This is a genomic window from Ningiella algicola, assembly GCF_028401415.2.
GTDB lineage: Bacteria > Pseudomonadota > Gammaproteobacteria > Enterobacterales > Alteromonadaceae > Glaciecola.
Genome location: NZ_CP171821.2, coordinates 1,556,848 through 1,614,518 on the forward strand (window position 1 = coordinate 1,556,848; position 57,671 = coordinate 1,614,518).

General features: G+C 44.6%; 46 protein-coding genes (2 of these 46 only partly in view). 14 read left to right on the forward strand and 32 right to left on the reverse strand.

Going from position 1 to position 57,671, the window contains the following annotated elements; genetic code table 11:
* Nucleotides 1-192, reverse strand: the 5' end (the start) of a protein-coding gene (locus tag PN836_RS06845; protein ID WP_395344502.1) for a phytanoyl-CoA dioxygenase family protein. Its footprint begins 639 nt before the window's first position; 192 of the gene's 831 nt are visible here — the first part of the coding sequence; the start codon lies at nt 190-192; the stop codon falls past the left edge of the window.
* Nucleotides 193-397: 205 nt separating this feature from the next.
* Between PN836_RS06845 and PN836_RS06850 the strand changes: the two genes are divergently transcribed.
* Nucleotides 398-880: a hypothetical protein gene (locus PN836_RS06850; protein ID WP_395344503.1), complete on the forward strand. Its 483-nt coding sequence runs from the start codon at nt 398-400 to the stop codon at nt 878-880.
* 39 nt (nt 881-919) lie between these two features.
* Here the strand turns inward: PN836_RS06850 and PN836_RS06855 are convergent, their stop codons facing one another.
* Nucleotides 920-2,059 carry an alanine racemase gene (locus PN836_RS06855; RefSeq protein WP_395344504.1) on the reverse strand — a complete coding sequence of 380 codons (1,140 nt, stop codon included), beginning with the start codon at nt 2,057-2,059 and terminating at the stop codon, nt 920-922.
* A gap of 141 nt (nt 2,060-2,200) precedes the next feature.
* On the opposite strand from PN836_RS06855, the gene PN836_RS06860 reads away from it, so the two are divergent.
* Nucleotides 2,201-2,290 carry a hypothetical protein gene (locus tag PN836_RS06860; protein ID WP_395344505.1) on the forward strand — a complete coding sequence of 30 codons (90 nt, stop codon included), beginning with the start codon at nt 2,201-2,203 and terminating at the stop codon, nt 2,288-2,290.
* 139 nt (nt 2,291-2,429) lie between these two features.
* Here the strand turns inward: PN836_RS06860 and PN836_RS06865 are convergent, their stop codons facing one another.
* The 4 genes from PN836_RS06865 to PN836_RS06880 all read right to left on the reverse strand — a co-directional run bounded on the left by PN836_RS06865 (nt 2,430) and on the right by PN836_RS06880 (nt 6,065).
* A complete protein-coding gene (locus PN836_RS06865; protein WP_395344506.1) occupies nt 2,430-3,161 on the reverse strand; it encodes a HugZ family protein in 732 nt (243 codons plus the stop codon).
* Between the two features lie 24 nt (nt 3,162-3,185).
* The gene (locus PN836_RS06870) at nt 3,186-3,989 is read right to left on the reverse strand and encodes an ATP-binding cassette domain-containing protein (protein WP_395344507.1); all 804 of its coding nucleotides are present in this window, start codon (nt 3,987-3,989) and stop codon (nt 3,186-3,188) included.
* Nucleotides 3,982-5,034 (reverse strand): FecCD family ABC transporter permease, encoded by a 1,053-nt coding sequence (locus tag PN836_RS06875; RefSeq protein ID WP_395344508.1) that lies wholly within the window; start codon nt 5,032-5,034, stop codon nt 3,982-3,984. The genes PN836_RS06870 and PN836_RS06875 overlap by 8 nt, the downstream gene beginning before the upstream one ends.
* Nucleotides 5,035-5,120: 86 nt before the next feature.
* Nucleotides 5,121-6,065 carry a heme/hemin ABC transporter substrate-binding protein gene (locus tag PN836_RS06880; RefSeq protein ID WP_395344509.1) on the reverse strand — a complete coding sequence of 315 codons (945 nt, stop codon included), beginning with the start codon at nt 6,063-6,065 and terminating at the stop codon, nt 5,121-5,123.
* A gap of 167 nt (nt 6,066-6,232) precedes the next feature.
* Here PN836_RS06880 and PN836_RS06885 point away from each other — a divergent pair, with 167 nt between their 5' ends.
* Nucleotides 6,233-8,575, forward strand: coding sequence for a TonB-dependent hemoglobin/transferrin/lactoferrin family receptor (locus PN836_RS06885; RefSeq protein WP_395344510.1), 2,343 nt, complete (start codon nt 6,233-6,235; stop codon nt 8,573-8,575).
* 86 nt (nt 8,576-8,661) lie between these two features.
* Here the strand turns inward: PN836_RS06885 and PN836_RS06890 are convergent, their stop codons facing one another.
* On the reverse strand, nt 8,662-9,021 hold the full coding sequence (locus PN836_RS06890) for a hypothetical protein (protein ID WP_395344511.1): 360 nt from the start codon (nt 9,019-9,021) through the stop codon (nt 8,662-8,664).
* A 146-nt stretch (nt 9,022-9,167) separates the two neighbouring features.
* Between PN836_RS06890 and PN836_RS06895 the strand changes: the two genes are divergently transcribed.
* Together PN836_RS06895 and PN836_RS06900 are read left to right on the forward strand one after the other, a co-directional pair.
* Entirely contained in the window at nt 9,168-9,545 is a 378-nt protein-coding gene (locus tag PN836_RS06895; protein WP_395344512.1) for a YkgJ family cysteine cluster protein, read from the forward strand.
* 134 nt (nt 9,546-9,679) lie between these two features.
* Nucleotides 9,680-13,027 (forward strand): amidohydrolase family protein, encoded by a 3,348-nt coding sequence (locus PN836_RS06900; protein WP_395344513.1) that lies wholly within the window; start codon nt 9,680-9,682, stop codon nt 13,025-13,027.
* A gap of 57 nt (nt 13,028-13,084) precedes the next feature.
* Here the strand turns inward: PN836_RS06900 and PN836_RS06905 are convergent, their stop codons facing one another.
* Nucleotides 13,085-13,651, reverse strand: coding sequence for an RNA polymerase sigma factor (locus tag PN836_RS06905; protein ID WP_395344514.1), 567 nt, complete (start codon nt 13,649-13,651; stop codon nt 13,085-13,087).
* 186 nt (nt 13,652-13,837) lie between these two features.
* Here PN836_RS06905 and PN836_RS06910 point away from each other — a divergent pair, with 186 nt between their 5' ends.
* On the forward strand, nt 13,838-15,250 hold the full coding sequence (locus PN836_RS06910; RefSeq protein WP_395344515.1) for an alpha/beta fold hydrolase: 1,413 nt from the start codon (nt 13,838-13,840) through the stop codon (nt 15,248-15,250).
* 12 nt (nt 15,251-15,262) lie between these two features.
* Here the strand turns inward: PN836_RS06910 and PN836_RS06915 are convergent, their stop codons facing one another.
* Nucleotides 15,263-16,351 (reverse strand): hypothetical protein, encoded by a 1,089-nt coding sequence (locus PN836_RS06915; protein ID WP_395344516.1) that lies wholly within the window; start codon nt 16,349-16,351, stop codon nt 15,263-15,265.
* Complete coding sequence (locus tag PN836_RS06920; RefSeq protein WP_395344517.1) at nt 16,335-17,195, reverse strand: hypothetical protein; 861 nt, start codon at nt 17,193-17,195, stop codon at nt 16,335-16,337. The genes PN836_RS06915 and PN836_RS06920 overlap by 17 nt, the downstream gene beginning before the upstream one ends.
* A 264-nt stretch (nt 17,196-17,459) precedes the next feature.
* On the opposite strand from PN836_RS06920, the gene smrA reads away from it, so the two are divergent.
* Complete coding sequence (gene smrA, locus PN836_RS06925; protein ID WP_395344518.1) at nt 17,460-18,041, forward strand: DNA endonuclease SmrA; 582 nt, start codon at nt 17,460-17,462, stop codon at nt 18,039-18,041.
* A gap of 208 nt (nt 18,042-18,249) precedes the next feature.
* Nucleotides 18,250-18,891, forward strand: coding sequence for a hypothetical protein (locus PN836_RS06930; RefSeq protein ID WP_395344519.1), 642 nt, complete (start codon nt 18,250-18,252; stop codon nt 18,889-18,891).
* 150 nt (nt 18,892-19,041) lie between these two features.
* On the opposite strand, the gene PN836_RS06935 is transcribed toward PN836_RS06930, so the two are convergent.
* The gene (locus PN836_RS06935) at nt 19,042-19,947 is read right to left on the reverse strand and encodes a hypothetical protein (protein WP_415926392.1); all 906 of its coding nucleotides are present in this window, start codon (nt 19,945-19,947) and stop codon (nt 19,042-19,044) included.
* Between the two features lie 587 nt (nt 19,948-20,534).
* On the opposite strand from PN836_RS06935, the gene PN836_RS06940 reads away from it, so the two are divergent.
* Nucleotides 20,535-22,046 carry a sulfatase gene (locus PN836_RS06940; protein WP_395344521.1) on the forward strand — a complete coding sequence of 504 codons (1,512 nt, stop codon included), beginning with the start codon at nt 20,535-20,537 and terminating at the stop codon, nt 22,044-22,046.
* Nucleotides 22,047-22,068: 22 nt separating this feature from the next.
* Here the strand turns inward: PN836_RS06940 and ylqF are convergent, their stop codons facing one another.
* The gene (gene ylqF, locus PN836_RS06945; RefSeq protein ID WP_395344522.1) at nt 22,069-23,067 is read right to left on the reverse strand and encodes a ribosome biogenesis GTPase YlqF; all 999 of its coding nucleotides are present in this window, start codon (nt 23,065-23,067) and stop codon (nt 22,069-22,071) included.
* Nucleotides 23,068-23,272: 205 nt separating this feature from the next.
* Nucleotides 23,273-27,214: a phosphoribosylformylglycinamidine synthase gene (purL, locus tag PN836_RS06950; protein WP_395344523.1), complete on the reverse strand. Its 3,942-nt coding sequence runs from the start codon at nt 27,212-27,214 to the stop codon at nt 23,273-23,275.
* 201 nt (nt 27,215-27,415) lie between these two features.
* Between purL and mltF the strand changes: the two genes are divergently transcribed.
* A complete protein-coding gene (gene mltF / locus PN836_RS06955; protein WP_395344524.1) occupies nt 27,416-28,897 on the forward strand; it encodes a membrane-bound lytic murein transglycosylase MltF in 1,482 nt (493 codons plus the stop codon).
* Between the two features lie 550 nt (nt 28,898-29,447).
* On the opposite strand, the gene tadA is transcribed toward mltF, so the two are convergent.
* The gene (tadA, locus tag PN836_RS06960; RefSeq protein ID WP_395344525.1) at nt 29,448-29,948 is read right to left on the reverse strand and encodes a tRNA adenosine(34) deaminase TadA; all 501 of its coding nucleotides are present in this window, start codon (nt 29,946-29,948) and stop codon (nt 29,448-29,450) included.
* Nucleotides 29,949-30,276: 328 nt separating this feature from the next.
* Here tadA and PN836_RS06965 point away from each other — a divergent pair, with 328 nt between their 5' ends.
* Nucleotides 30,277-30,510, forward strand: a complete 234-nt coding sequence (locus PN836_RS06965) for a hypothetical protein (protein WP_395344526.1) — start codon at nt 30,277-30,279, stop codon at nt 30,508-30,510.
* A 41-nt stretch (nt 30,511-30,551) separates the two neighbouring features.
* Here PN836_RS06965 and PN836_RS06970 read toward each other — a convergent pair whose 3' ends face one another.
* Entirely contained in the window at nt 30,552-32,534 is a 1,983-nt protein-coding gene (locus tag PN836_RS06970) for a cation:proton antiporter (protein WP_395344527.1), read from the reverse strand.
* A 247-nt stretch (nt 32,535-32,781) separates the two neighbouring features.
* Here PN836_RS06970 and PN836_RS06975 point away from each other — a divergent pair, with 247 nt between their 5' ends.
* Entirely contained in the window at nt 32,782-33,684 is a 903-nt protein-coding gene (locus PN836_RS06975) for a GGDEF domain-containing protein (RefSeq protein ID WP_395344528.1), read from the forward strand.
* 10 nt (nt 33,685-33,694) lie between these two features.
* Here the strand turns inward: PN836_RS06975 and tilS are convergent, their stop codons facing one another.
* The 17 genes from tilS to rpsB all read right to left on the reverse strand — a co-directional run bounded on the left by tilS (nt 33,695) and on the right by rpsB (nt 53,762).
* Nucleotides 33,695-35,239 carry a tRNA lysidine(34) synthetase TilS gene (tilS, locus tag PN836_RS06980; RefSeq protein WP_395344529.1) on the reverse strand — a complete coding sequence of 515 codons (1,545 nt, stop codon included), beginning with the start codon at nt 35,237-35,239 and terminating at the stop codon, nt 33,695-33,697.
* 224 nt (nt 35,240-35,463) lie between these two features.
* Nucleotides 35,464-36,420: an acetyl-CoA carboxylase carboxyl transferase subunit alpha gene (gene accA, locus PN836_RS06985; protein WP_395344530.1), complete on the reverse strand. Its 957-nt coding sequence runs from the start codon at nt 36,418-36,420 to the stop codon at nt 35,464-35,466.
* Nucleotides 36,421-36,499: 79 nt separating this feature from the next.
* Entirely contained in the window at nt 36,500-39,916 is a 3,417-nt protein-coding gene (gene dnaE, locus PN836_RS06990) for a DNA polymerase III subunit alpha (RefSeq protein WP_395345513.1), read from the reverse strand.
* Nucleotides 39,917-39,960: 44 nt separating this feature from the next.
* Nucleotides 39,961-40,596: a ribonuclease HII gene (gene rnhB, locus PN836_RS06995; protein ID WP_395344531.1), complete on the reverse strand. Its 636-nt coding sequence runs from the start codon at nt 40,594-40,596 to the stop codon at nt 39,961-39,963.
* Nucleotides 40,593-41,753: a lipid-A-disaccharide synthase gene (gene lpxB, locus PN836_RS07000; RefSeq protein WP_395344532.1), complete on the reverse strand. Its 1,161-nt coding sequence runs from the start codon at nt 41,751-41,753 to the stop codon at nt 40,593-40,595. Before lpxB ends, rnhB begins: the two co-directional genes overlap by 4 nt.
* A 21-nt stretch (nt 41,754-41,774) precedes the next feature.
* Nucleotides 41,775-42,545, reverse strand: coding sequence for an acyl-ACP--UDP-N-acetylglucosamine O-acyltransferase (gene lpxA, locus PN836_RS07005; protein WP_395344533.1), 771 nt, complete (start codon nt 42,543-42,545; stop codon nt 41,775-41,777).
* Nucleotides 42,546-42,564: 19 nt separating this feature from the next.
* The gene (fabZ, locus tag PN836_RS07010) at nt 42,565-43,011 is read right to left on the reverse strand and encodes a 3-hydroxyacyl-ACP dehydratase FabZ (RefSeq protein WP_395344534.1); all 447 of its coding nucleotides are present in this window, start codon (nt 43,009-43,011) and stop codon (nt 42,565-42,567) included.
* 117 nt (nt 43,012-43,128) lie between these two features.
* A complete protein-coding gene (locus tag PN836_RS07015) occupies nt 43,129-43,644 on the reverse strand; it encodes an OmpH family outer membrane protein (RefSeq protein WP_395344535.1) in 516 nt (171 codons plus the stop codon).
* A 131-nt stretch (nt 43,645-43,775) separates the two neighbouring features.
* A complete protein-coding gene (bamA, locus tag PN836_RS07020) occupies nt 43,776-46,262 on the reverse strand; it encodes an outer membrane protein assembly factor BamA (protein WP_395344536.1) in 2,487 nt (828 codons plus the stop codon).
* Nucleotides 46,263-46,305: 43 nt separating this feature from the next.
* A complete protein-coding gene (gene rseP / locus PN836_RS07025) occupies nt 46,306-47,652 on the reverse strand; it encodes an RIP metalloprotease RseP (RefSeq protein ID WP_395344537.1) in 1,347 nt (448 codons plus the stop codon).
* Nucleotides 47,652-48,833 carry a 1-deoxy-D-xylulose-5-phosphate reductoisomerase gene (ispC, locus tag PN836_RS07030; protein ID WP_395344538.1) on the reverse strand — a complete coding sequence of 394 codons (1,182 nt, stop codon included), beginning with the start codon at nt 48,831-48,833 and terminating at the stop codon, nt 47,652-47,654. Before ispC ends, rseP begins: the two co-directional genes overlap by 1 nt.
* A gap of 1 nt (nt 48,834) precedes the next feature.
* On the reverse strand, nt 48,835-49,698 hold the full coding sequence (locus PN836_RS07035; protein WP_395344539.1) for a phosphatidate cytidylyltransferase: 864 nt from the start codon (nt 49,696-49,698) through the stop codon (nt 48,835-48,837).
* Nucleotides 49,692-50,402, reverse strand: a complete 711-nt coding sequence (gene uppS / locus PN836_RS07040; RefSeq protein ID WP_395345516.1) for a polyprenyl diphosphate synthase — start codon at nt 50,400-50,402, stop codon at nt 49,692-49,694. The genes PN836_RS07035 and uppS overlap by 7 nt, the downstream gene beginning before the upstream one ends.
* A gap of 85 nt (nt 50,403-50,487) precedes the next feature.
* On the reverse strand, nt 50,488-51,045 hold the full coding sequence (gene frr / locus PN836_RS07045; RefSeq protein WP_395344540.1) for a ribosome recycling factor: 558 nt from the start codon (nt 51,043-51,045) through the stop codon (nt 50,488-50,490).
* A gap of 9 nt (nt 51,046-51,054) precedes the next feature.
* Nucleotides 51,055-51,798, reverse strand: coding sequence for a UMP kinase (gene pyrH / locus PN836_RS07050; RefSeq protein WP_395344541.1), 744 nt, complete (start codon nt 51,796-51,798; stop codon nt 51,055-51,057).
* Nucleotides 51,799-52,067: 269 nt separating this feature from the next.
* Nucleotides 52,068-52,940 (reverse strand): translation elongation factor Ts, encoded by an 873-nt coding sequence (tsf, locus tag PN836_RS07055; protein ID WP_395344542.1) that lies wholly within the window; start codon nt 52,938-52,940, stop codon nt 52,068-52,070.
* A 93-nt stretch (nt 52,941-53,033) separates the two neighbouring features.
* Complete coding sequence (gene rpsB / locus PN836_RS07060) at nt 53,034-53,762, reverse strand: 30S ribosomal protein S2 (RefSeq protein WP_395344543.1); 729 nt, start codon at nt 53,760-53,762, stop codon at nt 53,034-53,036.
* 492 nt (nt 53,763-54,254) lie between these two features.
* Here rpsB and map point away from each other — a divergent pair, with 492 nt between their 5' ends.
* On the forward strand, nt 54,255-55,043 hold the full coding sequence (gene map, locus PN836_RS07065) for a type I methionyl aminopeptidase (RefSeq protein WP_395344544.1): 789 nt from the start codon (nt 54,255-54,257) through the stop codon (nt 55,041-55,043).
* A 107-nt stretch (nt 55,044-55,150) separates the two neighbouring features.
* Nucleotides 55,151-57,671, forward strand: partial view of a [protein-PII] uridylyltransferase gene (gene glnD, locus PN836_RS07070; protein ID WP_395344545.1) — the 5' portion only. It continues 113 nt past the right edge of the window; 2,521 of the gene's 2,634 nt are visible here — the first part of the coding sequence; it begins with the start codon at nt 55,151-55,153; its stop codon lies off the right edge, out of view.

Here is a 57,671-nt window from a genome sequence, read left to right on the forward strand (position 1 = left end):
GAGAAAGTAATCATCACGATTGGTATCTGCATTTTTGGTAGAAAATATCGACTGGCTGGACGCAGGGTCAAAATTATCGACAATGCGATTGGCCGCTTGTTTTAACAGATCCATTTGCTTAAGACTGAATAACTCCTCAAAGCACACATAACCGTGTGATTGAAACTGCGCCACCTGATCACTTGTCAACATACATGCTTAAGCTTAGAAACCCAGCCAAAAGAATAAGTGTTGTCATCATATTGTTCAAGCATGCCATCACGATTGATCGCTCGTTTCTTGAAAGTGTGAAATGGGTTCTCTCAAAAATATGATTGACCTGAGTCGATAATGCATCTAATGTCAATGATAATCATTCGCATTACAGATTAAATATAACTGCCTTTTTGGAGTATTCATGAAAATCTATTCATATCTTTCAAGCTGCCATGCCCACTGGGTGTCTCGCAATCCCTTACTTGCATTTAAGCAATTGCAAAAGATGATTGACCTTGGACAAAACTTAATGAAAGAAGGTGATTATCAAGACGCAAAAGATTATGTTGGCTCGGCTTTTGAAAGTGCGGAAATTCTGTTTGACCAAGAACAATCCTCTCCGCAGTTGGTAAGTAAACTCACGTCGTTGACCATCATGCTGTCTGCTATTTACCAAGGCATAGGGCGGCCAATCAAGGCCTGCTCTGTGCTCAATCGGATTCGATGGAAGCTAGATGAGGAAGAAGCGCGGTCCCGCACTCATGCTAACAAAGCGGCTTTTATTCGGCATTGCTCGAATGCCTTACTTGAGGCAAGAAAAGATATGTTGGGCGCATCGCTTCTTGCACATGGCATCTCTAACGGCAATAAAAGTGCCGCAATGATGGGCATGACTGTTCACTAATTTCAGCTTGACAGCGAATGATAGGGACGCATGCCACTATCACTGCCAGCCGTTTGTTCTTTGCCAGGTCTTATCGTTCGTTATTCCTTGCTGATTTAGCAAGTGATATTCGTCGTAGTGAGACACCGTCATACAGACATGATTGGGTAATACTCGCACTTTGCTTCCCACCGCTAGTATATCGGGCGGCATGGGTGAGCCATCTATACGCATCACTAATCCGTGCTCTTGACTGACCGATTGCACAATCACCGTGGCGTCTAGTAAGGGCTCGCCTTTTTCGTTACAAACTAAGCCATATCCATAATCTTTTTCTTGCTCAGCGGTACTGCGATCCTGGGAGAGCGCTAATCCACCGGCATCAATATATATGCGTCCATTGTCTTGTTTATGTTGAACGACGCTTGCTAAAACGCTGACAGAAATATCATCAACATCGGCTGCATTTACACCCACCTGTGCCAGATCTTGAAACATGTTTACGCCGCAGCATATCTCGGTTAGTCCCGCTAAACTTGCAGCGTCATGGAGCGCGGGCGATGAACCCATGCCGACATTAAAGCGATAGACTCCTTTTGACTCAATGGCGTTTTTTGTTTTAAGTAACACCAAGCGATGATGTTCAATTAAGGCCATTCGTGCATTTTTATCGGCTAACGAATAAGTCTTACCTGCATAGCTGTAAATACCGTCAAACTCCAAATAATCAGATTGTTGAATATCGTCAAAAATCGCCCAAAATTCCTCACTTAAAGGTATGACGCCGCCTCGATTTTGGTCACAGTCTATTTCAATACATACCTTCACCGGGACTTGCAAGCTTTCGCTTTGCTCTGATAGGAGCTTCAAGGATTTGATGTGATCAAGCAAAACCCCAAAATGCAAACCGTTGCGTATTAACGGCGCGACCAGACCCAATTTATCCGCCGCAAAAGGCGGCGTATATCGAATGTTCTTGATACCGGCTTCGAAGAAGAGCTTTGCTTCATTAATTGTTGATACCGCAACGCCGTCCCAGTTCGCACCAAGTGCCAGTCTTGCCACTGGCACAGACTTGCACGTTTTTAAATGGGGGCGAAGTTGCACTCCAAGCGCTTTTGCACGAGAACTTGCGGTTTGGATGTTTTTTGCTGTTTTTGCAACATCCAAGATAAGTGCGGGAGTGTGCGGTAATTGCATAATGCGACCTTTCATCTAAGTTAGCTGAGTTTTAGCCAAACATTTGTAATTATCAAAACGGTTCACGAGCCTAAATAGATTCGCTTTTTGATGCGCACTATTTAACCTGCTCACCACATACTCGCTCTGCATTCAGGCGAAATGACAAAGTGGTTTGATACTAATTGTCACTATATCAAACCTGAATTTAGCATCCATACTTACTTTTCCCTGAGCCTTAGCGAACTGTGAAATGCGTCATAGACGCCTTCATGCTCTGGGCAAGTGTGTGATTAGTAGCTGAACGCTACTGCTAGCAGGCCTGCAACGATAGTGCAACTGGATTGATTGATGCAGCGCAGGTTACCGCGCTGCAGATTATTAGCCTTGTTCAAGTCATCGCGAGCGAGATTCTGGCAGTTTTAGTCAAATCCACCATGGCTTTGCGCACATCGTATTGCGCATTTACCGCCTGTTTATAGCTTATGTAAAGCACTTGCCCTTTGTACCTGACATGAAACCCCTCTGCAAAGCAACTTAGCATTTCTACCTCATTTTCTTGAGCTCGATGCTGCGTAAACGCAGTGACAATTTCAGCTAGTGCATCACCATGGTCCTCATGCATATGCGAAATAACCCCTTCACTCTGCTCGCTTAATTTAGCGAGCCTAGCAGTCCAGTCGTTACGACTAAACCAGTATATCTCGCCAAAGCCGCCAATGTATCTTACTCGCTCGGTTTTAAGTAAATAAAACCTAAAATCATGCGCTTTTACATAGCTTTTTGCCTGCTCGAATAAGCTAAAATAGAGTTTCTTAAGAGATTCACTGACAACATCTGCCTGCGCGTGCGCAAGAACCGTTACGCGCGCACTGGCCTGGCTGTCGTCCTTAGCGTGATCATAAACGCAAAGGCTGACTTTTGCGTCGGCCTTCATGTTGCGAGAGTGCTGCGCAATGTCTGACGCGTAAAGCACCAAGTCACCGTCTTCGGTCATTAAAAAAGGGACAACGGAACCAAATGGAAAGCCTTTTACCGATAGGCTGTTTGTTGCAAGCACGCCGCTGTGCTCTTGGCGAAGCAAAAGTCTGGCATCAAGAATATGTTGTTGTTTATTGCTCATATGCGTTCCTGTTTATGGATGTAATTAGTTGGAAATAGGGACATGATAAATAGACTGACTGAGGGATTGACGCGCTGTATGCAAATCGGCGAAGCTGCCATTTACATCAAAGCAGGTGTTCAAATTTGCTTGAGTAAATACCGTATCTTTGGCCCCAAAAGCGACGATATAGCCTTGCTTGATGAGTAAAATATCGTGTGCAATTTCGGCCATTGCGTTAATGTCGTGGTCCACGAGAATAACCGTTGCTCCTTGCTGACAAATTTGCAGCAAATATCGATACAGATGACTGGTTTGTTTAACGTCTAAAGCGCTGGCTGGCTCATCTAGCAATAAGCATTTTCCTTGCAGGCTTTGGGAGCGGTGTCCATCGTAAAGCTGTAAATAAGCCCGCGTAAACTCTACCAACTGCGCCTCGCCACCGGAAAGGGCCATGATGTCTTGGCTTAACAGACCTTTAATGCCAAACAGTTCTGCAGCCATCTGCACAATAGCTTGAGAGTCTTGAGCTGACTCTTCATAGAGTTCTCGGGGTAGCAGCAAGTATTCAAACACCGCTAAGCTAAACGACGGTTGATTGTGCTGAGAGACGTAGGCACGCGTTTTTGCTAAGCTTTTAAGAGAAAAACTCGCAAGCGGATTATCGGAAAATTTAACTTCACCTGAAAGCTCGGCATATTCACCCAACAAGGCCTTTAATAGGGTAGATTTACCTGCTCCGTTTGCGCCAATAATCGCCGTAATTTTCTTGCTAGCAAAGCTGACGCAGATGTCATTTAGCAGACGCTTGTGACGAATAGCTAAGCGAAGGTGGCGGCACTCAAACAAAAGAGAGTCTCCTTTTTTCACGGACAATGAGATACAAGAAAAACGGCACACCAATGAGCGAGGTGAGCAACCCGATGGGTAATTCGGCTGGGGCAAGCACTGTGCGGGCAAAGGTATCTGCCAGAGTAACCAGCATTGCCCCAACAAGTGCACTGCTGGGAAGCAGTATCCTTAAGTGTGAGCTAATAGCCATACGACATAAATGCGGCACCACCAAACCCACGAACCCGACGATACCTGTAAAACAAACAGACACCGCAACCACCAAGGCGACCACCAAAAGCAAATGCCGTTTTGTTTTGTGGACGTTTATACCTTGATAACGCGCTTGTTTTTCGCTAGCGCTTATAAGCATCATTGCGTGGCTTTTTCGATAAAAAAGCGTATATGCAGCGCTAATCACCACCAATGCGAATACGGCTTTTTGAAGATTAATGCCCGCATAACTTCCCAGCGTCCAAAAGGTAATTTGGCGCAAGGTTTCATCGTCTGCAAGGTAATTGACAAAGCCTAACAAGGTAACCGCACCTGCGTTTATGGCGACGCCTGCTAGTATCAGCATTAAGGTATTAATACCTGCATGAGATGAAGCTATTTTTAGGAGCAGGATTAAAGCAAGTGAGGCCCCTACAGCGGCCATCATTGAAATAAACCCTTGCAACATAAAGTCGGGTAACCATGCCGGTAAAGCGGCAACACTGGCCATGTAAAAACCCATGGCAGCAAAGAGCGCAGCGCCGGACGACACGCCGATTAACCCCGGATCTGCAAGCGGATTTCGGCATAAAGCTTGTAGCACCACACCACATAAAGCCAAGCCCGCCCCAGTCACCAGTGTCATGACAATTCGCGGCAGGCGTATCTCCCACAGGATCGCCTGATTAAAACTTGTGTGATCTGCGCCGTCACTCGTAAAGTTTGGTATTAAGTAGTCTGCTAAATTGATATCGAGCACACCGCTATTTAGCGACCAAATAATGACAATAGGCAGCGCAACCACAAGCGCTGCCATGTATCGCAAATGCTGCGCTCGCTTTAATTTCACAAGCTCAGCTATATTTTCTCTGTTTTTGGCGTTTAATGAGGCCTGAAGCATAATTTGAAGTCAGTTTTGTAAGTTTAATAAGTGGATTAAGGTTGGGCAGTTGTGGCAACTGACAATGAACTGCTAGCATTGTGAGTCCTGCTTAATGGCAATTGCGCCTTGGTTGCCATGTCGCTCGCTGCATCTGCTAGCCGCGGCGTCAAACCTAAGTAAAGTAGCGAATCGACAATGTGGACATTACACCCTTGTAACTGAGCCCAGTTAGCTAAAGCGGGAAGCTCGCACAGCTCTTGTGGACTCAGGCCTCGAGTTTGGTGGGCAGGCATAAATACTTGTTGTGTGGCGCTTGCAATCAACGCTTCGCTTGACACAGGTTTAAAACCGTCAAGACTAATAAAAGGGTTTTCAAGTCCAAGCAGCTCTAGCAAGAGATTAGGGACGGTATTGCTCCCTGCTGCAGTAATGCCTCGTTCGTTCACCGACATCAAAAATGCCAGTCGTATGTTTGCTTCGAGTTGCGGTAAAGCGGCAATATCTCGTGCTAATTTGTTAACCAGCGCTTCTGCTTCTTTAGTTTTGTTGAGGTAGTGACCCAGCTCGCTAATCAAATGAGTAAGACCTTCTACACTTCGATTCTGCTCAAAAATAGCCACCTCTACGCCCATCGCTCTTAGTTGATCAACGACCGCTCGCGGGCCTACCCCTTTCGCTGCAAATAGATGTGTTGGTTTAAGACTTAACAATCCCTCGGTGCCAAGTTGGCGGTAATAACCTACTTTAGGTAAATCTTGCACTTCTTTTGGAAAGCTACTGCTTGTATCTACGGCCACAATAGAATTTTGCATTCCCATTGCAAATAAAAGCTCTGTCATACTGCCACCGGCGCTAATAATTCTTACATTGTCATTTGAGTTAAAAGCATTTACCAATATTGGAGTGTCGTTAGCGAAAGCACTATTAGCCATTGTAGTGATGCACTGCAGTGCAAAAGCCACAGAAAAAGTAATGAAATTCATCAGTCTTGAATACATATCGTTATGCCTTGTTATGAATTGGTAGTTCACGCAAGCGTTGCTTCTTACTAGCGGTTTCAGCTCACTTGAATGTGGACTGATTGCGTATCATGCGACTTAAACATAAACTTGTTGCAAATACGAATCGATCTCATTAGCATTACCCTCATTCTAATGGACATACGATGAATAAATCAAGCATGAAGAAAAAGTTTATGTATTCTCACATCAATTCTGTATCGCCTTATCTCAAAAAATATTGCACAAAACGGTTGCGGGGGGTCAGCCAGCTTTGGGTTTATTCTGCCCTAGCCTTATTTTCTAATGGCGCGCATACGGCAGAGGCCATAAGCCCTATCAGCACCCCTGTGCCAAGCACCATAGAGACGATCACCGTAAGCGGCACCAAAACCTCGCGACAAATAAACGAGATAGCATCTAGTGTCACCCGCATTCAAGCGGAGCAAATAGATGCGATAGCCGCCAACGATATTCGGGATTTACTGCGCTACGAACCGGGTATTGCTGTTGAAGGCAACGGTCGTTTTGGTCTGGCGGGATTTAATATAAGAGGTGTAAACGGCGACAGAGTGCTTATTTTGTTAGACAGGGTGCCCATTGCCGATGAGTTTTCTTTTGGTCCTGCGCTATCTTCCCGTCGTGATTTTGTTGACATTGATTTGATTGCCTCAGTGGACATTGTGAGAGGACCTGCCTCAACCTTGTATGGCAGCGATGCGATTGGAGGAGTGGTTGCATTTACCAGCAAAGACCCTATCGACCTTTTAGAAGATGGCGATCGCTTTGCTTCAAGAGTGAAGGCGGGCTTTGCTAGTCAAGCCAATGATTACTTAGGCAATGTAATGCTTGCAGGCGTGCTGGACGAAGACGAAAAATGGCAATGGCTATTTAATACAAGCATACGACGAAGCGACGAAGTCGAGTCATTTTTTTCTGATGAGCTAACCGGCTCTGACCGCAAATCGACCGACCCACAGAGTATTGACGGCCAAACGCTTTTAACAAAACTCATCTATCAACCCAATTTACATCATCGTTTAGAACTGACTCTCGACGCGCTTGAACAAGACGCAGACACGTCCATACTCTCAGAGGTCGGCAATGTAGTCAGAGGCACTGCTATATTAGAAAGTGTGGGTATGGACCAGCAGAAGCGTCAGCGTTTGTCAGCAGAGTACACCTTTACGAATGATGCCGACAGCCACTTTAAACGCCTGTCATTACTCGCCTTTTATCAACAAAGTGAGACAGATCAAATTTCGCTGACACAAAGGCAAAATCTTGCAAGTGAGCCTAATACCGGCTTGGTCAATCGTTCGAGGGACAGTCACTTTGAACAACAAATAGCAGGCTTACAACTGCAGATGGATCACCAATTTTCCACAGCATTGCTCGAACATTATCTTATTTACGGTTTAAGCCTAGAGCAAACCGACTCTGAAGCATTGCGAGAAGGGCAAAGTATTGACGCTTTGAGCAATCAAAACATTCCAGAATTTACTATATTCCCTGCCAGAGACTTCCCCCCTTCACAACTAAACGAGTATTCATTGTTTATTCAAGACGAAATAACGCTTTTCAATGGAGCGCTAACGCTCAGTCCAGGGATTCGTTACGACAAATTTGAACTCACACCAGAACAAGATGCATTGTTCGAAACTTCTAATCCGGGCGTTGAAATTGCGCCGTTTGACGACAGTGAGTTTTCTGTAAAACTGGGGGCAATCTATCGCTTTAACGAGGACTTATCTCTTTGGTATCAATTTGCTGAAGGCTTCAGGATACCGCCTATGGATGACGTGAACGTGGGGTTTACGAATTTTGCAGGTGGGTATACATCGCTTGCAAACCCCGACCTTTTGCCTGAAATCGTTGTGAGTAATGAACTCGGGTTGAGAGTATCAACCGATGCTTTTGATTTTTCTATCAGCGCGTACATCAATGACTATGATAACTTCATTGAATCTTTGGCTTTGAACGGCTTTAATCCAGCCACGGGTTTGCTGGAGTTTCAAGCTCGCAATATTGATGAGGTGGAAATTAGGGGTGTTGACGCCAGCGCAACTTGGTTTGTTGGTGAGAGTTTTGAGTCGATGGCAAACTGGATGTTTCGCGTAAGCTATTCCAAGCAAAAAAGTGAAGATAAGGCGACCGGTGCTGAACTTGACTCTATCCTGCCTGCACAAAGTGTACTGGGCATTAGCTACGGTGCACTTGATGCGCCATGGCGTATCGAGTTAGCTGCGACGCACAGTGAAGAGGCGAATATTGTCGAAAATACGGCTGACGCACCCGCTTTTTTCGTTGCACCAAGCTACACATTATTTGACTTGTTAGGGCACTATGAGCTTTCCCCAAATATCCGAATAAACGGCGGCATATTTAACCTGTTTGATAAAGAGTATTATCTCGCCTCAGAAGTGCGGGGGCGAACGGAAAGCGAGAACCTGGGTCGGTTCTCGTCACCGGGCAGGAATGCATCGGTCAATATTGTCGTGAATTTTTAACGCTTACTTTATGTAAGGCTTATTTTTCGTGACGATGATGCTCGTGCTCACTATCATGGCCGTCATCACCATGATGGTGTTCATGCTCATTGGCGTGGTGCAGAGGCCTTAGCTCTATAAGCCAGAGAGCGCGTATTGAGTGCATGTATATCTGCCTTACCTTCAATAATTTCTTTACATATTCGTACTGCTGCCTCAGCTTGTTCAGTGCTTAAATGCAGATAAGCTGGGGCTTTGATATGCGCATACCATAGGTCTTGGCAAACATTATCCAACACAATGCGCGCAAAGCAGTGGTTATGTTTCACCGGCCAGTTGTTCTCTTGTCTTTTGGCCAGGCGCGGCATAACAACATTCGTCAGCTCAAGATACTGGTGAACTAGCTGCGCATGATTATCCTGCTCCGTACTGGATAAGTCCTCGAAAAAGTTTAACTGTTTATTCATCTAAAATGCTTTTTAAAACGCTTGCGTAATTTAGTTGATCTTATCTTTATCTGATAGCATATGCCCTCAAGCGATTATAAGGTCATTATTATTATTCATCATCTTGCGTTTAAAAAACTCTCAAGACAAACAGTGCAGTCAACTACGTGAAAGATTGTAATCAATGCGGCAAGTGCTGCATCAAATACGGCGATGGCGGTATATCAGTCACCCAAGATGAAATTAACCTTTGGGAATTATTTAATCCTGATATCTTCGAATACGTGAGAGGCGATGAAATTTGGTTTGACCCCCATAGCAAAAAGCGTCTCAGGTTATGTCCGTTTTTGCGATGCGAGTCCACTACCTCCAGCTCTGCCCCAAAATACAGCTGCAGCATCTATGAACACCGCCCCGATGATTGCCGCCAGTATCCAAGCCTGATTTCAGAAATGATCCGTGACGAGTGTGAAATGATTGAAATTAGCGATATAACTGAAGCTGCAAAAGCACAACACAAGCTGAACAAACTGATGCAGCGCTAGCTGCATCATAATACGCCTGACAATAGGTAAACTTGCGAAAGATATCAAGAGTGCTTTTTTCTCTGCGCTACGTATACTAGTTTGTGAATAGCTAAAGCCAATCGGCTCTACCAATAATAACGACAGGTATTTGAATGAATAAATTAGCTTGGTTTACCTCGCTCGTGGCGCTCATTGCGCTGCTGAGTATCAGTGCAAGCGTGAGTGCAGATGATCACGAAAGCAAGGAAGAAAAAACAGAAGAATGGGACGTTCTTGCACCACCCTACCCGACTAAATCAGTCAGTATTTCCACCGATGAAACCACATGGTCGAGCTTAGATGTTTCGCCAGACGGAAGCTATATGGTGTTTGATATGCTCGGCGATATCTACAAGGTAGACATTGAAGGCGGCGAAGCCACCCCCTTAACGCAAGATATTGCATGGAATTTACATCCGACTATTTCGCCTGACGGAAAACACATTGCCTTTATATCAGATAGAGGTGGTTTGTCGAATATTTGGACCATGGACATTAACGGCGAAAACCTAACTCAAGTTAGCACCGAGAAAGCCAACCTTATTCACTCGCCCAAATGGAGTCCAGATGGTGAATACATTGTCGCCATGAAAGGCATTATGTCGCGCAGAAGTATCCCGGCAGGTGAAATCTGGCTGTACCATAAAAGTGGTGGCAGCGGTATGGCAATCAAAGAGCGCGTGGGTGGAAAAGCGGAACAAAACAATATCGCAGACCCTGCCTTTTCCCATGACGGTCGCTATATTTACTTCACTCAAAACACCGTTCCGGGAACGGGTTTCCTTTACAATCGCGATGCGCTAGAAGGTATTTTTGCTGTCACGCGATATGATAGAAGCACTGGAGATGAAATTCGTTTTATCAGCGGTACTGGCGGTTCGGTTGTACCTACACCGTCTCCAGATGGCAAATATGTTGCCTTTATTCGTCGAGTCAAAAATGACACTGCACTATTTATCAAAGACTTAAACTCAGGCAAAGAAACTATGCTCACTCGAGAACTTGAGCGCGATATGCAGGAAGGTTTCGGAAGTGAGGGTTATTATTCTTATTATGACTGGACACCCGATAGTGAGTCGATTGTGTATTGGGCGAGCGGAAAAATTCATAAACTCAATATTGAAAGCACCGACAGCGAAATTATCCCCATTACCGTCAATGCAACACTAAACATTGCTGATGTGGTGCGTTTTAATGTGGACGTGTCGCCAGATGAATTTGATGTGAAAATGATTCGCTGGTCACAAGCATCTCCCGATGGTAAGTCGATATTGTTCCAAGCCTTAGGCAAATTGTACTTACATGACATAAAAAGCGGTGATGTTAAACGACTCACTCGACAAAACGATCACGACGAATACTATCCGCGTTATTCACATGATGGTAAAAGCATTGTATACACCACATGGAGCGACACAGAACTTGGTGCAGTGCGCGTTATGTCAGCACGCGGAGGCAGAAGCAAAGTCATTAGCCAAGAACCAGGGCACTACATAGAGCCTAGCTTTTCCACGGACGATGAATGGGTGACGTATCGGAAATTTACCGGCGGATTTTTACTCGACCCGTCATACTCGCTCAATCCGGGCATTTATGTTACCCACATTGATGACGAAATTACCCGCAAAATCAGTGACTCTGGTGTCCGCCCGCATTTCGCAGAAAGTCATTTAAGCGATGGGTCTTACGCTAGCAAACGGGTGTTCTATACTGAACCGGTCTCTGGTAAACCCTACCCAGAAACGCAATTGGTTAGTGTGAACTTGCAGGGCAATGATAAACGCACGCACCTATATGGCGCTGATAAAGTCAGTGAGTATCGCATTTCGCCCGACGGCAAGTATGTTGCCTTTGTGCATCAATTTGATACCTATCTTGCACCATTTGCAGACAATGGTAAAAAGCGCACTTTGGGTCCTAAAATGACATCTTTACCCGTAACCAAGCTTAGTGCACGCGCCGGTGAGTATCTCACTTGGAGTGGAGATAGCACACAAGTAGGCTGGTTCCACGGATCGCGTTTTTATTCACGCGATATAAATCAAGCTTTAGCTTATCTAGCAGATTCACCAGACGAGCTACCAGAACCTGAGCAAGAGGGGATTGATTTAAGCTTTGCGCATCCGAGCGATTCTCCTGATGGCATTAAAGCCCTAGTTGGCGGCAAAGTAGTCACTATGCGAGATGCCGACAATCAGCAAGAAGTGATTGAAGATGGTGTTGTAGTTTTTGAGGGCAAGCGCATCACCGCAGTAGGCACAAGGGATGAAGTGACGATTCCAGAGGATGCGCAGGTAATTGACGTTAGCGGACATACTGTATTACCTGGCTTAATTGACGGTCATGCTCACGGTTCTCACGGTCGAAATGAGATTATACCGCAGCAAAACTGGCATCAGTTCTCGAATGTAGCGTTTGGGGTTACCACGATTCATGACCCGTCAAACGACACCACTGAAGTTTTCGCAGCCGCTGACATGCAGCGCGCAGGTAAACTGATATCGCCGCGCATTTATTCTACCGGCACTATTTTGTACGGCGCTGAAGCACTTGGCTTTAAAGCTATTGTAAATAATCGCGATGACGCTTTGTTTCACGTCAAACGCATGAAAGACGCCGGTGCGATTTCTGTTAAAAGCTATAATCAGCCAAGACGGGACCAACGACAGCAGGTCTTATCTGCGGCGCGTGAACTTGAAATGATGGTGATGCCTGAGGGCGGCGGTAAATATCAACAAAACGTCACTATGCTGGTAGATGGCCACACCACGCTTGAACATGCCCTACCCATCGCCCGCGGTTACGACGATTTAACGCAACTTTGGAGTGCATCAGATATGGCCTACAACCCAACCATGACCGTTGCCTACGGCGGTATGATGGGTGAAGAATACTTTTATGATCGTGACGAAGTATGGAAAAACCCGCGCCTTCTTCGCTACACGCCATCAACCCTGCTTGATCGCAGAGCCATAAGACGCCCCAAAGCGCCGGACGGTTATTATAATCATATCGAGGTGGCTGAATATGCGAAACACCTGCGTGACAATGGCGTGCGCGTATTGCTTGGACCACATGGTCAACGTGAGGGACTCTCTATTCATTGGGAAATGCGTATGCTGCATCAAGGGGGTTTCACACCTTGGGAAGTATTCAGAGCAGGTACCTATGATGGTGCTAAAGGCCTAGGCATGTTTAATGACTTAGGCACGTTGGAGCCAGGAAAACTAGCCGATATTGTGGTAATTGAGGGAGATGCACTTGCCGATATGTCACGCAGTGAATACGTGACCTATACTGTGCTTAACGGTCGCGTCTATGAAGCTGCCACCATGAATGAAGTAGGCTCGGACGATACCCGTAAACCGTTTTTCTTTGAGGATGACAATAAACTGTTTATGCCTCATGCAACGGAAATGGAAATACATGTAAAGGCACACATGTACCATTGGAGCCATTAAAAACAAAATGAAATAGGGCGATTGATCGCCCTATTCGTTTTATTGCGTCGAAAATGGTTACGCTGCCATCTCGTCAAATTCTCGCAAGTGCTTAATACCGCGAGAGATCCAAGATTTAACTGTGTTGATATTGCTGCCAGTTGCCTTGGCTAGGTCTTTTCTAGAGTAATCGTAAAAGTAAGTCAGGTTTATTGCCGTTTTTTCTTTTTCAGATAAGCATTCAAGCTGACGTTTGATATCGCGCGTTGAACGAGTTTGTTCGTCTTTTTGAGCGGGTAGCGCTAGCTTGCTCGAGCACTCTTGTTCACTCAATCGTTTATCTGCATTGTTAAACCAGAGGTGCTTTTTCTCCATTCTAATTTTATCGATGGCCTTGTTGCGCACGATGGTGCACATCCATGTAAGCGGCTTCCCTTTTTTCGCGCAGTATTGGTCGGCACTTTTCCAAATTTGGATAAAGCTGTCTTGCAATACTTCTTCAGTTAGCGCCTCACATCGAAGGATATTAAGCGCGTAATGTTTTAAAAAAGGAGATGATTTTTGATATAAGCGTTCGAAGGTTTTTCCACTTGAAGTACCGCAGGCTTTTAGTAGGTCTTTGAGCTCGCCATCATGATTGTCCATTTCTCGATGCACCATAGTTTGAAGTTAGTTTAAAAAAATGCGGTTTTTTAAATGCTGGATAAAAAAGCACGCGTTTGCGTGTATAAAAGATATCTGTGCTTCGTTGTAGAAAACGTTTGAGCAATCGTGGTAATTTGTCGCTAAATCGTGGAAAATACATACATTGTCGTACTGTTGACTCTTTAAATGCTCGAAATAAACACGCTGGGAACCTTAAGCGTCACGCGCGACGGACGTGAAGTACCACTACCACAATCAAAAAAAACACGGGCTTTGCTCGTTTATTTATTGCTAACGGCACGCCCACACCGTCGCGACCGTTTGTGCGAAATGTTTTGGGATATACCCGATGATCCAAGAGGGGCGCTTAGATGGTCCCTTAGTAAATTGCGCAACATCGTCAACGACAATGAGCAAACCCGCGTACTGGCCGATCGTGAACGCATAGAGTTAGCCACCAGCGATATCCAAATCGATATACGAAGTATCGAAGCGCTATGTCAAAATGACCTGTCAAGGCAGCAGCTCACCGATATCCTGCAAGCCTTAAATGACCCTTTGCTGGAGGGGCTAGATTTACCCAACCATGAGACTTATCAAAACTGGCTAACATCAGAGCGAATCAGTGTCGAAAAGCTTCATACTGAAGTCATCCAAAGGCTCGAAGGGAAAAACAAAGCTGCTCGTGAAGAAGCGCTACGACAACAAAGCGGTAAAGACAAGGAAGCTCATGAAAAACATGCTGCTAACCAACTATTAAAGCGTCAAAAAATACAATTCTGCGAAACCAGCGATAAGGTAAGAATTGCGTACGCGACCGTTGGCGAAGGCGCGCCCCTTGTAAAAGCGGCGAATTGGTTGAGTCATCTTGAATTAGACTGGGATGCACCCATCTGGAGCCCCCTTTTTAAGCAACTTGCACAAGACCATTTGTTTATTCGCTATGATGAACGCGGTAATGGATTATCAGATTGGGAAGTGAAAGATATTTCGTTTGAGGCCTTCGTTAAAGACTTAGAAACGCTTGTAGATGCACTTGAATTAGATACATTTCCACTCCTTGGTATTTCGCAAGGCGCGGCTGTATCCATTGAGTATGCTGTGCGTCACCCCCAACGTGTATCGCATCTGATTTTGTTTGGAGGCTATGCAGCAGGATGGCGAATTAATTCCACGGCTGAGCAAATTAAGGAGCGCGAAGCGGTAATGACCCTGACAAAAAGCGGATGGGGACAAGACAATCCTGCCTATCGTCAAATTTTCTCATCGACATTTATGCCAAGCGGAAGCATTGATGAATTAAACTGGTTTAATGAATTTCAGCGCCAAACTACCTCACCCGAAAACGCTGCGCGTTTTCAATCTGCTTTTGGTGATATTGACGTAAGGCATCGTCTCGCTCATGTCAACGTGCCCACGCTGGTCATTCACTCCAATGGAGACACTCGAATTCCGATTAAATCAGGTCGTGACATCGCCGCCTCTATTCCAAACGCTGAGTTTGTAAGCGTAGAAAGTGATAACCACCTTCTTATTGGCAATGAACCCGCGTCTACCGAATTTGTAGAGGCAGTACGCGAGTTCATAGACCGCACTTAGCTATACAGCGTTTTAAAAATATACGTGGGTCTGCAAAAACACAAAGTCATTCGTGCGACTGGGCTGTTGGGGAATACCTTCCGACGTTCTGATTCCGCCTCGCAACTGCAGGTTTGAAATGGGCGCATACTCCACTACGACTGAATATCGCGTTTCTTGATTGCTTGATATGTCACGATCAGGGTCATAGTATTCCCCGGTCAGTTTGAGATTAAGCCCTTTTATTACCTCATAATTTGCTTCGATGAGACTCACAAACTCTTCTACATCTGGCCCTTCATCCTGAGAGGTTTGAATCACGTTCGCTTCGGCAAGAAAGGCAAACTTCTTCCATGCCCAACCGCCATAGACATTGAAATAACGTTGCTCATTCCTATCCGCACTGTTTAGCACCACGGTGGAACCTACCCTGAAGCCATCAAAGAGCTGCTCTATCTTGGCGCCGTACAAAAAGTTGTCATCATTATTGGCCACCGAACTGGTACCGTTTGTTACGAAAAAGTTGACGATGGTTTTATCATATTCCAAACCTAACTCAACGCCATTATCGCTGCTGTCGAAGTTAAAACCCGTCACCTGACGTACAAAGGATGTATCATCTTCAAGTCGCCATCCGTACGGAACATACATTTTCCCAGCCTTGACGTAATGATTACCCGAGAACTTATACATAACAAAGGCTTCACGATTAACCGCGGCACCAGGGGCAATCTGTTGATCAATGTAAAAAGAAAACTTTGAGTCTTTCGGCTGAATCGCTACATAAACCTGAGCCGAATCAACCCTAAAGGTAGACGAAGTGGCGTCAGCATCATCACGGGAAGCCTGTGCGTTATAACGGAAATTTCCGCCCACGCTTAAGTAATCAGTCAGCTTTCCAATATCGGCATTGGTCATATTCGACATACTGGCAGGCAGTTGAACATGTCCGTACATATTGCCAAATTTTGTTCGTTGCCCACCGCCAAGTGGATTGATGTGACAAGCACTGCATTTTGCACCGGTTTTTACGGCTAGATAGGGTTCAGCCTTTGCACTTGTAGCACAGAGCAATAGTAGAGTGCTTGTAAGAGTGATGAGTAAACTATAGAGATATTTCATGGACCAGCGCCCCTCCTTGGTAACCATCCATGTCACCGTCTAGTACATAACCGCTTTCGCTAGTAATAGAAGACAGGGAAGGTTGATTGAGTATTAGATTAAGTGCAGAGGGCATATTTTCGAGTCCGCTAAATTGCACATTGAGTGTTTTCTCATCCAGCCATGAGAATGTGGTGTTTGACACCACGGTTGCCCCATTAAGAGGGTTTACTAACAGCGCGCTAGCAACATCAAAAGACGATTTCTGTATCGCTTGGCTAAATGAAATGCGCGCCGTTATTTGCTTGGCAACCGTTCTATCAATCTTCACTGCTGCCGTGACCTGCGTTGCATCAATCGGCGCACCGTCGTTGATCCACTGTTTTATCGTGTCTTGAGTTTCCTGATCTAAAGGAGCAAGCCCCAAAGGCATCTGATTCCCTGCAATCGGCGCTCCCGATATCTTCAAGTACAAAAAGCTATTGTCTGCATCCCCAGGCAACACCCGCTTAAATGTAGGATTAGTCGCGGAGTCAATATCAATGAGATTGCTTTGCGAAGTTTCAAGGTCATCCAAACCTAGGCCTAGCGGCGCGTTACCGCCTGCATGGCACTGAACGCATATTGGCGTAAATACCTTTTCTTGAATCGAAGCCAATGTAGGTCTAATGCTGCCATCATCTGGTGGGGTAGGTTGACCAGGTTGTTCTGGGGGTGGTTCGACTGGCGGATCAACTGGTGTTTCTGGCTGGTTGGGGTCAATGGGCTGGCCATTATTATCGAGCCCTTCACCATCGCCAGCGTTGCAGCCTGCCAAAATAAGTGCTGCAAAGAGTGCGATCAGCAAACGCTTGTGAGTTTTCATGTGTATTCCCTTGGTGTAAGTGACAAGGCTTAAAGTGATGGATAGCATCGTCAACACCCAAGCTTACGCCGACGCCTTTGCGAAAGTTGCAGCTTGCTAAGCGAAGATACATCTAGAACCGATCTGTTTTAAATGAGGTACAAAGGATGAGCAGTTGTTTTTATTGGCCTTAACAAACTGGTCTGAGCTGAAACTATGAGCGTTTTAAAAGGCTTAAAATCGATTAGGATTTACATTTAGTCAGTATGAAAACGAGGGCGAGTAATGAATGACCAGAACGATTTATCATTCTTTGAAGAAATGCAGGATGTGAAGCCCCTAAATCAACAAAATCGTGCAAATTTAAAAACGCCTGCGGGTGAAACACTCGCGCAAAAACTCAAACGAGAAGCACTGGAAAAACAGGTCGCGCTGGACGATAACGGCCTAAGCGTTGAGTACGTTAAACCTGTCGACCCTCACGATTTCATCTCGCATAAACAGGACGGCATTCAGGAAGGAGTATACAAAAACCTGCGCCTTGGAAAGTATGACATTGATTCTCGTTTAGTATTGAAGCATTTGAGTTTTGACGATGCTCGCTTAAGCATTTATACGACGCTATCTGAGTGCCATGAGCGCGGTATACGCTGCATTTTAATTGACCATGGCATTGGCATTAACAGCAAGCCCTTTCCAGCTTTCATGAAAAGTTACGTTAACCAATGGCTGCGTGAGATGAACATGGTGATTGCCTTTCATACTGCATTGAAACAGCACGGCGGATTAGGCGCGACCTACGTACTGTTGAAAAAGCATCCAAACCAAAAGCTCATAAATCGTGAGCAACATCAAAAGCGATATTGAAGTCATTCAAAACCCAACCGACAGAAGCAACAATATTCTTTGTACCTGATTTACTTGTTATCGATGTTAATTAACCCGAACTCTGGATAATTAGATGAACAACATTTAATGTTTATTTTTTAAACTATTTTCGTTCACGTTTCGTTCGGAATTAGGCAGTCATCAGGCAATTGATTATTGAATAACAAGAGAATAAGGATATATAACCATGAAAAGACTAATTATCGGTGCAGTAGCAAGCTTCGCTTGTTTAATTCATGCGCCCGCATCTGCAGCGCTTCTCGTTGGCGGACAAACCAATGTTGAGGTAACCGCGCCTCTTTCTGCGCTTGGTATAACACCTGGCCTGTTAGGTGGTGAGTTAGTATCTACAGACCCCTTAACCCTTGGATTTGGTGTTACAGGCGGTGAGCTTGATTTCACTACCTTGGGAGGAACCATAGAACACGTTGGGGCAAGTATTAGCCTAACAGGAGACTTGGGCACCGCTGATGAAAGTGATGATGTAACGGTAATATTGAGCGATTTCTTAATTGACACAAACAACGCTATTTTATCTGGCGATGTAAACGGCGGTGGAATGGTGGATTTGTTTAGCCTCAACTTTGCGGGCCTAGATGCTGCAGCGATTACCGATCTTAACAACCCTCAAATCGCGCTTACGTTTTTAGACGGTGCTAGCGGATTGCTCGAGACCGTGTTTCAGCTAGATAGTGGTATATTATCGGGTGCACAATTTGGACTGGCGGCAACCTCGCCAATACCCGCTGAAGTATCTGCGCCAGCGTCGATTGGCCTGCTTGGGGCTTCTTTGCTTGGCTTTGGCATGTATAGACGCCTAAAAAAATAGAAAGGTCGCAATTAATAAACCGAAGAATCAGTAACGCTTCTCTGTTTAAGCGTTACTGATTAATTGCAAAGAGTTAGTCTTAGTAAATGTAAATGCATAAATTTATTCGTCTGTCCATTACCATAATATCTACTTGTAATTGATCAGTCTTTAATCATCAGCAGCTTGCACTGAGTTTCTAATCAATTCCTTATCCGCCTCTTCTAAGTTGATGAAGTATGCATTGCCCCCTATTCCTTTAAACTCTTCATCCGTAAAAACAACGGTGTTCTGGTCGTAAAACGTCACCGCTTCTTTCTGCGTAACAATTCCCAACTGAATTCGATAAACACTACCCGAAAAAAAGTTATCACCTTTAAAATCTTCAAACAGCCAAAGGCTGGTCGAATCTAGCAGGACGAGTTTTTTGTGATCAGGACTTAATGCCGCTGACGTTATCCAGCACAAGGTTTTAATGGTGGTGCACGTTTTAAATGAGCCAATAAGCTCTGCATCAAAATTTGCGGCGTGATCGCCCACTTTGTATAAGTTAGTAACGCCGTCAAAAGGCTCAGTTCGGTTCTTAGTGAACAAATACAAATGACGACCATGGGCTATAAAGGCTTCTAGATCGTAGTTTCGTTCATTGGCTTTGACAGGCGCATCACCGAGCTCAGGATAAGTAAACTTTATAATCTCAGCTTCCGTGGTGTCAGTCTTTATGTCGATTGGATTTTCGATTTTGTAAATAGTAAGCCACTTGCGATTATTGTCATTATTGCCAAAATCGCCTAAGAAAAAGTGACCAAATTTGTTTTGTGTCATATCCTCCCAGTCTATGTTTTTAGCGTTACTCACAAGAATTTCTTTTTCGATTTCACCATCAGAATTGATTCTATAGAGTTTGGGCTTATCACCACCATCGTTGATTGCCCACAGACGATTGTATTTATCAAATTCAATGCCCGATATCTCTCGCAATTTAGGATCTACCGAAATTTCTTTTTTGCTGTATAAAACATAAATTGAATGCGCCAATGAAGTCGTGACAAACACAAGCAGGATGGACAGTGGCACTAGAAGAGTTCTTTTTCGCATGGAGTGTCTTGAGAGGAATGAGCCTTTTTAAAAAACGATTATTAACTTGGAACGAGATGCTATTTTACCTCAAACTCCCCTACAACATGTACACAAATTTGAATAAACCGGCTTTTCGCTAGTAAAGCCTTATGTCAGTATTTTCTTCAAGTATAGAGTAGCGTCCAGTGCGTGTCAGTCCTGTAACTAATGCTCCGTTTGACCGTTGGTCGCTATTTATTACTCAAACCGCAATAACCGCATTCCCGACATTACATATTGGCGGAGAAAAATGCTCTTGCATACATAAAATACTAATATGCACTAAGCGCCGTAATGTTCTTCACATTCGCGCCAATTGACACTATTGTCAGAAACACATTCGTTATTTAATTCATGAAGCATCGTAGGTGTAACGGAGCCTCTTTAAAAGACGATTATTGCCACTGAATATAAGCGCATCCAAATGCTTCACATAAAAGCATTGAGTATTCATCCACTCCACTGACTTATTAGTTTTTACTTTTGAACAAATATGGTCAATTATGAACACTGCCGCTAGAAAGAGATTTACGTGAGGACTGAAATTGAACAGCTTGTTACTATCATGGACATTGTTTCGCGGAACGGCAATCTACGCAGTAGTATGTCTGTTTGCGCTTTGCTTAAGCCTTCAGACAAATGCAGTAGCGAATGATAGCGATAACAAGACCAATGTTCTATTCATCGCAATTGATGATATGCGCCCGAGTACTGGCAGTTATGGCGATAAGCTTGCTGTTACACCCAATTTAGATGAGATTGCTAGTAAATCAGTACAATTTAATCGAGCATATGTGCAAATGGCGACTTGCTCTCCATCACGTGCAAGCTTAATGAGTAGTCAACGCCCTGATACTCTTCAAATTTATTACAGTAATCCAAAAACCAGACGAGTTGAAGATTCAATCCCAAGCAAGCTTACGCTAAATGGTTATTTTAAACATGAAGGCTATGAAACTGTGGGAATTGGTAAAATATATCATGCTCCTGATGACTCATCCCAGGGTTGGTCCACTCAGTGGGACAACAAAGGCAATGAGTTAACTCGGGGGTTGCTATCGGCAAATGCTTATTTAGATATGCTGGCGTGGGATGAAACACATCCGAATACAAAACGTGCCGTTGCATACGAGGCAGCTGATGTAGGCGATGATGCCTACCCAGATGGACAAAACACGCGATTTGCAATGCTAGAACTCAACCGTTTGGCAAAAGAAAAGACGCCCTTTCTAATGATGATGGGCTATAAAAAACCTCATTTACCATTTGCCTGCCCCAAGGCACACTGGGATAAATATGATAGTGACCGTATTGCACTACCAGTGGTTTCTACACCACCAAAAAACTCGCCGCCCTACGCCCTAAACAACTCTGGCGAACTGCGAGTTTATCCATACATGCCTAAAGGTAAGAAGGCCTTTAGCGAACAAGATACTCTTAACTTAAAGCACGGCTACTATGCCTGCATTTCCTATATCGACACATTAATTGGCAATTTATTGCAAGAGCTCGAAGAAACAGGGCTTTCAGACAATACGATGGTCGTAATATGGGGAGATCATGGATTTAAAGTGGGCGAATACGGTCGCTTTAACAAACATACAAACTACGAAATTGACACACGCGTACCGCTTTGGATAAAAATGCCTGGGCAAACTGTTGGGCAAACCAATGAAGCTATTGTTGAAACCATAGATATATTTCCAACTATTCTCGATGTACTTGGTATGGAAGTGCCAGACAGTTTCGCCGGTAAAAGCTTTAAGTCCGTGGTTATTGGAGAACGTTCCAATTTCAAGAATGCCGCTTTTCAGCAGTTTCATCGGACTTATAAAAAACAGCCTGTAATGGGCTATAGCATCCGCACAGCCAACTATCGTTATGTGGCTTGGCTACACAGAATAACAGGGGAGTTGCTTGCACAAGAGCTTTACGATCATACTAAAGACCCTCTCGAAACAATAAATGTCGTAGGCGACATTGAATACAAAACAGTTGTGGCCAAGCATAAATCATTGCTAATTGAAGGTTATCCTCCAACACTCGGCGTAAAATAAGCTTGATATCCGGTGTCTAAAGTCAACGTTTTTTCATACGGCGGCTTTGAGCAGCGCGCTTATCTTCGCGCTTTTCTTTACGGTCTTTCTTATCGGGAGTAAGCGACCCATCTTTGAACTTCTGTTTACGCATGGCCTTTTTAAGCACTTTTTCAGCTTCAACTTTTGCCATTTCTTGCTTTTCTTTTTCAAGCATATTGGGCGTTTCAAGCGTTATTCTGCCCAGTTTACCTAAGCGTAATTCATTGATAAGCACTTCACATATCTTGTGCAAATTGACACGTCCACCAGCCATCACAGCGCCTCGTTTGACTGCTGCAAGTTCCAAAAACTCAAGCTCGGTATCTGGGATTGTGTCGAGTTTAAAGCGAGTCCTGAGTAGCTCAGGGTAGGCTTTTATCAAATAGTCCGCAGTGAAAAAACCGACGTCATCATATTCCATTGCCGTATCTTTAACTGCTCCTGAAGCCGCAAGACGATAGCCCGTGTTTGGATTTTCAAGTTTAGGCCAAAGTACGCCAGGCGTGTCGTATAGGACTATTCCGCTGCCTAAATTGATGCGCTGTTGAGCTTTAGTAACGGCAGGTTCGTTGCCTGTTTTAGCGATGACGCGGTCAGCCAAGATATTGATGAGTGTGGACTTTCCAACATTTGGAATGCCCATAATCATGGCATTAATCGTTTTAATCGACGCTTCCTTTTGTGGGCAGCTTTTGCGAATAAGCTCAATGAGCTGTTTGCTTTTTGGGATCTTATCCGTTGACGTTGTGATGGTCTTAACACCAGCGTCTGTCTCTAAATGTGTCTGCCACCAAGCGGTTATTTCAGGATCAGCTAAATCAGATTTGTTAAGGATTTTAATACAAGGTATATCGCCTCGCATCTTGGCAATTTCTGGGTTCTCACTCGAATATGGGATGCGTGCATCAAGTACTTCAATAAGCACATCCACCTGATTCAGCGCTTGTTTTATCTCTTTAAGCGCTTTGTGCATGTGTCCAGGGAACCAGTGAACTGCCATGTTGATTTACCTTTTGTTAAAATCAGCCGGGGTACAAGGACTCGTCACTGCGTAGAATACAGTAGGGGCTTCCCTCAAAAAAGTGTCCAAAGCCAAGGATGGCTTTGGTCAAGCGCCCATGGATGGCGAAGAGCGACTTTTTTTGAGGGAAGCCCCTACTGTATTCTGCGCAGTGACGAGTCCGATGCTATATTCTGGCGACGGATCAAGCTATGTACTTTCTCGCATTTCTAAACATACGCATCCATGGACTGTCTTCCTGCCACTCTTTAGGTCTCCATGAATTACTGACTGCTCTAAATACGCGTTCTGGGTGAGGCATCATAATTGTAGCTCTGCCATCTAAAGATGTTAAACCGGTTATACCCGCTGGTGAGCCGTTAGGGTTTGCAGGATACTTCTCTGTGACTTCGCCGTAATTATCAACATAGCGAAGGGAAACTTGTGCTTTTTGTTGCAAGCTCTCTAATTGCTCGCTCTGCATAAACTCGGCTCGTCCTTCCCCGTGCGATACCGCAATTGGCATTCTTGAACCTTGCATACCTGCGAGCATGACTGACGGTGATTCAAGCACTTCTACCATTGCCACTCTCGCCTCGAATCGCTCTGAACGATTATTGACGAAATGGGGCCAATGCTCTGCACCGGGGATCAGGGTTTTCAAGTTTGACAGCATTTGGCAGCCATTGCAGACGCCAAGTGAGAAGGTAGACTTGCGCGCAAAAAAGTTTACAAACTGCTCTCTCAAGCTATCGCGATAAAGCACAGACTTTGCCCATCCTTCCCCGGCACCGAGGACGTCACCATAACTAAATCCACCACATACCGCCAAACCATTGACTTCGCTCAACACTTTGCGACCTTCAATCAAATCGCTCATATGCACATCAATGGCATCGAAGCCTGCACGATGAAACGCCGCAGCCATCTCTACATGCGAATTAACACCCTGCTCTCGTAAAATAGCCACTTTGGGTCGCGCGCCGCTGGCGATATTTTTGGCAATGTATGGGGCAGCGATATCATCGTTGAGATCAAATGACAAGTGGCTATGCAAGCCAGGATCTGAAGCATCTTGCTTCGATTCATGCTCCTGTTTCGCGCATTCAGGATTGTCTCTCAAACTTTGCATAGCCAAGGTGGTACTCGCCCATGTCGCGCGCAATTGCGTGCGGCTCTTCTGAAGTATGATGTGGTCACTGTCTCTGACAAGGACTTGATCGCTACTGTTGATGGTTGCTACACAGAAAAACGCATCCTGTAGGCCATATTTATGCAAGGTGGTTTTGACCGACTCGAGGTTTTCGTCACTTACTTGAATTACCGCGCCTATTTCTTCGTTAAATAAGCAGGGATTCACGCCGCCTTTGAGTTCGCATAAATCAACATCTAATCCAGCTTTTGAAGCAAAAGCCATTTCCAAAAGTGTCACAAGCAAGCCACCATCGCTACGGTCGTGATACGCGTCGATAAGTCCCTGTTGATTCAAAGACTGAATCGCGTTGAACAGGCCAAGTAAATCTTTCGCGCTGTCCACATCTGGCGCTTCGTTGCCCAGCGCATTGTATACTTGCGCTAAACACGATCCGCCTAAACGCTGCTTTCCTCGCGCCAAATCAATCAAATAAAGCTTTGATGGAGACTCTGAGTTCATATTCAGTTCAGGGGTGAGCGTTTTACGCACGTCTTTTACGGCAGCAAAGCCAGTAATTACCAGTGATAATGGTGCAGTGACTGATTTGTTGACAGGCTCAGAAGAGGAGCTGCTCTCTTGCCAGGCCGTCTTCATAGACATTGAATCTTTACCGACTGGAATTGCAAGACCTAGTGCCGGACAAAGCTCTTCCCCTACCGCTTTTACCGCTTCATACAAACCTGCATCCTCTCCCGGATGCCCAGCTGCAGCCATCCAGTTTGCAGATAGCTTTATGCGTTTTATATCACCGATATTAGACGACGCAATGTTAGTAAGCGTTTCAGCAACCGCTAAGCGAGCAGACGCCGCATGGTTGATTAGCGCGACAGGCGTTCGTTCGCCCATTGCAATCGCTTCTCCTTGATAGGAATCGAAAGCGCTAGTTGTCACAGCAACATCTGCAACAGGCACCTGCCAAGGACCCACCATTTGATCCCGCGCGACCATGCCCGTGACGCTTCTGTCGCCTATTGTGATAAGAAAGGTTTTTTCCGCAATGGTAGGTAACTGCAATAAACGGTCTAGCGCTTCAGCAGTATCCAGCTCATTCGCTCGTTGTGTATCAAAATTATCGCCTGAAGCGCTTGCTGAACTGACATCTCTGTGCATTTTAGGCGCTTTACCTAAGAGCACATCAAGGGGCATATCAATGGGTTTGTTTCCAAACAAACGATCGCTTAAGGTCAAGTGCAAGGATTCTGTTGCCTCACCGACAACTGAAAATGGCGCACGCTCTCGCTGACAAATTTGGCGAAATAAATCCATGTTGTCAGGGGCAACTGAAAGTACATAGCGCTCTTGAGATTCGTTACACCATATTTCTAAGGGGGTCATTCCCGGCTCATCGCAATTAATGTCACGTATTTCAAATATTCCGCCGCGCCCACCGTCGTTTACAAGCTCAGGAAAAGCATTAGATAAACCACCCGCTCCCACGTCATGAATAAATTGGATGGGGTTGTTTTCACCGAGCTGCCAACAGCGGTCAATCACTTCTTGGCAACGCCTTTCCATTTCAGGATTTTCTCGCTGTACTGAGGCAAAATCCAAATCTGCGTTACTTTGGCCAGATGTCACTGATGATGCAGCGCCACCGCCCAAGCCGATGTTCATCGCAGGCCCGCCCAAAGCAATTAATTGGGCACCAACGGTGATTTCACCCTTTTCAATATGCTCCCGTTTAATATTTCCTAATCCACCGGCAAGCATGATAGGTTTATGATAACCGCGTACTTCCTCGCCGTTGAAGCTGTTTACCTTTTGCTCATAGCTACGAAAGTAACCCAATATATTCGGCCGACCAAACTCGTTATTAAACGCCGCACCGCCTAATGGCCCTTGCGTCATAATCTCCAAAGCATCGACTATGCGCTCTGGTTTGCCATAGGGCTGTTCCCACGCCTGAGGCAAGTCTGGGAGGTTTAAATTAGAAACACTAAAGCCCACTAAGCCTGCTTTAGGTTTTGAGCCACGCCCTGTTGCGCCTTCATCCCGTATCTCACCGCCAGACCCTGTGGCTGCCCCAGGAAAGGGAGAAATCGCTGTAGGGTGATTGTGGGTTTCCACCTTCATCAATATATCGATAGGCTGATGGTGATAGTCGTAGCGATGAGAATCAAAATCACTATAAAACCGGCCAGCTTCCCATCCTTGCATGACCGCCGCGTTATCCTTGTATGCTGAATACACATAATCAGGTGTTTCTTCAAAGGTGTTTTTGATCATTTTGAATAATGATTTCGGCTGCACTTCACCATCTATCGTCCAATCGGCATTAAATATTTTATGCCGACAGTGCTCTGAATTTGCCTGAGCAAACATATATAACTCAATGTCGTTAGGGTTACGGCCTAAGCGTTCAAAGCTCTCAAGCAAGTAATCAATCTCATCGCTTGCCAACGCAAGACCCAAAGCAGAGTCAGCCGCTTCAAGCGCTACTCGACCCTTCCCTAGCACGTCCACCTGTTGAAAGGAGCTTGGTTTATGGGCTACAAATAAATCTTTGCCAAGTTCAATATGAGCAATCACTGTCTCGGTCATTCGGTCGTGAACCAAAGCACTTAGTAAAGCGAGTTCATCTTGCTTATTGGCGGGTGTTCCGCTTGTCTTGATTGCCTGAAAAGCGATGCCACGCTCGATGCGAATAACTTTATCTAAATTACAATTGTGGACAATATCACTGGCTTTGCTTGACCACGGTGAAATAGTGCCAGGTCTGGGTACAACCACAAAATCGTATTGCATCTCATCTACCGACACGTCTTTGGGTCCGTAGGTCAATAGCTTTTTTAGGGTTTCCAGTTCTGGCGGCGTAAGCTCGGACTGTGTGTCAACAAAATGCACATACCGAGCTTCAATGCCGTTAAGCTGGAGGCCTTGGGATTTGCATTGAGCAAGCAATTTTTCCTGCTTAAATGAAGATAAAGCATGAGAACCGAACAAAGTGAGCATATTTGAATCCAAATAGTGAAGGCGGGCATTTTCAATTGCGCTTTTATATGCGCGTTTTTTTATAGGTAAAGTATAGTGGAATCAAGCCCTTTTGATAAGCCATTAACGCGGCAAAAAGGCAATTTATTCGGCGTTTTGTTGGATATAACTTGCAAAAACTTTTGCTGGCTAAAGCTTTTGCAATTGTTCACAATGAGAGACATGAAATCTATTAACGTAAGCGATTGCCGCAAGTTCTCTTTTAGGTGGAAGTACCTTAGCTGGGTGCTACTTGCTAGCCTGCTAAGCAGCTGTACCCCCTATGTGCAAGAGAGTATGCTCGGCCGCATTTTGGATGAGGGTGTATTAAAGGTCGGTTCAATCTATGGCCGCACGACCTACTACTATGGTGCGACTGCAACAGAGGGCTTTGAATATGAGCTGGCGAGTGGTTTTGCAGACTATTTAGGCGTGAAGCTAGAAGTCTACCCATATTACGATTTCAGTGAGGTGCTTGCGCAACTTGACAATCAGCGCATCGACTTGGTGGCCGCAAATATCGCAATGACGCAGCCACGCAAAGAGAAGTATAAGTTTGGGCCTGCATATCAAAGTTTAAATTTTGAACTGGTCTACAAGAAAGGAGAAAATAGACCTCGCAACATTGAGCAGTTAGAAGGAGATTTAACCATTATCGCGAACGATTTGTATCGTGAACCGTTAGAAGACGCTATTGCCGATCAAAATAATATTCAGTGGAATGAAACACAAGAAAAAGACATAGAAGAATTACTTGAGATGGTCTCCAACGATGAGCTGGACTATACCATATCCGACTCAAACATCTTGGCGGTTGCACGCCGTCGTTTTCCAAATTTAGGGATCGGTTTTTCGGTAACAGATACACTTCAAATTGCATGGTTAATGAACAAACAAACTGATGATTCATTGCGTGCAGCTTTACTCGAATATTTTGGCGTTATGCAGCAAAGCGGTCAGCTTGCTGTACTTGAAGACAAGTATTTTGGGCATGTCAGGCAATTCGATTTCGTTGATACGCGCGCATTTATGAGGGCGGTCGAGAATCGTCTTCCTCAATATCGTGAACTGTTTGAAAACTACGCCGGCGATATAGACTGGCGCTTAATTGCCGCTATTGCCTATCAAGAGAGCCACTGGGATCCTGAAGCAACCTCCCCCACGGGGGTGCGTGGAATGATGATGCTGACGAATGCAACGGCAAAAGATATGGACGTTACAGACCGAACAGATCCACAGCAAAGTATTAGTGGCGGTGCACGCTATCTGGCAAGTCTGCTACGCCGAATTCCAGCGCGTATTCAGGAGCCTGACCGAACTTGGATAGCCATGGCAGCGTACAATGTAGGGCTTGGGCATTTAGAAGATGCTAGACGCATCACCGAAGCACAAGGTTATAATCCTGATTTATGGATTGATGTAAAAAAACATTTGCCTTTGCTAAGGCAGAAACGGTATTACCAGCATACGCGATTTGGCTACGCACGTGGTGACGAAGCCGTGAATTATGTCGAAAACATTCGTCGATATTACGACTCGCTTGTTTGGATAGAAGAGCAAGAAAATCTACCAAAGCTCTTTAGCCCTCCAGAACAGCAAACGACAGATACGCAAGAGCTACCTAAGCCAAACACTGCCCAGACTGCAAAAGTGACTGAGCAGTAGATAGCCCCCCGTCAACTTAGCATGACATGTAAAACATGAGATTACGCAATCGCTTTGGCTATTCTGCGATCTTTCGTCATTCACTGGTCGTAAAAATGAAACAAAAACAACATCATAGTGTCATATACAGTATGATATAAGATTAGCCATAGCGAAATGGCGCATTACTTGCTACCACTTCGTGAACGATCTGCAAGAGATTTGCACGATAGTTACGAGAGCATACTTAAAGAAGGTAAATAATTACAATGGTCGGTGATTTGACTATTAAGCAATTACCGAACAAGGCAATTAACAATTGAAGATTCATCGTTATCGCTGTGCATTCGCTCAGCATGTGAGGTGAACATGAAAAAATGGAAAACCATGAGAAGACAGAGAACTATTAGAAGCAACACCAAGCGTCGTATGATGCTAAAAAAAATCCACCAACGGGTATTATTAAGACGAAAACAGTTCGCCATGTTTGAGCTTGAGCAAGACTATCGGGAGGCATGCTAGCAAGCTGCCCCCTCAAGTAAGCCATGCATATATGTCAATATTGCTAGCACTATTCCAAATTGGTCCTGCGCTGTTTTAGCTTCTTTTTTTGCTCTCTGCGAATTTTAAAAAAATCAGTTAACAACGCAGAACATTCACGCTCCAAAACACCCGATGTCATTTCAATCTGATGATTTAACCTGCTGTCGTTGATAATATTTGAGATGCTTCCACATGCCCCTGCTTTTGGATCCTTAGCACCAAAAACGAGGCGATTTATACGGCTATGTACAAGCAAACCTGCGCACATAGAGCAAGGCTCGAGTGTGACATACAAAGTCGCATTTATCAGGCGGTAGTTACCGATAATCTGTGCAGCCTTGCGAATGACTTGCATTTCCGCGTGAGCCGAGGGATCAATCAGAGAGATAGACTGATTTCGTCCACTTGCTACAAGCTTATCATTGATGCTTAACACTGCACCTACAGGCACCTCACCAAGTTCACCTGCTTGCTTTGCTTGCGCCAGTGCAAGCTCCATCATGTGTATATCTATATCAGTTGCAGACACTCAGTTGCCCTTAGCTACTCGTCGGATTTATCTAAGCTGTATGAATATTACGGTAAGAAACACGCTATATATTAGCCAAATTCACCAAAATAAACATGACTGTCTATTTTGTAATAAAAATTTATCAATGAAAACATTAACTTACGCTTTGGCAAATCTCTTGCTATCATCTTATCAACGCATATTGCCAGACGATACGCAGCCACTTTTTACTCGGCAAAGTTAGCCAGTAAATGTATCACAGTAGCGTTGTTACCTATGGCATATAGCAGCAAGTTGATTTCTGATTTAAGCTTTAAGCTTTAAGCTAACGACATGGAGAACACATATGAATTTAACCGCCATTATCATTGTAGCAATCGTCGCAGGTATGATCGTTAGCATAATAATAGCTGTCAAAAAGTCACCTAATACCAAGTATGCCGAAGAACAATTTGCGAAACATGAGCAAAGTGTTGAGCAACAACTCGCCGATATGAAAGCACGTATTGAGACTTTGGAAAAAATCGTGACTGATGAAAAGTATTCGCTTAACCGAGAGTTTGAGAATCTTAAAGACTAAACACCGTATGCCATTGTGTTTATACGCAATGCTGGGTGGTTCTACCCGCCATCTAATAAAAACTTTTCGATTCTTTCGACTCGCCTAGGCTTTCCCGATATTACAATAACGTCCCCTGACATGAGCACAGTGGATGCATCTGGCTCTTCAATTTCTTTGCCCTCTCTTCGAAGTGCTGCGACTTTAATGCGGCGCTTTGTGATGCCCAATTCATCAATGCTTTTGTTTACCGCGTGAGCAGATTCAGTGAGCGCAACGGCGTGCATAAATTCTAGTTTGTCTTTAGTGTCGTAACTAATTTCGGTGGTTTCGCCTGGGAAAAATCCGTGCATGTGCACGTAGCCTTTTTTCCGTTCGTTGCGAATGCGCTTTAAAATTCGCGACATAGGCACACCCGCGTAGTGTAAAACCTGCGAAATCAACATCAAGCTCCCTTCTTGCACTTCTGGCACAACTTGCAGCGCTCCGGCTTCATATAAGTCGTCCATTTTATAGTCTTTTCGAGTGCGCACTATCACTTTGATTTCAGGATTGATGGCGCGAATGATTTTGGTGACTTTTAAGGCCTTCTCATGATGATCAAAGGTGATGATGACAAGCTTTGTGCTTTTGATATGAGCACTGAGCAAAATAGATTTTTGTGTAGCATCTCCATAAAAAATAGGCTCTCCCGCAGCTCGACTTTCTTGAATACGAATGGGATCGATGTCCACAACGAAGTATCCCAAACCTTCCAGCTTCATCATTTTCGAAATCGATTGTCCGACACGACCAAATCCTAGAATAAGCACTTGAGATTGGGACTCGCTGTCATTGGATGAATCAGGGTTCTCTATAAACTCTGGGGAACGTTCAGGTTCTCGCTTGTTAGTTAGCTTACTTGCTATCACGCCACTTTTACCAATCAACCATGGCGTTAAGGCCATACTAATCACACCCACGCAAATAATCATGGATGATAAAGACTCATCAATCACGCGATTCTCAAGCGCAAGCGCGGCCAATACAAAGGTAAATTCACCCATTTGCGATAACTTTATGCCCGCCGCCCAGGCGTCTTCTGCGTCACTTTGACAAACTAGGGCAGCCAAGCGCACCATTGCTACCTTGACGCTCAGTAATACCACCAGAGCGACTAGCACCCAGTGGAACTGCGTCATCAGGACTTCAAGATCTAACTGCATGCCAACGGTAATAAAAAACAAACCCATTAATATATCCCTAAACGGGCGAATGTCGGCCTCAAGCTGATGACGATATTGCGACTCACTTAACATCATGCCAGCCAAAAAAGCGCCTAATGCCATCGATAAACCAAACGCATAGGTGGTTCCTGCAGCAAGCAATGCAATCACCAGTGTACACAGAACAAAAAGCTCGTCGGTACGCGTTTTAGCTATTTCGTTAAATACTCTTGGTAGCATCCATTTACCAAAAGACAGCAGTGCAACGACCACCACTACACCTTTTAAAAAAGCAAATAATAAAGCGGTTGCAATGCTTTGCTCTTCGGCACTTGCTAACAGGGGGATGGCGATTAACAAGGGGACTACAGCAATGTCTTGGAATAATAAAATGCTGACTGCCAGCTGCGAGCGTTTGGTGTTTAGTCTACCTTGATCATCAATGGTCTTAATCACAATTGCCGTGGATGAAAGCGCTAGCATCGCACCTACAATAATGGCAGTGGTAATAGATTGCCCCAGGGCAATAGCAATGGCGGCAAAAATCGCCGTAGTGAAGAACATCTGCCCAGCACCCACACCAAATACTAATCGTCGCATAGCAATTAAACGCGCAAGTGAAAACTCTAGCCCTAAGGTAAATAACAGAAATACGATGCCGACCTCACCTGCCAAATGCATCTGATGAGTATCGGGGAACAAATTTAATAGCTGGGGACCGGTAATTAAGCCTGCACAGAGATAAGCCAAAATCGGAGGAAGATTAAGGGCTTTGAACTGCCAAACCAAAAATGCGGCTATGAGCATTAATAAAATAATGCTAAGAAATATCTGGTCCACATTTACTCCCAATCTAAAAAAGTGGGCACAGACTTTGCTAACACTGATAAATAATGTAGCAAGGCAAAGAAACATAATTAGCTAATACTGCGGCAGCAAGCACAGTATAGGCCGCCGCTAGTAGCAAGATTGTTGTGCCGAACTCAATCAATCTTTGTTTAAGAGTAATCGATAACGTCAATTTTTACCATGCCATGTCAGTAAAATGACGCTACAAGCAACAACAACGATATATGTGGAGCAAGCAATGGATATCAGTCTAATGACCCAAGAATCGCAAGTGAGTAATCCAATTTATAATACTGAGGCGGATATGACAGTACTCACCATGGCAGAGTCTGCCAATGTTATGCGCACCATGCTCGCGTCTATTGATTTGGAAGAACTTATCAATGATTATTTCGAAATATTAAGCGATAAGTTACCTTGCACGTCTTTAAAGCTAAGCTTTGCAGACAAGACATTGCGAACGGGAAAAAGCAAATCTCGTTCACGCATCATGAAAATATCCATCTATTACGGTCACCCTTTCGGTACCCCACAGCATGCGCAGTTAGCATATTCATTCGCCAAAGTATTATCGCCCGTTCAGCGCAAACTGTTATCGGAGCTCCATGGTATTTTTGCAATGGGCCTGCGTCATGCTTTGGAGTACTACCGAATTAGTCAATTGGCAACAAAAGATATTTTGACCGGCCTATGCAACCGCACAAGTTTTACCGAAAATATGAGCAAGCTCATTAGCATCAGTAAGCGAAACCACGAATCCTTTGGTTTATTAGTATTCGATTTGGACAATTTCAAGTCGGTTAACGATCGTTTTGGTCACCAAGAGGGCGACCAAGTGCTTATCGCGTTTGCTGATGTTTTGCGAGAGTCCCTGCGCGACTCTGACCATGCCTTTAGATTTGGCGGCGATGAGTTTTGCTGCATTTTAATTGACAGCAATGCGAAAGCCAATGAAATGGTCGCCAGACGCATCAGCAATGCAATTGCTAAACATCCCTTATTCAAAGAGCACGGCGTATCTAGCAGCATCGGGGCCACCTCTTTTGTAGAAACTGACACAATAGACAGTATCTTCGAACGTGCTGATGTCGCACTATATCAAGCAAAAGAAGCAGGCAAAAACCTCTTCAAGGCAGCTTAACCGGTTTTACTTAACAGTCCTCTCCCAAATGACTGCTATGTCCTTTGCCCACTATTGCCAAATAGGCTTTAGTGGGTTTTTTTATGCCTTGTTGAGTGCTATCTCGTGCAGCTTGTTCACCTATTACAACTTTGTCGCCCAGCGCCAGTATGCGCTCCGATTGCATCAAAATAGGAATAGATTGCCTTCTCCATGGCGGTATATGCGCCTCTTGAAGCCAAGTCTTTAGAGACTTACTGCCGCGCTTTGGGTGAAGTCGGCATTTTCTGCTGAGTCCGCCGTATTCCACTCTTAGCGGCGATTTTTCAATGGATTCGTACAACGCAATACGTTTCGCGTCTTTCAGATCTAAAGGCAGAGGGCCTTGCTTATTTGAGCCGTCGGAATGTGTCCCATCATTGTTTATATAATTGAGCACAAACGGGTATTTAGGATGTTCAAATGGAAAATAGCGAATTTCAAAAGCGGAAAGTACATTATTTGATAACTCATTCGAACCTTGTGAAGCGCAATACTGTTCAAAATAGAGGTAGGATGCATATCGTCTTACACAATATGCGCCAAAGCGACAAAGCGGCATCGCGTCCTGCTTTGCACTCACTGATAATAAAATTTGTTCTAATACTGCGGTACTCGGCATGACAAAAGTATCTAAGGCCTGCGATTGACTATGAGTCTGTTTAGATAAATGCATGCGGTGTTCAAAGGCAGTTTTTAACCAATGTCTGAGCAAAAGGGCTTGCGTATCAACACTTTGCTGTTTGAGTATATCAAGTGATAATAGACAGTCATCATTTTTGTAATGAATAGCGTGTAGTGCAAGTTTAGCCACGTATTCTTGAGCGACACGCACATAACTTGCACAGTGCTCAGCGCTTCGGCTAAGTGTATCCTCAACTTTCGGCCATCTTTGTGCAAGCATGGGTAATAGCTTTGCTCGTACATAATTACGCGTAAAGCGCTCATCTTGATTCGACTCATCCTCTATCCAAGATAGGTCGTTTTGCCGAGCAAATTGCTCAAGCGCTTGTCTTGAAAAGTGCAGAAAAGGGCGACAAAACTCATTGCCCCTGTTCGAGGCAAAGCGCTTAGGCATTGCACTTAAGCCTTCTGGCCCGGCGCCGCGAAACAGCTGCAATAACAAGGTCTCCGCCTGATCGCTTTTATGATGTCCCAGCAGAATTTTATTATTCAAGCCTGCTCTATGGTAGAGCGCATCGTATCGTGCAAGTCTTGCGCGCTCTTCAAGATTTCCTTTCATATTCTTTGCTTGACCATCAGTCAAATCGACTTGCACAGCAGAAAATCTCATATTGTGCATCTGAGCTTGCTGCGCACAAAACGCTTGCCAATCGTGCGCATTTACACTCAAATTGTGATTCACATGAATCGCGTGAAAGTGGATATGAGGATGTGTCGATTTTAGCTTAGCACATAAAAAAAGCAGCACGCTCGAATCAAGCCCGCCGCTATATGCGATACATACCTTTTTACTGGGTAAAACAACATCTTCGACCGCATCAAGTAATGCCTTTTCTAATACCCGAGCAGTCATGTGTCTGAGACCTCAATTTAGTCTTTAACCTGAATCCTGTTTTAGGAATGGTGCAAGCACTTGTTTTACATACTTTAATTAATTTTTACACTTAGTGCTGCTAGAATTGTGAAGTACAAGGCGCAAAAATCACGTAATAGTTATTCTATTGCTGGCTTTTGCAACGCAGTAATTCGCAATTCTAGCGGTACTGAGCGCCGTTTCTTAAACAGGATTCAGGTTACTTAACAATATCCAAAGGACATCAAGCGTTCATAGCGCTCTTGCAATAAGGTCTCTTTTGAAAGACTGCTGAGTTGAGAAAGCTGTTGCTTCAAGGTCGCTTTAAGATTCGCCGCCATCGCTTTGTGATCTCTATGCGCACCTCCAAGCGGCTCATCCACAATGGTATTAATCAAATCGAGCTCTTTAATTTGCGGCGCGGTAACGCCCATTGCTTCTGCAGCCACCGGTGCTTTTTCAGCACTTTTCCATAAAATAGAAGCGCAGCCCTCTGGCGAAATCACTGAATAGGTAGAGTACTGTAACATATTGACTCTATCACCTACGCCAATAGCCAAAGCACCACCCGAGCCACCCTCTCCAATGACTGTACAAATAATTGGCACGGTCAGCTCTGCCATGACTTTCAAATTCATCGCAATCGCTTCACTTTGTCCGCGCTCCTCAGCACCTACGCCAGGATATGCACCGGGGGTATCAATAAATGTCAAAATTGGCAATGAAAACCGTTCTGCCATTTTCATTAGTCGAAGTGCTTTACGATAACCTTCTGGTTTTGGCATACCAAAGTTGCGTTTGATTTTTTCATGAGTATCGCGACCTTTCTGATGGCCTATTACCATCACAGGCGTATCGTCAAGACGCGCCAAGCCGCCAACAACAGCTTTGTCGTCTGCATACGCTCTATCGCCAGCAAGCTCATCAAAATCGCTTAACATATGTTCAATGTAGTCTTGAGTGTATGGGCGCATAGGATGGCGAGCAACTTGAGAGATTTGCCACGCCCCTAAACCGGAAAATATTTTTCTTGTGAGCTCACCGCTTTTTTCTTTCAGGCGAGAAATCTCTTCTTCAATGCCCACATCGAACTCACCACCTTGATTGACCAAGCGCAATTCTTCAATTTTTGCTTCTAACTCGGCGATTGGCTGTTCGAAATCCAGAAAGTGTGAACCCATTTTTTATCCCGTTTTTGTTATTTAAGCTGAATCCTGTTTAAGGAATGGTGCAAGCACTGTAATACAGTAGCCCAGACATTTAGAACACCAAGTCTACATTATCTTTGCCCAATTCGTGACTTAAGTTACTAATCAGTTCATCTTCAGGCTGCACGAACCATGCTGCACTTGCCGCTACTACCGCGCTTGCGTCTTGATGTTCTAACTGAATATGCAATGGGCACGTTCCACCTCTATACTGTTGCAGTATAGCCTGAATTCTAGCGACAGACGATACGCCGCAGTCGATGGTGTTCATGCGAAGACGCAGCTGTTTGGCGTTTTTGCTTCTCACCTGCATAAGCGTCATTACTTCAACGGCGTTCATTGTATTGCCGCCGCTGTACTCATCAAAGCTGACCTGTCCTTTTATCCACAATAAATTATCAGCAAGCAAAATGTCTTCATAGCGTTCGTAAACTTCTGGATAAAGTCGAATATCCATGCGCGCAGACTTATCATCTAGGGTCACGAGCGCCCAGCGCCTGCCTTTTTTATTAGTCATTACTCGTACGCCTAATACTAGACCTAGAGTGCTAACATAGTTGTCTTTGCTGGTGGGGCGCAAATCGCTTAAGCGAGAATCACAGTAGTTTTTTATTTCATTCACATACTGGTTAATTGGATGCCCAGTCAAATATAGACCTAGTGTTTCCTTTTCGCCATCCAGCCAAACCTTTTCAGACCATTTCGGCACATGCTTGAAAGCATGATGAGGCTCTGCTTCTGCTGGCGCCTCCAAACCAAACAAATCTCCTTGTCCAGCCGCGGCTGCACGAGCGTTTTGCAATGCTGTATCTAATGCGTCTTTTATTGATGCCATAAGCGACGCACGGTGCGGTCCTAAATTGTCCATCGCGCCAGAGAGCACCAGTTTTTCTAATACCCGCTTGTTAATTTTCTTAAGATCGACTTTTTCGCAAAAATCAAATAAGTCCTCAAACTTACCTTCATCACTGCGAGCTTGAATAATGGCTTCTACTGGCCCCTCTCCCACACCCTTTATTGCACCAATTCCGTAAACAATTTGACCTTGTTTATTAACCGTGAATTTGTATTGGCCGGCATTTAAATCAGGCGGTAGTATAGTCAATCCCATGCGATTACATTCATCGACCAAGGTGACAATTTTATCCGTGTTGTCCATATCAGCTGATAGCACTGCGGCCATAAATTCCGCAGGATAATGCACTTTTAACCATAGTGTTTGATACGATACAAGCGCATATGCAGCTGAGTGAGATTTGTTAAAGCCATATCCAGCGAATTTTTCTACTAAGTCAAAAATCTTGATGGCAAGTGTTGGGTCTATATTGTTATCTGCTGCGCCTTTCTCGAAGCTAGCGCGCTGTTTCTCCATCTCTTCTGGCTTTTTCTTACCCATGGCTCGACGCAATAAGTCTGCGCCACCCAGCGAATACCCAGACATCACTTGCGCAATCTGCATAACTTGCTCTTGATACAGAATAATACCGTACGTTGGCTCAAGAATTTCTTTTAAACACTCGTGCTGATAAGTCGCATCGGGATAAGAGATTTCCTCCCTGCCATGTTTTCTGTCTATGAAGTTATCAACCATGCCAGATTGCAATGGGCCAGGGCGAAATAGCGCTACAAGCGCAATAATATCTTCGAAACTATCGGGCTGAAGACGCTTGATCAAGTCTTTCATGCCGCGGGATTCTAGTTGAAACACGGCGGTGGTTTCAGCGCGTTGCAAGGATTTAAACGACGGAGGATCAATTAACGGTATTTGTGTAATATCAATGTGCTCGCCGCGCACGTCTTTGATCATGTCGATTGCCCACTGAATAATGGTGAGCGTTCTTAGACCTAAAAAGTCAAACTTAACTAAACCTGCGGTTTCAACGTCGTTTTTGTCAAACTGCGTAACGGGATTTGCTCCCACATCATCGCAGTATAAGGGCGCAAAATCCGTGATAGTCGTAGGAGAAATCACCACACCACCGGCGTGTTTACCGGCATTACGTGTGACGCCTTCTAAAATGCGTGCCATGTCGATAAGCTCTTTGACTTCTTCATCTGAATCGTAAGCCTGCTGGAGGCGTGGCTCAACATCAAAGGCTTTCTTCAGCGTCATACCAGGATCTGCGGGGATCAGCTTTGAAATCCTATCCACAAAACCATAGGGGTGTCCAAGCACCCGACCTACATCCCTGATAACGGCCTTTGCCGCCATCGTACCAAACGTGATAATTTGCGAAACCGCATCACGACCGTACATTTGGGCAACGTGATCAATCACTTCATCACGCCTGTCCATACAAAAATCGATATCAAAGTCGGGCATGGACACCCGTTCAGGATTCAAAAAACGCTCGAAAAGAAGGTCAAACTCGAGTGGGTCTAAATCAGTAATATCCAGTGCATAAGCAACTAACGAGCCTGCGCCAGAGCCCCGACCGGGTCCCACAGGAATATTGTTATCTTTGCTCCACTGAATAAACTCCATCACAATTAGGAAGTAACCAGGAAAGCCCATTTGGTTTATGACCTCAAGCTCAATCGCAAGTCGCTCATCATATTCAGGTCGTTTTTCCTGGCGTGTCTTCTCATCAACAAAAAGTTTTGCTAAGCGGCGCTCTAGTCCCTCTTGCGATACCTTTACAAGAAAATCTTCTGTCGTCATATCGCCAGTTGGGAATTTCGGCAAAAAATACTCACCAAGGGTGAGCTCTACATTGCAGCGCTTTGCAATTTCCACGCTGTTGGCAAGCGCCTCTGGAATATCTTCAAACAGCTCCTGCATCTGCTCGGGGCTTCGCATAAATTGCTGCTGTGTGTATTTTTTTGGACGCCGATTATCGTCCAGCGTATAACCATCGCTGATGCACACTCGTACTTCGTGAGCCTCGTAGTCTTGAGCTGTTAAAAACCTGACTTTATTCGTTGCAACCAGCCCAATACCAAGCTCTGAGGCAAGCTCCACGGCCTCTTGGATATGTACATTTTCGTTTGGATGGCCGACTCTACAAACTTCGATATAAAAGCGGTCTTGAAAGTGGTTTAGATAAAACTGGGCGATATCTTTCGCATTGTCACGTTTCTGTTGCGCTAACATTTGACCCAAGTCGCCCTGCAATCCCCCACATAGCAAAATTACACCATCTGAAAATTCAGCTAACCACTTTTGCTGCACTACAACTTGATACTGAATATGCCCCTGTAAATACGCTTTAGAGATTAAATTCGTAATGTTTTTGTAGCCGTGCAAGTTTGCCGCTAGCAAAGTCATTTGTACGATTTCACCGTCGATAAAGTCACTTTGCACATTAATATCACATGCAATGATAGGCTTAACGCCTTTTGCAAATGCGCTTGAATAAAACTTTATCAGGCCGCACAAGTTCATTTGGTCGGAGATGGCAATGGCGGGCATGTTTTGCTCAACAGCCGCATCCAAAATAGGATTGACCTTGTTCAAGCCATCTATCATCGAGTAATCACTATGTACATTTAAATGCACAAATTGCGTGCTCACTATTGATGCTCCTTATTGAATAACGCGCGTTGAACTGGCTTAAAACTTTTCCGATAATATGTCAGCGGACCAAAACGCTCAAGTGCCGCCAAATGCAATGCGGTTGGATAGCCTTTGTGTTTATCAAAGCCATATTCAGGGTGTTTTATGTGGAGCGCTTGCATATCCTGGTCTCGGGTCACCTTTGCGATAATTGAGGCCGCCGCAATTTGTGGATACAAATCGTCCCCCTTAACGATGGCCTCAGATACGTAGCGCCACTTTGGACAGCGATTCCCATCTACCAATACCGAATCAGGCTCAATGCTAAGTCCATCCACAGCTCTTGTCATCGCAAGCATGGTTGCTTGGAGAATATTGATTCGGTCTATCTCTTCTGGGCTTGCGCGCCCAATTGACCATGCAAGGGCATGCTGGCGGATTTCAATATTTAGGGTGTTGCGTTTTTTTTCACTAAGCTTTTTTGAGTCCCGTAAGCCTTCAATAGGATGTTTAGGATCAAGAATAACCGCTGCGGTAACCACATCCCCAACTAAAGGCCCGCGACCCACTTCATCCACACCTGCAATTAACGCGCTTGTTTGTGATGACGGAATTTCTGATGCGTTCAGTACTGGGACCGTGTCTGTCGTCATTGCTTTGTTGGCTCATTGTTAATCAGCGCAAGGACTGCTTGTGCTGCTTGGGAATCCGCGTCTTGTTTTAGACGCAAATGTTGCTCTTTATAGGCTTGTAAGAGCACATCCTGATTGCCTTCTACTTGTGATAACAAATGTTGGCATAAGTTGGCGGCATTGACCTCTTCTTGCAAAAGTTCTGGCACTAGGGCGTAATTCGCCATGATGTTCGGTAAGGAAAAATACTTTGGTTTATAGAGTCGCTGCATAATTTTGTATGTGAGTGCAGACATTTTGTACGCTACCACCATCGGCCTTTTGCAAAGCATGGCCTCCAACGATGCCGTGCCAGATGTCAATAAGACTCCGTTTGCGGCAATCATGACTTGTCGTGCCGGTTCACGCGTCAGGACAACTGAAAAGTCAGGCTTTAACTCATCCAATATTTGTTCAATTTGCTCATATCGTGCCCTGTTAGCAGCGGGTATAATCACCTTCAAAGGTGATTTGTGACCTTGATAAAGACTCGCGGTTTGCAAAAAGACAGGCAACATGACGCTAATTTCTTTTCTTCGCGAACCAGGCAGTATCGCAAGCACATGCTCTTGCGGACTCAGATCAAAGCTTTGCCGAGCCGCATCCTGATCTACATCTAAGGCAATCTCATCTGCTAATGTATGACCCACGTATTGGTAAGGCACTTGATATTGTTCATAAATCGCTTGTTCAAATGGGAAGATGCCTAGCACCAGATTCGTGGCTTTTGCAATTTTATGAATGCGACTCTCACGCCACGCCCAAACCGTAGGACTGACGTAATGGACTGTCTTAATACCTTTCGCTTTAAGTATTTTGGCTAAAGGAAGATTAAAATCTGGTGCATCGACACCAACAAACACATCAGGGGGATTAGCAAGAAAATAAGCCAAAATCTGTTTGCGGATGGCCAACAAGCGCGGAAGGTGTTTAAGCACCTCTACGAGGCCCATTACCGATAACTCATTGATATCAATTAAAGATTTCACACCTTGCTCAAGCAGATGATCACCACCGACACCAACAACGTCACAGTTCGGGTGAAGTTGTTTTAACGATTTTATCAAGCCAGCACCCAAGACATCGCCTGATGCCTCGCCCGCAACTATTCCAATTTTCAGTCGCCTGTTGAGTGACATCTTATCGGAACATCAAAATAGTTATCTAGCCAAACCGCGGTTGGCAGCATTTAGAAACTCGGACACCACTTCGATTTCTCGTGCACCTGCTGCCATTTCTTGGATTTTATCTCTGGCTTCTTCGAAGGTATTACCGTTGCGATAAATAACTTTGTACGCACGTTTGATGTTATTTATCATTTCGCTTGTAAACCCACGCCGCTTCAGGCCTTCCGAATTAATACCTTGAGGCACATGCTTAATACCGCTGAACATAACATAGGGAGGTAAGTCTCGAAGAAGCACGGAACCGCCTCCAGTGAACGCGTGAGAACCTACATGGACAAACTGGTGTACTGCGGTCATGCCCCCTAATATAACAAAATCACCAATATGAACATGCCCTGCAACGGTTGCGTTATTAGCGAAAATGTTGTCATCGCCCACCATGCAGTCATGCGCTAAATGCGTGTTTACCATAAGAAGATTTCGGCTTCCAATTTTGGTTAAGCTTTCATCCTGCGTCGTGCCTCTATGAATTGAGCACGATTCTCGAAAGACATTATCATCGCCGATTTGTAGATGGGTTGTCTCACCTGCATATTTTTTGTCCTGGCAGTCTTCACCGATTGAGCAAAACTGGAAAAAGGTATTGCGTTTGCCGATGAGAGACGGCCCTTTGATCACAACGTGGCTTTTCAACTCGCACCCATCATCAAGGGTGACATCATCTCCAATCCAGCAGAATGGACCAATTTTCACATCAGATCCAATTTTAGCGCTTGGTGATACTACTGAAGAGGGATGGATCATATAAACGCTCTCGTTTGGATTAAAGGTCTCTTATTGCACACATAAATTCAGCGTTACAGACATCTTTGTCACCCACTTTAGCGATGCCTTGGAACTTCCAAATTCCACGTTTTTCTTTAAGAAAGGTAATATTGATGTCAAGCCTGTCGCCTGGCACCACAGGATATTTAAATCGAGCCTTATCGATGCCAGCATACAAATAGAGTTGATCATTGTTTCCCATCGTCTTAAAACCTAAAACACCTGCAGCTTGAGCCATAGCTTCAAGAATCATCACTCCAGGAAAAATCGGTTGTTGGGGAAAATGGCCAGTGAAAAACGGCTCATTAATGGTAACGTTTTTGTATGCCTGTATCGATTTACCCAACTCATAATCTGTAACGCGATCAATTAGCAAGAAAGGGTATCGATGCGGAAGCAAAGACATAATTTCGTTAATTTCGATAGTGTTGAGCGAATTTGCCAAGCCAGTCTCCTAATATGTTCGGCTGAGTGTCCCTTTGGGCGATGAAGCAACTACAATACTGTTAGCGGGAGGTAAAACAAATCAGACCAAACATATGTTGGTCTGATTTGGAATGGATTAGTTGGCTTTACTGACCTGATCCAAGACTTGCTGAGAAATATCAAACTCGTCTTTTGCAAAAGGCACAGACTGGGCGTTAATGACCATATCGTAGTTTTCAGAAGCAGCAATACCGTCAATCGCTTGTTTTATTAAGCCGAGCAATTTGTTGCGTTCTTCCTGCGTGCGGCGCTGCATGTTTTGCTGAAGAGGCTGCCCTTTTTGCTGCATTTGCTGGCCTAAACTTGCAATTTGCCCTTGCAGCTCTGCTTGCTGTTCTTCGCTCATGGTAGCCGCTTCACGCTGTAGTTTTTCGACCAAGAAGTTTCCTTCTTCACGCATAGCCGTGACTTCTTGAATTTCCTCTTGAAATTCGGCGTTAATCTGTTGCTCTATAACCTGTACCTGCGGTAACGACTGCAGCACCAACTGTACATCAATCACCCCAATCTTTTGTTCCGCGTTTGCTGCATTTGACAACATCGCCAGACCGAAGATAGCCGCAACTGTTAGCGCTTTATTTAAACTTTTCAATGTAAACTCCTTTGCATTTTCTTATCTTTACACACGATTCTTGTCAAAAGTACGCCTATGCAATTGGCGTTTTTGCAAACTTCGAATTGTGTGGATGTGTGTAACTCTCAGTAAGGCTGATTTTACCTTGTCTAGAAGGTTTGTCCAATGTTGAAGGTAAAGAATCTAGCGTCATCACCATCTCGCTCTTGAATCGCTCTAGAAAAACTGAATACCATAGGCCCCATTGGCGATATCCACTGCACTGAAATACCTGCTGAACTTCGATATTGCTTCCAGTCGCTATAGTCGGCGAGCGCTTGAGGTTGTGTATCATTATTTTGTTGTTGTAAAGTCAAGTCTTTGTAAGCGTCAAAATTAAATTCAGTGTCCCAAACGTTACCTACGTCCAAGAAAATGCTCGATCGAACAGAATTATCAAATTCTTCTTCTAAAAACGGCGTAGGTACAATTAACTCGACTCCACCAAGCAACATCGCATTACCGCCGAGGCTCCGTTGCGACAACACGATGCTATCTTGACTGGGGTCTCGAATGATCGGAACACCGGTTGGAGATGTGGTCAGTGTACTTGGAATTCTAACTACCCCTCTTGGGCCAACCGTATTGTTTTCAAAACCACGAAGGGTGTCTGCCCCACCTGCGGTAAAGTTCTCATTAAATGGCAAAATTTGGTCAATACCGTTAATATCGCCATAGCCATTGCCGTAGCCGAAGCGCATGCGAGCCAATACCGACCATCTTTGATTACGCGTAAGAGGGAAATACCATTTCCCATCACCGACAAATTTAAAATAATTAACGTCTGAATTGGGCGTAGTCACGCTTAAAGACGCTCGTTGCGACGAGCCATCAGTGGGGAATAAGCCGCGATTAAGTGTGTTTCTGCTCCAAGTTACCGATGCCAAAAAGCTATCGTAGTTAATCGGCGCATCTGGATCGGTTCGTTCTGCAAACTGATTATAAAAACGACGAGTTTGCTCAAAGTTGGTATTGTCATCACTTAATTCAACGCTCGAATACGTTAATCCGAAGCTGATTCTGTTGACCTCATTTATCGGATAACCCAAATTACCACCAACCGAGAAGCGCTTACTGTTGTATTGAATAACACCGAAGTCACCGCCGTCGAACTCACTGTAGGCAATACTTCCACCTAAGCTTATGCCATCAATGGTGAAGAATGGGTCAAGATAGGTAATTTGAGCCTGTTGCTGGTAAGAAACGGTAGAAATGTTCACGCCCACACGCTTGCCTGTGCCAAGGAAATTATCTTGCTGAATACCGGCCTGCAGGCTAAGTTTGGTTAAATCTCCATAACCCACCCCCGCGTTAAATGAGCCAGCCGCTAGCTCCCCTAATGAAAACTCAACATCCACTTTATCGTCGATACCCGGCACGCGAACCGTCTCGTATTCTACGTTTTCCAAATACGTTAAACGCGAAAGTTGGGCCTTTGAGGTTTCAAGTAAAGGTTCAGACAACCATGTGCCTTCCATTTGAACCACATTCTGACGCAAGACATCATCAGATGTAATGGTATTGCCAGTAAAGTTTATGCGTCTTACATAAATACGTTTGCCGGGGTCAACAGACAATGTCAGCTTAACTGTTTTATCATCTTCGTTAATTTCAGGAATAGTCGTTACGGTGGGATAGGCATATCCGAAACGACCTAAGTAACGCGAGATAAAATCTTCCGTGTACGTTACTTCGGCTTGGTTGTATAAATCACCTGACTCTAGAGGAATTACCTGTGCCAGAAAGTTTTCGAAGCCTAGCAGATCACCAACTAACTCAACTTCAGAGATGTCATATTGCTCGCCTTCGGTGACATTCAAGGTCACGTAAATGCCGTCTTTCTCAGGCGTCATCGATACTTGAGTAGAGTCGATATTAAATTGCAAATATCCGCGATCTTTGTAGAAGCTGGTGATGGTTTCCATATCACCCGATAGTGTTTGTGCCTGATACCGTGTCTCTGATAAAAAATCCCACCATGGCGCATCAAATTTAAGCTCCATCTGCTTAAACAATTCGCTATCTTCAAACAAAGTATTGCCGACAATATTAATTTGTTGAATCTTGGCAGCATCGCCCTCTTCAAAGCTTAACTTCAAGTCGACCCGATTTCTGGGCAGGGGCGTGATTATTGCAGACACATCAGCATTGTATTTGCCGATAGAATAGAAGAAATCTTTTAGTCCGTTCTCAATCGACGTGATCACGGTGCGATCCAATGGCTCGCCTACCCGAATATTTGAGTTTTCGAGGCTCTCTTGTAATTGTTCGTCTTTGATATCGTCGTTACCATCAAATACGATATTACTGATTGTAGGTCGCTCCGCAACCTCAACGACTAGCACGTTTCCATCGCGATAAATTTCCACTTTTTCAAAGTGAGTTGATGAATACAAGGAGCGAATGAGTTGAGTGACCCTAAATCGATTCATGGTATCGCCGCGCTGAACCGGCAAATAGGTGAGGGCAGCACCAAGTGCCACACGCTGAAGACCTTCAACGCGAATATCTTCAACGACAAAATCGTAAGCGGTTTGAGAGAAAGAAGCTGTTGAGAAGGCCAACAAGGCAGCTAAAACGAGTAATTTACACTTCATTGACTATCTAAATTCCAAGAACATATGCCAGACATTATTATGATTATATGTTTCGTAAAATGTCGTTAATAATGGCAGTCGCCATCACCATAAATAACAACACTCCACCAACCTTAAATCCTATTTCCTGAATTGCCTCTGACACCGGCTTTCCAGTAATCCATTCGATGGTAAAATATAACAAATGGCCGCCATCCAAGATGGGCAACGGCAAAAGATTAATGATACCAAGATTCACACTAATAAGCGCCAAAAAACTTAAAAACGCTACGATACCAAAACTAGCACTAACGCCTGCACCTTGTGCAATTGATATCGGCCCACTTAAATTCTTAACTGACACATCGCCGGTTAACAATTTCCCCAACATTTCGAGAGTGACTCCCATTAAGCGCCAAGTTTGTTTAGTGCCTTCAACAAGCGCGGCAAAAAAGCCCAGTTGCACTTCTTGCACGTACTCTTGCGGCCAAGGCTCCTGAATAGGATTAATGCCGAGAAAACCAGCTTCCGGCTGGTCTTCCCTAGAGCCAATTGTCACTTCTAGTTCAACAAGCTCATCGTTCCTAAGCACTTCAAGAATCACACGCTCATCTGCTAGTTGCTCGATAAGTTGAACGGTTTGGCTCCAATTTTCTACGTTTGTTCCATCTATTTTTTCGAAGGTATCATTTATTTGCAGGCCACCTAGCTGCGCGGGGCTGTCGGCTTGGATAAAGCCTATCGTTTTAGTTGGTTCGGGCCGGTAAGGCTGAAAGCCTAGCGCTGTAAATAAATCAGATTGCTCTGGATCAATTTTCCAGCCAGCAATATCAATGTTGAGCGTTTGAGTAAAACCACGATCAGTTTTTACTGTTATGGGAATGACATCTTCACCACTATAGGTAGACAGCTCAATGGTCACATCGCGCCAATTAGACGTTTCATGATCACCAATGGCAAGCACTTGATCACCTACTGACAAACCTGAGCTAGCGGCATAACTTTGCTCGATAATCTCGCCAATAATAGGTTTGGCGAACTGTTGGCCTATCATGCCAATAGCAGCAAGGGCAAAAATAGCGAAAATAAAGTTGACTATGGGCCCTGCGGCCACAATAGCAATGCGTTGCCAAACGGGTTGGAAGTTAAAGGCAACTGACTCCTCTTCGGGTCTTACTTCATCAACTCGTCCGTCAAGCATGCGCACGTAGCCGCCTAAGGGAATTGCGGCAATGACAAACTCCATTCCACTTGAGGTTATGCGTTTGTAGAGCGGTTTACCGAAACCGATAGAGAAACGCAGCACTTTGACTTTGCAGAGTTTAGCAACATAATAATGCCCCCACTCATGCACCGCTACCAAAATGCTAAGCGCAATCACAAAGAAAAATATATTACGAACTATCTCCATTAGTGCCTCAAAGTTGAAATGTACTGAAGGGCTTGTTCACGACACTGACTGTCGTGCTCGAGAATATCATCGATGCTGTTGAGACTTTCATGATTGCAGCTTTCAACAACATGCTGATTGACGCTAAATATATCCGTAAATTTAATTTGCTTGCGCAAAAACGCGGCAACAGCGCTTTCATTCGCGGCATTTAACGCAGTAGTTGCGCTTTGCCCGAGACGACTCGCTTCCATTGCAAGAAAAAGATTAGGGAAGCGCGCTTGCTCAGGCGCTTGAAAGCTAAAATCCTGTTGCTCAAAAAAGTCTAAAGGAGCCACGCCAGACTCAATTCTTGTTGGATATGACAAAGCGTGTGCAATCGGGGTTCGCATATCAGGGTTGCCCATTTGTGCAATCACGGAGCCATCCTTGTATTGCACCATCGAATGTATCGTACTCTGTGGATGAATAAGCACTTTTATCCTTGTTTCGTCTAGGCCAAACAGCCATTTGGCTTCAATAAATTCTAGCCCTTTGTTCATCATCGATGCAGAATCTACGGAAATCTTTCTGCCCATATCCCAATTTGGATGAGCACATGCTTGCTCGGGCGTCACATCCTCCAGAGCCTGAGGCATGAGCTCCCTAAATGGTCCACCAGATGCAGTCAGCAATAGATGACTGATGCCGCTACCTTGTGCATCCGCATACCGATAGTTTTCAGGTAGACACTGAAAAATAGCATTATGTTCACTGTCAATTGGAATTAGGGTCGCCTTGTGCTCAGATACCGCTCGCATAAAGAGTTCGCCCGACATCACTAATGACTCTTTATTGGCAAGCAGCACTTTTTTTGATGCTCTCACCGCCGCTAAGGTCGGCAACAGGCCTGCCGCGCCCACTATGGCTGACATGACCGTATCCACCTCACTATCTTTCGCGATATCTACTAGTGCTTGTTTACCAAATAGTATTTCACACGGCAAAACGCTTGGCAGCTTAGATTTAAGGCCTGCGGCATCACTTTCGTTAGCAACAACGATATAACGAGGAGAGAATTGGAGCGCGATTTCGCGCAGTCTTTCAAGTTGAGAGAATCCAGACACTGCAAAGACCTTAAATCGCTCAGGATGTAGTGAGATCACATCCAGCGTGCTCGTGCCTATGGAGCCCGTTGCTCCCAAAATAGATACATTTTCCAAACTAAGCCATCCATAGCATGTAGCAAAAGGCAAACACGGGGAAGGCCGCAGTTAAGCTGTCGATTCTATCCATGACACCACCGTGACCAGGTAAGAGTTTACCACTATCTTTAATTCCGGCGCAGCGCTTCACCATGGATTCGTTTAAATCGCCCAAGGCAGAGACCGCTACAGTAATTGCACCGATTACCACGTGGATGCCAATTCTAGATGGCTCAAATTGATAATGCATTGCAGCAAAGGCGATGATGGCAAAAGATGCTGCAATACCGCCAATTAGGCCTTCTACGCTTTTCCCCGGCGAGACATTAGGTCTAAGCTTATGTTTGCCGAACTTAACCCCAACAAAAAATGCGCCGATATCTGCCGCCCATACAATGCCAAGCACATAAAACAACAAAGATGCGCCATAAAAAGGGTCTACCTCATATAGGCTGGTTCGTAAACTGACGATAGCAACCCAAGTTGGGATAAGCGTTAGCACGCCAAATGCAGCTCTTATTCCAATACTGTCTTTCCAAAAACTGCTGTATTTTGGATAAGCCAAAATCATAAATAGAGAGGCTGTCCACCAAAGCGCCGCCATCCATAAACAAAACGCGAAAAGAGGATGTAACTCTCCCTGCTGCCATATCTCCTCAGCATCAACTGAAATAACCAATATCGCACATAGAAATCCAATAAAGACCATAAACCAGCCTTTGAATATTCTAACGGTGATCCCCGACATGTTTGCCCATTCATATGCCCCTAGGCAAATTACGCCTGCAACAACAAGCTTGAAACCCTCTATGGGCAAGAATAATATGGCAAATAAGGCCAATGGCGCCAGAATGAGGGCTGTGATGACGCGTTGCTTTAGCATGCTTTGGGCTCGATATCTTGCGTCATAATTTGTTCACCGGTGAGACCAAATCTGCGTTGACGCAGTGAGAAATCTTCTACTGCTTTGGCAAACAAGTCTTCCTTGAAATCCGGCCACAGAGTATCCGTAAAATAGAATTCAGCATACGCGCACTGCCATAGTAAAAAATTACTGATTCGATGATCGCCACCGGTGCGTATAAGTAAGTCTAAATCTGCTAAGCCATGCGTAGAAATGTGTTGAGAAAAGCTCGCTTCGTCAATGTCGTCAATTGAGCATTCATTGCTACTGACTTTCTGGAACAAGCTTTTCGCCGCATTTATGATATCCCATCTACCGCCGTAGTTTGCAGCAATATTTAATATTAGAGATTGGTTACTCTTGGTAAGTGCTTCGGCAGCCCGGATTTTCTCTCGCAATTTTTCGTCAAAAGCGCTGATATCTCCAATCACCTTTAATCGAATGTCGTTTTTATTCAGCTTTTTAACTTCGCTTTTTAGCACGAAGCTAAAGAGATCCATCAGCACACTAATTTCGTCTTTAGGTCGTTGCCAATTTTCACTCGAAAACGCGAAAAGCGTAAGCGCCTGAATGCCCTTTTTACGCGCATAACTGACCGCTTCTCTTACCGCTTCGACACCGGCTTTATGGCCAGCAGTGCGGCGCTTATTTCGTTGCTGAGCCCACCTGCCGTTACCATCCATAATGATGGCAACATGACGTGGGATCTTTAAGCCATCTGCTAGAGACTTTATACCTGATGACTCACTTGCTTGCTTTTTAAACAAACTAAACTTCCATCAGCTCTTTTTCTTTGTCCGCAAGGACACCGTCAATGATTTTAATAAAATCGTTGGTCAAGCTTTGAATGTTTTCTTCACCTGCGTGAGCTTCATCCTCACTGATTTCTTTCTCTTTCAATAACTCTTTGATATCGCTGTTTGCATCTCGACGGATATTTCTTACTGCAACCCTGCCCTGCTCAGCTTCAGCCCGAACGACCTTGATTAAGTCTTTGCGCCTTTCTTCGGTAAGTGGTGGCATAGGAATACGAATAGTCGTACCCGCACTCATTGGATTCAGGCCTAAATCCGACTGCATAATTGCCTTTTCAACCGCTTGAATCGCACTTTTATCAAAAACGGATAATGCTAAAGTGCGGCTATCCTCTGCAATCACATTAGCTACTTGTTTTAGCGGCGTATCAGCACCGTAATAAGGCACCATAATGCTATCGAGTAAAGAGGGATGTGCGCGACCCGTTCTAATTTTGCTCAGCTGGGACTTCAATGCAGAAATGCTTTTTTCCATACGCTCTTGAGCGTCTAATTCAATTTCATCAATCATACTAGTCTCTTATTCTTCTATTTTTTCTGGATGACAAATAAGGGTGCCGTCGTTGTCGCCTAATACCACCGATTTTAAACAACCGGGTTTATTCATATTGAACACACGAATCGGCATATTATGGTCTCTTGCTAAGGTAAACGCGGACAAATCCATTACTTTAAGCTCTTTTTCCAAGACTTCTTGATATGTAATTTGTGAGAGCAATTTAGCGTCAGGATTTTTAACCGGATCTGCACTGAACACGCCGTCAACCTTGGTCGCTTTAAAGACCGCATCCGCTTCAATTTCGATTCCGCGTAAACACGCTGCGGAGTCTGTAGTAAAGAATGGGTTGCCTGTACCTGCTGCAAAAATAACAACTTTACCCGATTTCAGTAAACTAATCGCATCAGTCCAGTTATATGAATCGCAGACACCGTTTAAGGGAATAGCCGACATCAATCGTGCATTCACATAGGCTCTGTGAAGGGCATCTCTCATTGCGAGGCCATTCATCACCGTTGCAAGCATCCCCATATGGTCACCCACAACGCGATTCATTCCCGCTTTTGCTAAGCCCTCACCGCGAAACAAATTCCCGCCGCCAATAACGAGGCCCACTTCAATACCTAGTTCGACGAGTTCTTTAATCTCTTGTGCCATTCGATCTAACACTTTAGCGTCGATACCGAAGTTTTCATCGCCCATCAATGCTTCGCCAGAAAGTTTGAGTAAAATTCGGCGATAGGCTGGCTTAGGAGAAACGCTCATATATTACACTGTCCTTTTTAGTGAGTCTTTGATATTGATTGAGGTGCGCTGGAGCCTATATTCAGGGAGGGGCATTTTCAAAACTTCCAAAACCAAGGATGGTTTTGGCAGAGCGGCCATGGACGGCGCAAAGCGGTTTTGAAAATGCCCCTCCCTGAATATAGGCTCCAGCGCACCTCAATCAATATCACCTGCATAAAAAAAGCACCCATTTCTGAGTGCTTTATAGTGTATAGGAACATCGCTAAATGAAAAAGCGAGAAAACGAATTATTTCTTCGCCGCTTCCATTTGTGCTGCTACTTCTGCAGCAAAATCTTCAGACTTTTTCTCGATACCTTCGCCTACTTCAAAACGCACAAAGTTTATCACGTCAGCGTCTTTACTTTTCAACAGTTGACCAACGTTTTGGCTTGGGTCTTTTACAAAAGGCTGACCTGTTAAGCTGATCTCACCAGTGAATTTCTTCATGCGACCAGCCACCATTTTCTCAGCAATTTCCGCTGGCTTACCAGACTGCATTGCGATATCGATTTGAATGGCTTTCTCTTTTTCTACTACTTCCGCCGGCACATCTTCTGGCTTGACAAATTGAGGGCTAGACGCTGCTACGTGCATTGCAACGTCTTTGGCAAGCGCTTCGTCACCGCCATTAAGAATCGCAATGACACCAATACGACCGCCGTGAACATAAGCACCCAGGTTGTCACCTTCAACATTTATTACGCGACGTGGAGAAATGTTTTCGCCAATCTTTGTAACAAGCGTATCGCGGGTTGTTGCGATGCTAACACCATCAACTTCTGCCGCGTTTAACGCATCAATATCATTGATGTTATTTTCAGCGGCAACGCCTAAGACTTTGTTGCCAAATGCCAAGAAACCTTCATCACGAGCAACAAAATCGGTTTCACAGTTAAGCTCAAGCATTGTCGCTTTATTGCCATCTACTTTTGTCAAAATTACGCCGTCAGCTGCAATTCGACCTGCTTTTTTAGCTGCTTTTGCCTGACCAGACTTACGCATATTCTCAATTGCTTGCTCGATGTCACCGTCTGTTTCAACAAGTGCTTTTTTGCAATCTAACATGCCTGCGCCAGTGCGCTCACGTAATTCTTTTACCAGTGCTGCAGTCACTGCCATTTTCTTTATCCTCAAAAATTTATGTGTAAAAAGGAGACTTTCGCCTCCTTTATTGTAGATTTGTTTTCGTCGACATTATTGCCAACAGGAACGCTACTCGCCTTCGACAACAAACTCGTCAGAAGCGGCTGCCGCAGCGTCACCATTTTTACCGCTAATAACAGCGTCAGCTGCCGCATTGGTATAAAGCTGGATTGCACGGATTGCATCATCGTTTCCAGGAATGATGTAATCGACACCATCTGGATTAGAGTTTGTATCAACAACAGCAACCACAGGAATACCTAGATTACGTGCTTCGGTGATAGCGATATGTTCGTGATCAGCATCGATAACAAAGATTACATCAGGCAAACCGCCCATGTCTTTGATTCCGCCAAGACTGTTTTCAAGCTTGGTCATTTCGCGCTGGAGTAAAAGCACTTCTTTTTTAGTAAGCTTTTCAAATGTACCGTCTGCCGCTTGAGATTCTAAATCTTTAAGACGATTGATAGACTGACGAACCGTTTTCCAGTTAGTCAACATTCCGCCCAACCAGCGTTTGTTAACGTAGTACTGACCGCACTTTTGTGCCGCTTCTTTGATTGCTTCGCCTGCCGCACGCTTGGTGCCAACAAAAAGAACTTTGCCTTTTTTATGCGCTACACCGCTTAAAAAAGAGAGTGCGTCGTTGAATAGAGGAACAGTTTGCTCAAGGTTGATGATGTGAACCTTGTTTCTTGCGCCAAAAATGAACTGTGCCATTTTCGGGTTCCAGTAGCGAGTTTGGTGTCCAAAATGCACACCCGCTTGGAGCATGTCACGCATTGATACGTTTGCCATGATAATTAATCCTATTGTAGGGGTTAGGCCTCCACATATCCCTTCTTTCGATTCAACGAGCAAGCTGTAAAGCTCTAAGTTTCTAGAAGGAAGCTACAGCAATATAAAAACATAGCAGGCAGGGACGCCTGCGATGAGCGGCCATGGACGGCTCAAGCGCTTTTTATATTGCTGTAGCTTCCTTCTAGAAACTTAGAGCTTTACACCTCACCCACCGAACACCCCGAAATCAGTGTCGATATGTGTGTGTAATTTAGGTCAAATGACCTCGTTAATTCTGAAAGTATATAGCCAGAAAACACAAAAGCGGAGTCTGTCCAAAATTTTCAGGCGCGCTTTATATCATTTGTACCCCGCGATAGCAAGAAAATCATCGCTTATATCATTGCAGAGCATGTTGGAACGAGCAGGAATATCAATCTTGATTCATTTTTACGCGACTGTGATACAATCTTGCTCGGAATAATGAACCTGCTAGTTAGAGACAGAATCTTGAGTATTACCATTAAAACCCCTGACGAAATTGAGAAGATGCGTATTGCCGGCAAACTTGCCTCTGACGTATTAATGATGATTGGTGAACACGTTAAAAAAGGCGTGACAACTGAAGAGTTGGATAAAATTTGTCACGACTACATCATCAACGAACAGGAGGCAACGCCTGCCCCCCTAAATTACGGCAATCCGCCCTTTCCTAAATCGATTTGCACATCAGTGAATCACGTCATTTGTCATGGGATCCCTGCTGATAAAAAGCTAAAAGACGGAGATACGCTTAATATCGACGTTACGGTAATTAAAGACGGTTATCATGGCGACACCTCTAAAATGTTTGTTGTCGGAAAACCGAGCATACTGGCAGAGCGTTTGATTCGCGTGACCCAAGAGTGCTTATATAAAGGGATTGAGCTTGTTAAGCCAGGTGCGAGACTGGGTGATATTGGGCATGTCATCCAAACACACGCAGAAAAACATAATTATTCGATTGTGAGAGAATATTGTGGCCACGGCATTGGCGCAGTATTCCACGAAGATCCGCAGGTGGTGCATTACGGACGCCCGAATACAGGGGAAGTGTTGCAAGAAGGCATGTGTTTTACGATTGAGCCAATGGTCAATGCAGGCAAACGCTATTCCAAAATATTGCCGGATCAGTGGACGGTTGTTACCAAAGACAGAAGCCTAAGCGCGCAGTGGGAGCACACACTACTAGTGACCAAAACCGGTGTCGAAGTACTAACCTTGCGCGACGAAGAGAAAATACCTCGAGTGATTGGCTAAACATAGCTGAAACTAACATAGCGCAGCGCTCGCAGCTGCCATTATTGATAAGTCACGACTAACCAAAATACATAAAGCTACAAGTGTTTAACAGGAATGAACGCAGTATGAGTATCGAAGGCCTAATCGCGAAGGTAAGGGAAATAGAAAATATAAACGACCTGTCTGCATACAAAGCCTGTGTTCAAGAGAGTTACACATGGCTTAATGAGAACTTTAAATCAGTGCATGTGGACGAGCTAGTCGTTGCTAGAAGTGATTTTACTGATGCCCTTTTATGCCATGCATGGGAGTCGCTTGACCTGCACTCACACGCAAACTTAGCATTGTGTGCTGTAGGTGGCTATGGTCGTGGGCAACTTCAACCATACTCTGATATTGATTTGCTAATTCTTAGCAAGTACAGCTTAGGTAAAGGTGTTCAAGATACACTTTCGCAGTTCATTACATTTCTATGGGATATTAAGCTAGAAATTGGACAGTCTGTTAGAACCATTAAAGAAACCGTCAACCAAGCAAAGGCTGACGTAAGCATTGCCACCAACTTAGTCGAGGCTCGTCGGCTTGTGGGCTGCGAAACAACTTTTGACGCCTTAATGAATAAAATCAATACGCAGAAAGTGTGGTCAAGCAAAGCTTTCTTCCTCGCTAAACGAGAAGAACAAAATCAGCGGCATCGCAAATTTAACGACACATCATACAACCTAGAACCAAACGTTAAAGAAAACCCTGGTTGTTTGCGTGATATCCAGAACATTGGCTGGGTTGCCAAAAAGCACTTTTGCGAATACGACGGCATGACGCTGATTGGTCATGGATATTTTACGGAATTAGAACACGCCGAATTAATTGAGTGTCGCTCGAACCTGTGGCAAATCAGATTTGCGCTTCATTTAGTTGCCAAGCGAAGCGAAAATCGCTTGCTGTTTGACTATCAACCGGAAGTCGCTGAGTTATTGGGCTTCGGTGAAGGCAAATCCGCAGTTGAAAAAATGATGAAGCACATGTTTAGAATTGTGCGCCGGGTGAGCGAGCTCAATAGCATGCTTTTGCAACGATTCCAGCAAGATATTTTGGGTATTAGCAAAAGCAAAGAAATTATTATTGATAAAGACTTTTACGTGAAAGACGGTTTAATTGGCGCAAGACACGAAGAAGTCTTCAATACTCCGCTAGCAATTTTATCCTTTCTTTCCGTGATAAAAGACAACCCCGAGATACAAGGCCTAGACGGCGACTGTATTCGTCAACTGAGAAATGCCAGACGTCACTTTCAAAGCGCATATCACTGCACAATAGATAAATGCAGAAGCAAATTTATTGAGCTTATATCTGACCCCGCCTTTTTCGATTTAGCATGGGATGTGATGCATCGTTACGGCATCTTGCAGTCATATCTGCCGCAGTGGGATAAGATTGTTGGCATGATGCAGTTCGATTTATTTCATGCTTACACAGTAGACGAACACACCCATCGCTTAGTTAAGCATGTCCGCCGCTACTACAAAGATCCGAGTAAATTTCCACGCTGTACGCGTATTGTAAAAAATATGGACGATCCTCAAATTCTGTTTATTGCGGCTATCTTTCACGATATTGCCAAAGGGCGAAACGGCGATCACTCAAAGCTGGGCGCAATCGATGTGCGTGAGTTTTGCAAAAGTCACAACATCCGTAGTAAAGATACTGAGTTGATTGCATGGCTTGTGGAACAGCATTTACTGATGTCGGTCGTCGCGCAACGACGCGACATATATGATCCTGATGTAGTAAAAGAATTTGCGACTGAAGTCAAAAGCCATAAACATCTAGATTTGCTTTACTGCCTGACATTAGCTGATATTCGAGCAACCAACGATAATTTATGGAATGATTGGAAAGCATCTTTACTGAGAGAGCTCTATCTGTTGACGCAACAAGCGCTTGACAATGGATTGGAATGCAAAAACACCTATCTTGAACGAGTTAGCGAGCACAAACAACATGCCTTAGAGAGATTAGCTCAGTCTGGTATTACCGAGGAAGATGCAAGCGTATTTTGGCAGCAGATGAAAAACGACTATTTTTCTCGCTTCAAACCGCGGCAGATTGCGTGGCATACAGAAACGATTGTAAAAGCCAAACGACTAGATAAAGACGATATTATTGTCGCCGCCAGTAATTTAACGACGAAAGCGGGAACGGAGTTAGTTATTTATTGCCACGACCGCCCCGCATTGTTTGCACAAATTGCGTCGGTTATTGACAGCCGTAACTGCTCAATTCATGACGCACAAATTGTCGTCACCGATGACGGATACGTGTTTGACAGTATGATTATACTCGACCAAAACGCTGAGAGTATCCAATCAGAAAGTCGAGCCAGTTCTCTTGCAAAAGCAGTCCATCAACAGCTAGTGAAGCCTGGAAGATCACATAAGAATCAGCGCCGTATGTCTCGGCAAATGAAACAGCTTGATGTCCCCACTAAAGTGCGCTTTTACTCCAGCCAAGAAAACAGCACCCTCGTTGAGCTAGAAGCCTTAGACGCACCAGGTTTATTGGCTCGCATCGGACATTTGTTCGTTGACTTAAACATCACCTTAAAGATGGCAAAAATCGCGACCATCGGCGAGCGCGCGGAAGATG

Bases quoted from the DNA above. Each gene is read 5' to 3' on its own strand.
- PN836_RS06910 (WP_395344515.1), top strand. From the start codon at position 13,838: ATGCTCGAAATAAACACGCTGGGAACCTTAAGCGTCACGCGCGACGGA.
- lpxB (WP_395344532.1), bottom strand. From the start codon at position 41,753: ATGTCACTCAACAGGCGACTGAAAATTGGAATAGTTGCGGGCGAGGCA.
- rpsB (WP_395344543.1), bottom strand. From the start codon at position 53,762: ATGGCAAACGTATCAATGCGTGACATGCTCCAAGCGGGTGTGCATTTT.
- PN836_RS06965 (WP_395344526.1), top strand. From the start codon at position 30,277: ATGAATTTAACCGCCATTATCATTGTAGCAATCGTCGCAGGTATGATC.
- PN836_RS06905 (WP_395344514.1), bottom strand. From the start codon at position 13,651: ATGGACAATCATGATGGCGAGCTCAAAGACCTACTAAAAGCCTGCGGT.
- PN836_RS07035 (WP_395344539.1), bottom strand. From the start codon at position 49,698: ATGCTAAAGCAACGCGTCATCACAGCCCTCATTCTGGCGCCATTGGCC.
- accA (WP_395344530.1), bottom strand. From the start codon at position 36,420: ATGGGTTCACACTTTCTGGATTTCGAACAGCCAATCGCCGAGTTAGAA.
- PN836_RS06850 (WP_395344503.1), top strand. From the start codon at position 398: ATGAAAATCTATTCATATCTTTCAAGCTGCCATGCCCACTGGGTGTCT.
- smrA (WP_395344518.1), top strand. From the start codon at position 17,460: ATGAATGACCAGAACGATTTATCATTCTTTGAAGAAATGCAGGATGTG.
- purL (WP_395344523.1), bottom strand. From the start codon at position 27,214: ATGCTCACTTTGTTCGGTTCTCATGCTTTATCTTCATTTAAGCAGGAA.
- pyrH (WP_395344541.1), bottom strand. From the start codon at position 51,798: ATGAGCGTTTCTCCTAAGCCAGCCTATCGCCGAATTTTACTCAAACTT.
- PN836_RS06915 (WP_395344516.1), bottom strand. From the start codon at position 16,351: ATGAAATATCTCTATAGTTTACTCATCACTCTTACAAGCACTCTACTA.
- frr (WP_395344540.1), bottom strand. From the start codon at position 51,045: ATGATTGATGAAATTGAATTAGACGCTCAAGAGCGTATGGAAAAAAGC.
- PN836_RS06930 (WP_395344519.1), top strand. From the start codon at position 18,250: ATGAAAAGACTAATTATCGGTGCAGTAGCAAGCTTCGCTTGTTTAATT.
- bamA (WP_395344536.1), bottom strand. From the start codon at position 46,262: ATGAAGTGTAAATTACTCGTTTTAGCTGCCTTGTTGGCCTTCTCAACA.
- dnaE (WP_395345513.1), bottom strand. From the start codon at position 39,916: ATGATAGATGGCTTGAACAAGGTCAATCCTATTTTGGATGCGGCTGTT.
- PN836_RS06975 (WP_395344528.1), top strand. From the start codon at position 32,782: ATGGATATCAGTCTAATGACCCAAGAATCGCAAGTGAGTAATCCAATT.
- PN836_RS06890 (WP_395344511.1), bottom strand. From the start codon at position 9,021: ATGAATAAACAGTTAAACTTTTTCGAGGACTTATCCAGTACGGAGCAG.
- uppS (WP_395345516.1), bottom strand. From the start codon at position 50,402: ATGGATGGTAACGGCAGGTGGGCTCAGCAACGAAATAAGCGCCGCACT.
- PN836_RS06920 (WP_395344517.1), bottom strand. From the start codon at position 17,195: ATGAAAACTCACAAGCGTTTGCTGATCGCACTCTTTGCAGCACTTATT.
- PN836_RS06855 (WP_395344504.1), bottom strand. From the start codon at position 2,059: ATGCAATTACCGCACACTCCCGCACTTATCTTGGATGTTGCAAAAACA.
- PN836_RS06865 (WP_395344506.1), bottom strand. From the start codon at position 3,161: ATGAGCAATAAACAACAACATATTCTTGATGCCAGACTTTTGCTTCGC.
- PN836_RS06885 (WP_395344510.1), top strand. From the start codon at position 6,233: ATGAATAAATCAAGCATGAAGAAAAAGTTTATGTATTCTCACATCAAT.
- ylqF (WP_395344522.1), bottom strand. From the start codon at position 23,067: ATGGCAGTTCACTGGTTCCCTGGACACATGCACAAAGCGCTTAAAGAG.
- rnhB (WP_395344531.1), bottom strand. From the start codon at position 40,596: ATGACGACAGACACGGTCCCAGTACTGAACGCATCAGAAATTCCGTCA.
- PN836_RS06860 (WP_395344505.1), top strand. From the start codon at position 2,201: ATGACAAAGTGGTTTGATACTAATTGTCACTATATCAAACCTGAATTT.
- tilS (WP_395344529.1), bottom strand. From the start codon at position 35,239: ATGACTGCTCGGGTATTAGAAAAGGCATTACTTGATGCGGTCGAAGAT.
- mltF (WP_395344524.1), top strand. From the start codon at position 27,416: ATGAAATCTATTAACGTAAGCGATTGCCGCAAGTTCTCTTTTAGGTGG.
- tsf (WP_395344542.1), bottom strand. From the start codon at position 52,940: ATGGCAGTGACTGCAGCACTGGTAAAAGAATTACGTGAGCGCACTGGC.
- PN836_RS06880 (WP_395344509.1), bottom strand. From the start codon at position 6,065: ATGTATTCAAGACTGATGAATTTCATTACTTTTTCTGTGGCTTTTGCA.
- lpxA (WP_395344533.1), bottom strand. From the start codon at position 42,545: ATGATCCATCCCTCTTCAGTAGTATCACCAAGCGCTAAAATTGGATCT.
- PN836_RS06900 (WP_395344513.1), top strand. From the start codon at position 9,680: ATGAATAAATTAGCTTGGTTTACCTCGCTCGTGGCGCTCATTGCGCTG.
- rseP (WP_395344537.1), bottom strand. From the start codon at position 47,652: ATGGAGATAGTTCGTAATATATTTTTCTTTGTGATTGCGCTTAGCATT.